Raw genomic sequence first — 57,671 nt, 5'->3', positions numbered from 1 at the left:
GTCTGCGTCCACGTTCTTCACGACGTACCCGCGGGCACCCGCCGACATCGCGTCAAATACGGTGATCTCATCACTGAACCCCGACAACATGACGACCGCCGAGCACGGTCGGCGCTTGGCTATCTGTCGGCACAACTCGACCCCGCTCATGTTGTGCAGGGCCTGGTCCAGCACGACAACGCGGGGGTGGATCACTTCGAGTTTCCCCAGAGCCTCCGAGGCGGATGTCCAGTCGATCACTCGAAGATCCGGCTCGCGTTCGAGGACGCGAACCAGCCGGGTCACGTCGTGGTGGCCTATGAGCAGGATCGTGATGACATCGCCGGGACCGGTCACTTCCGACACCCCGCTGTCAGCGGGACCGATGCTTCAATGATGAGGCCGCGGGGGGTCGCTTCCCGGGCGCGGAATCTGCCCCCGATTTCCTCGACGGTCCTGGCCATGGCCCGCATTCCGAAGTGGGTGGCGGACTGCCAGTGTGCACCCTGGCGCTGGTCGAGCCCGACGCCGTCGTCGCGAATCGAGAGCGATGCGTTTACGCCGGCTCGATCGAGTGCGACCGCGACTCCTGAGGCGCGCGCATGTCGATCGACGTTCACGAGTGCCTCGTGTGCGACGCGGTACAGCGCGCTCGCACCGTCAGTCGAAAGTGATCGAGTATCTCCGGAAAAGCGGAGGGAGACGGGAATCCCCGTGGAGATCTCGAACTGTCGGGCAAGGGTGCGCAATGATGGAATGAACCCGTGTTCTCGCACCTGCGAGAACGACAGGGTGTACACGGCGCTGCGCACGTCGGCGACACCCTGCGCGGCGAGTGCGCGGAGACCGCCCAACCGCTGTAGGAGTTCGCCGTCTCTCACATCAAGCAGCACATCCTGGAGTCCGAGCCCGATGCGGAACAGGGTCTGTCCAACCGTGTCGTGGAGGTCGCGCGCGATTCTCTCCCGCTCGGCCGATACGATCAGTTCCTGCTGGCGCCGTTCGGCCATCCGGCGCAGCTTCGCCTTGGCTGCGATCTCGCCGAGTCCGACGGCAGCGGCTCGCAGCAGGTCCAGACGACTCTGATCGAGTGGGAGGTCGGCGCGAACCCAGAGGATCCCCGCGGGGCGGCCGCCAAGCGGGATCGGGATTGCAGTTCGCTCCCCCCGTCTTTCGATGCCGGGGTTTGGCTCGCGGCGCCAGCGTGTGATGAGGTCGATCTCTCGAGCGCTCGCGAGCGGGACTCGAATCAGTGCCGCGGTCGCGGCGTCCGCGATGCACAGCCGGGTGCACCGGACCCCGATCTCGTCCCCGACCGCCTCGTTGAGGCGCGAGAGGAATGTTCTGGGTCCGGACGTTCGCGCCACGGCGTCGGACAGACGCAGAAGACCCTCGATCAGCCGGAGTTTGTTCTCCAAGGTCTCCACGAGACGGGCACCACGAAGGGCCGTGCCGGCGGCGCCGGCGATGGCCTCGAGGAGACGGACGTCGGTAGCCGAGAATTCGTGAGGTTCTCTGACCCAGTCGACGGCAAGGATGCCGTACATCTTGCCGCCGCACCGCAGGGGGGTAAACGCCAACGATCGTGACCCCCAACTCTTCCACTCGTCCGGCAGGAGGTTCGTCGAGGGAGCATCTTCAATCAGTGTCGTGCGTGGGCGTTCCCATAGCACCCCCAGACGTTCGAGGCTGGAAGTCGTATCGATGGGGTCCATACGAAGAAAGCGTTCGCGCATCGCTCGGAGGTCACCATTTCGGGAGGCGGCCGCCACCGGCAGGAGTCGCCGCACCCCCGACGGATCTCGCTCCAGGATCGCGGATCGGTCGGCTCCGGTCGCCTCGAGGGCGAGTGACGCGAGCCGGCGCGTGGCCTGTGCCACGCCGTCCGCCGAGGAGGCCAAGTCGGCTACATCCAGCAGGATCTCCAGGGCGCGATCACGCTGGGGTCCGATGGCGGCTTGGTCGCGTAGGTCTATCTCATCCGCAGGAACGAGCGTCTCAGATCACTCCCATCCGGATCCCAACCGCAACCGCGGCCGAACGCCCACTGACGCCCAGCTTGCGCGTGGCCGCGTGCAGGTATCGCTTCGCAGTGGGTTCGCTCACGCCCATGTGGCGCGCTATCGCGCGATTGGTCTTTCCTTGACCCGCGAGGGCGAGGGCGAGCATCTCTTTGGGCCCCAGGAGGGTCTCTCCTTCCCCGCAGACCGTTCGCGCCTCCCTTGCCCATCGAACTACCGTCTCGACGAATTCGGGGCCGAGGGTCGTCCGGCCGTTCGCGGCGACCCTGATTGCCCGGATGACCTCTGCGCCGTCGGCGCTCCTTAGCAGGAAGCCTCGGGCGCCGGCAGCAAGACAGGCGTGGAGGACGCCGTCGTCCGGGGCCGCAGTCAGGATGACGACGGCGCAGGACGGGCGTCGTCCGATGATCTCTGCGCACGTCGTCGCGCTATCGGTTCCACTGTATTGGTCGATAACCACGACGTCCGGCGCTTTGACGTCCAGAAGGGAGAGAGCGCCCTTCGCGGATCCGACGACGGCGATCACATCCATGTCGGCGGTGCGGTCGATGACGGAAATAGTGTCGTCGCGGACAGGACGGTCCTCGACGACCATCACCCGCACGGGACTCCCGGACCCAGGCATCGCACCGGATACGTCCGGCCGGCCGTTTGGTTGCACGAGAGGTTCGCGTCTTTCGCCGCATGTGATCCGATCGGGGGTCTTTACGAAGATCGTCATAGGGCATACAAACCCAGGCACGCGCGGCGCGGGAGCTAAAGAGGGGGTGAGCGTACAAGTGCGCCGCGGGGCAACAGGCAAGGTGTGTTGTCCCGGGCCGGGCATCCGGTGGCCGGGAAGACCGAAGGAGGAAGAATGAGGAAGTTCATCGCTGCAGCAATGTTGCTTGTGGCCGTGTTCGCCGTCTCGCCCCCGGCCCACGCGCAGCAGGCCATCGCCTTCACCGGCGTGGCAACGCTCGATCCGTTCCCATGTCCGGAGGGCAACTGCTCCGGCACGTTCTTGGGCTCGGCGACCGGGACCATCTCAGGGACGATGACGGCCGACTTCACCTACTGGGAGGCCGCGGATTGCTCCCTCGGCACGGCGGCTGGGACCCTGTCTATCGGAAGCCACGACGGCACGTTCTTCTGGTCCCGGGTCGGCACGACCGCCATCATCTCGGCAGAGATCGACGGGGACCACTACGACGCGGAGGCGGCATTCGTGCCCGACAACGTCGATGGCTGTGTGCCCGGCGGAACGGCCAAGAAGGTCGTGGCGCAGGTCGCCGGGACGGGCGCCGGCGCCTGATCCAAGAGGTTTCCAGCGCGCGGGCGCGCGCGGGGCGGGAAGTTGGATTTCCCGCCCCGGCGCGCTCGCCGCGTGTCTGCGGGCCGGCGGAAGGTGAAAGAAGCGGAAAAGTGTGCCCGAGTCGTGCAACCTTGCGGGGGGTGCGCGCGTATGTGGGGCCGAGAGCCGCCCTTGGGGCGCGGGAGCGAAGGAGAAGACGCATGAGACGTCACTTAATCAGCGCCGTGCTGGCCGCCGCGGCGCTTTTGGTCGCGCTGCCCCAGCCGGCGACGGCTACGGCCACCAAGGTCGCCGAGGGCAGCCTTCTTGTCGGTGGCTGGGCGAATTTTGCGCGAATGCCCGAGCACTTGGCGTTCACGGCCCAGGGCTGCGCGGCGAGCGCGAACCATACCGACGCCGTCGACGAGGCGTTGATCAGGATCAAGGAGTACTCCGGATCAAGGATGCGCTTGACGGTGACTTCATGGGACTCCGGGGGTGCCTCCGGGCACGTCAGTCTCGCGCAGGTTCAGTCCTGCGAGGCAACTTCCGTATCGTCACCTGATCGAAAAGGGGAGGCAACGACGGCAAGTCCATACAGGTTCATCGCTTCGGGGACCTACGTCGTGCTAAGGATCGGAGGCCCTGACCGGACGGATCGGGGGGCGCACTACCGTTTGGACAAGTGCACCCTAGCCCCGCCGGGGTGTTGATCATTATGCGCGCGGCGCCATCGGCTTGCTCGCGCATGGGGAGTGTGCGTCGGCGTGTGCGTCGGGGTGTCGTCGGGGTAGTGGCGCTTGCGATTGTGCTGGGGGGCTTGGTTCCGGCGCCCGCGCGCGCGGACTCGGGTTCCCTATCTATGCTGGGATGGCTTCCCGCCGACGAGAGTGTTGTCACCTCGCCCAAGGTCGTTATGACGGATTGGGTCAACCGCCGTCTGTATGTCCAGCACGCCGGGCGGCTAACGGAGTTTGACCTTAGCGGTAGTTTTCCCGAGCCCCTTCGCAGTGTCGCGTTTCACCTGGAATCCGGGCAGATCGGCCCGTACACGGCGGTCGTTGATTCGGATCTTCGCCTCGCCTGGATCCTGGACCATGATTTGAACGGGGAAGAGACCGGTTGCCACCAATGCGCCTTGATCCGTCTGTTCGACTTGGAGACGATGAAGTTTCGTCCCCAGGTGTGGAATCTCGGGCTTATGGTACCGAGCCTGTTTGCTCTGGGCATTGCCCGCGTGGCCAAGGACCACCGTCTCTACGTCGCCGGGAACCTCGGGAGCCCGTATATCAAGCCGGTTTCAACTAACTTAGTCACTCCGCCGGTAATGCCTTCGATCTTGCTCTCGCTCGACGACGCGAATCCCGGCGCCCAGCCGGTGTGGAAGCGACCCATGACGCGCGAGTGTCTTTTTCCCATGGCCTCTTCCGGCGTCGGTGTCGGCCTCTTCCCGGTCAAGAATGGCCGAGCCGTTTTCCTGGCGTGCATTCGTCCCGAGCTTCAGGGTGGCGCGGCCATTCGCTCTCCCGGGCAGTCGGCCCTGCTGCGGATCTGGGTAGATCCGGACGCCGATGACGTCGAGGCCTTGGGATTCCCGGTGGAGACGTATCCGGTTTCGGGTTCATACATGAGTGGGCAGGGCCTGAACGGCTTGGCGGTGTTCGACCCGGGAGCCGAGCGGATGTTCGTCCTGAGCCAGTCTGCGTCCACTCCCGGCGCGGCGGTGTTCGACGGCAGATTGTCGGCCTGGGTGGGATTCATTCCGGCCCAGAGCGAATACGCGTCTGCCCTGGGCGTCGACGCGGTATCCGGCCACGTCCTGATGCGGGCCGACTTCGAAAACGTGGTCTTGGCCGACGGCAGAACAACGCCTGTGTCGCAAGGCAAGCTGATTTCCTTGCGGACGCTGGGCGCCGGGCCGATTGCGTTTGATCCGGTGACGCACTTCGCGTATGTCGTGGCCAGGAACCCGGCGGGACGAATGCGGGTGGCCGTCTTTGCCGACCGATCTGCGGTCACGGTCCCGCCACCACCCCCTTGCTGGGACTGTCTGACCGTCGACGTCCCCGAGAGCGCCGCGACTACCTCCGGGTGGGCCGGTGCCGTCGGCGGGTTCGGCGCGCGCGCGAGCCTCGTTGGAGGCTGGGGTGGCGCCAGCGAGCCCGTGCGGCGCCCGATGGACAACAACTCGATCGTACGTCCAATAGTGGCCGGCGCGGGCGTATCTCCGGGGGACCGCAGTCTCACCGCGGCGAACGTGCCGAGGCTGGACGTGCGCAATGTCAGCGTCGGCGCCGCCGCACAAGCGGTGGCTCCGGACCCTTTGACGGAAAACGAGTGGCGCAGCCGCCGAAACACAATCGTGGATACGGCCGGAGCCGCGGGTGGTGCGGGGGGGCAGGCGGTGGCGGCGGCCGAGTGGCCGTGGCCGGCGAAGTCGTGTTTGGATGGAGGCGGGACGCCGACGGAACCCTCACCCGGGGGCGAGGAGCCCGGTGGTGCGGCCTCGTCGGTTCGCTGTGATTTGGAGAAGATGTACGGGTCGGCCTCGGCGAGCGTCGGTCGGTCGGCGATCGACGGGCTGTTGGTCGGGTCCTCGGAGTTCTCCTCCTCGGCGCGCCGGGACGCCGAGCGCGGGATGCTGGCCGAAGCATCGACGACCGCGCGGGGTATTCACATCACGGCACCCGGCGGCGCCGAGCTGTCCATCGGCCGCGTGACGGCCACGGCGACGGTGGCGGCGTACGGCCGACCGGGCACCGCACGCGCATCCTGGACGCGCGTCCTGGAGGACGTCGTCCTTCGGGACGGGGCCGGGGCAGAGAAGTTCCGCTGCCCGAAGGAGTGCTCGCTGGAGTCCCTTGCCAAGGCCGTAAACGACAATGCCAGCCTGAAGATGCGAATCATCCTTCCGACCGCCGATATCCAGGCTACCCGCGGGGGTGCGTTCGCGAGCGTGGCCAAGAGCGAAGCCGACTATGTGGACAGGTTGACCATGGAGAACGAAAGCTCCGAGGCCGTGCCGGGTCTCGAGGTGATGGTGTTCAACGATTACGCGGAGAAGTCGCGCCTCCATGTGCAGCTCGCCGCCGTTCACCTCTCCTCGATCTACTGGGTCCGTCCTCGCACCGCCGGGGGGATCCAGCCGTCACCTGCGCCCACGCCGTCGGGTCCGACCCCGATCCTCGGTCGGATTCCCTCGGTTTTGGGTGAGCATTTCGAGCGCACCGACGAGGTGTTCGACGGTCCTTTGCCTTACAGGGTGCTTCGCACGGCCCTGTTGCTTGTGCGCTCGCCCAAGCAGGCGTTCCTGGTGTCGCTGGTCTTTGCCCTCTTCGGTGCCGCCGGGGCTTCGGTTTGGCGGCGTCGCGAGCTTGTCCGTCTTTTGAGTGGAGGGTCTTGATGTCGCAGCCGTCATCGTCGGCTTTCAAGCTGACCGCGATCTTCGTCGTCGGCGTTCTGGTGGGAGCATTCTCGGCGGTTCAGGTGGCGCCGCGCACGGAGAGAGTTTCGGTAGCAGGCCCCGACGACCCGCTGTATGTTTCGCCCACTATTGAGCCCTCCTACGGCGGGCCTCTTCCATCGATGGGCCCAACGCCGACCAGTACATCCCCGACCGGCGAGAAACTGGAGTGCGAATCCGGGCGCAACGGTGGCGCGACTGCCCCGGGGGTCACCGGTGACTCGATCAAGATGGCTACAACGGTGGTTCACTCGGGCATCGGCGCCGCATTCCTCGGTGAGGTCGAGTACGGGATGGAGGCGGTGCGCAATGCCGTCAACCGTGAGGGGGGGATCTGCGGGCGTCAGCTCGAGATCAAGTATGTCGACGACGGGTGGGAACCGCAGCGCGGTGCCGGGTACATCCGGAACTTCATCAAGGAAGGGTACTTCGACCTGCCGGTGGTTCCGTCGTCCGAAGGCTTGCAGGTCGTCATCAAGAATGGTGACATCAACAAGGCGAGAATCCCTGTGGTCGGGACCGACGGAATGGTGATCGACCAATATCGTGAGCCGTGGGTGTGGCCGGTGGCGGCCGCCACGGTGTCTTCCGCGAGGATCATGGCTCGCGACGCGCACTCTCGCGGGGCGAAGGCCTTCGGCATCGTTTTCGACAAGAACTATAAGTTCGGCTCGGAGGCCGCCTTGGCCTACAACAACGAGGTCAAGCGGCTCACCGGTCGCGACGTTGATGGATACAACACCAACAACAACTGCCAGCGTCGCTACTGCGGGGTTGAGGCCGGTCAGCCCAGCTACGCGACGCAAGTGCAGGAGTTCTCCAAGGCCGGCGCCGACTTCATCGCGATGTTCCTCGAGCCGACGACGGCGCTGACCTGGATGGCGACAACAGGGGTGCCTACTCCCAAGGACGTCGCGAAGGGAATCGGTGCGGCGCAACCGTTGTTCACGTGGGCTTTCGGAAAGGGCTGCCAGGCTGCTTGCGACCAGATGATGGTGTGGACCTCCTTCAAGGGGCCGATTGAGGAGTACGCGAACGACCCCGCGGTCAAGAAGTACGTTTCGGACCTCAAGACGACTGCGCCGGGGGCAGACGAGTACAACGCGTTCACGCAGGGCGGCTACGTCGGGATGCTCTTGCTGGTCGACGCGCTGAAACGGGTGGGTCCGAAGCTGACGCGCGACGCGCTCCGAGCAGTCCTGGATTCCACCCGCCTCTCCACGGGGCTTACGATTCAACCGACCCTCAAATGGTCACCGAAGGACCATTTCGCGAACGCGACCATGCAGGCCTTCACGATGCAGTACAAGGGATCGTTTAGCGGCTGGCGCAGCGGGCAAATCGTCACCGATCCGACTCCCCAACGCGGAACGGATTAGGCGCGCGCATGCCCGAGATCTTTACCTATGTATTGCTGTCGATTCCGCTTATCGGCGCGTACGCGATTTTCGCCCTCGGAATCTCGGTGATCTACCGCTCATCCCGAGTGCTGAACCTCGCGCACGGGGCGATGGCGATGATCCCCGCGTACCTTGTGCACGCGATGACGAACGCCGGCCTACCGATCGGAGTTGCGCTTCCGATCGGGGTTGCCGCCGGCGCCGCCTTGGGCATCGCCGTCGAGCGAATCTTCGTGCGGCGGCTGCGCGCGCAAGGCCCGACCGCTCAGACGGTCGGCACCGTCGCAGTCACGGGTCTTCTTATCGCGCTCGCGGCGAAGATCTGGGGGACGACACCGCTGCTTGCTCCGCAGGTGTTCCCAGGAGGGACGATCCGAGTCGGGGCGAGCGGGATCCGGTCGGGCGAGATTGGGCTCTTTCTGACCGGTGTCGTGGTGTCGGCGACTCTGTTCACGTTCTTCAAGCGAACTCAGGTTGGACTTGCGATGCGGGGCGCCGCTCAGAACCGACGGGCTGCCTCACTCATGGGGATCGATCCGGATCTGGCGGCGGCCGGTGCGTGGGCGCTGGGCGGTGGTCTTGCCGGGCTCGCCGGAATCATGCTGGCGGCGGTCACGAACCTGGATCCGTACAACCTGTCGCTGCAGGTACTGCCGGCGTTCGTCGCCGCGCTCATTGGAGGGTTGGAGAGCCTGCCGGGGGCGCTCGCCGGGTCGGCGATCGCCGGCTTGAGCTTCGGGCTGGTGCCGTATTTCTCCAGGCTTCCGCTCGTCGGCTCGGTCCTGCGGTTCTCGGGGTCACCGCAGCTTGTGCTCACCATCCTCGCTCTCGTCGTCATGGCCACGCGCGGGCGCCGGCTTTCCGGGGCACAGGACTCCGATGCGGGGCTTGGGTCGACCGCGCGGCCCGTACGGGCCGGCGGGTCACACGCACTCACCCGCGCCCTCGTCGTCGCTGTGCCGGTTTTGGTCGTCTGGCCCTGGGTGGTTCCGTACTCGGTGCTCGGGTCCAGCCTGCTCGCGGTCGAGTTGGCGCTCGTCGCCGCCTCGCTGGTCGTGCTCACCGGATGGGTCGGGCAGATTTCGCTCGGCCAGGCGAGCTTCGTCGGGATCTCTGCGTTTACGACCGGGCTCGTCGCGCGGGGGTTCCACTTGGGTTTCCCCGCGAACATGATCGCCGCCGCTGCCGTTTCGGCCCTTGCCGCGTCGCTCTTGGGCGCGGTGGCGCTCCGCGTCCGCGGCTTGTATCTGGCGGTGGCGACGCTCATTTTTGCGTGGATGTGCGACTCTTTCCTGTTTCGGTCGCCTTGGCTTGGCGCGAGCGCCGGCAGTTCGACGATCCCCGAGCAGCGCCTGGGTGCTGAGGGGGGGTTCCCTTCGTTCGACTTCACGAGCCGCCGGACGCTGTTCTACATGATGGCGGGTGTCGCGGTGGTTGCGGTGTTCTCGTTGGCAAGTCTCCGCGACACCAAGACAGGGCGCGCGTTCTTTGCCGTTCGGGGGTCGGAGATGGCCGCGGCTTCGCTTGGGATCGACGTGGTGCGGACGAAGCTGATCGCCTTCGCCGTGTCCGGCGCCCTGGCGGGGCTGGCGGGGAACCTGCTCATGATCGACCAGCGAACGGTCGTGCCGTCGCAGTTCATGTTCACGATGTCGCTCCAGTTCCTTGCGATCGCGGTGGTGGGGGGACTCGGCAGCCTCGGCGGGGCGCTTGCGGCCGGTGGGCTGTTTGCCGCGCTCAACGAGGTCTTCTTCCGCGTGAGTGCTCTCTCGGGCTGGCTGGAGATGGTGTCGGCTGCGCTACTGGCTGTAGTGCTGCTGGCGTATCCGGGCGGACTCGCGGCGATTGGAACCGCGATTGGCACGGCGTCGCAGCGCGCCAAGGGACTCGGGCGCGCTTTCGGCGGCGGTTCCGTCGCCGCGCGTGGTTCGACTGGGGGCGCGGCGCAGGGCCGACGCACGGCGCCATTCGGTGCTGCCTTGCTTCGTGCTGTCTCGCTTCGTGCTGTCTTCGAGCGAGCGCGCGCGCTTGTCGCGCGATTGCCGGTGGGCGCGCGCGTGAACCGCGCGCTCGGCGCGGTCGGCGCGCGCCTGGCTGCGTCGCTCTCCGGACGCGCGCTCTCCCCCCACGGGAAGAACGGGCGTCACGACGATTGGTTCGCCAATGCTTTCGAAGAAGTTTCCCCGATCTCCGAGCCTTCCGGTGCGACCCCGCCGTCCGAGGGCGCTTTCGGAGCCGACGGTTCGACCAACGGCCGGGCGGATGGTGCCGTTCCCGTTCAGGGGGAGTTGCACCCGCCTGTGTCGTCTGCTCTCGACGTATCCGCCCCGCCCTCGCCCGGCCTCGTCCTGCGCGCGCGCGCCGCGCCGATGCTCGACTCCGACCGCTCGGCCCGCCGGATGATCCTGGAGGTCGACGGCGTCACCGTCCGGTTCGGTGGGCTGACGGCCGTGAGCGGAGCCTCTCTGTCGGTACGCGAAGGTGAGATCGTCGGCTTGATTGGTCCGAACGGCGCGGGGAAGACGACATTGTTCAATGCCATTCTTGGCCTCAATGATCCGTCTGCCGGCCGCGTGATGCTTTACGGGCGCGACGCAACGTCTCTTCCGCCGCACTTGCGCGCGCGCCTCGGGGTCGCGCGGACATTCCAGGTGCTGCAGCTCTTCTCCGAGTTGACGGTGTTCGACAACCTGCTTGTCGCAACGCACATGCACAACAACTCGGGTGTGTTCTCCAACCTTGCCGCGGGGCCGGCGACGCTGGCGGCGGAGCGCGCGGCGCGCGATCGTGTACGCAAGATCTTGAGCTTGTTGCAACTGGAGGAATACGCCGCGAGTGGTGTGCGCGGGCTGCCATTCGGCGTGCTGCGAATGGTCGAGTTGGGGCGCGCGCTCGTCACGGGCGCGCGCTTGGTCATGCTCGACGAACCCGCGTCGGGGTTGAACGAGGCCGAGACCGATCGCCTCGCCGAGGTCGTGTTCGGCGCGCGCGCGCTGGGGGTCTCCGTGCTGCTCATCGAGCATGACGTTCGTATGGTGACCGCGGTGTCGGACTACATGTACGTACTCACGCAAGGGAGGATGCTGACCGAGGGGCCACCGGCCGCCGTGCAGCGTCACCCGGAGGTGATCGCTGCGTATCTGGGCGAGCCCGTGGTGGAACCGGTGGGGGTCGCCTGATGCTGCACGTGGACAACATCGACGTCTTCTACGGACCGGTTCAGGCGCTTCGGGGGCTGACCCTGCGCGTCGAAGAAGGTGAGATGGTGGCGCTTCTCGGAGCGAACGGCGCCGGCAAGACGACCACCTTGCGCGCGATTTCGGGCCTGCTGACGCCCGCGCGCGGGACGATCACGTTGGACGACCATCTCATATCCAAATTTCCCGCGCACAAGGTGATCCATCTGGGCGTCGCTCATCTTCCCGAGGGACGAGAGCTGTTTCCCGAGATGACCGTCGTGGAGAACCTCCAGCTCGGACATTGGTCGCGGCGCAAGGATCGCGCCGAGGAGGCCGAGCAGATCGAGCGCATGATGGAGATCTTCCCGCGCCTGCGGGAACGCGCGAGTCAGGCGGCAGGGACGATGTCGGGTGGGGAGCAACAGATGTTGACGGTTGCGCGCGCGTTGATGAGCAAGCCGCGACTGCTGCTCGTGGACGAGTTGTCGCTCGGGCTTGCCCCGATTGTCGTGACGCAGTTGTTCGAAGCGCTCGACGCTGTGAATCGGTCCGGGACCGCTGTGTTGCTCGTCGAACAGTTCGTGCACCTCGCGCTCAAGCACACGTCGCGCGCGTACGTCCTGGCCAAGGGCGAGGTCGCGGTCGAGGGGCCGAGCGCCGAGTTGTTGGCCTCTCCGGATGTGATGGCTGCCTATCTGGGGGAGGCAGCTCCGTCCCCGGAGACACCCGGAGCCAAGCACGCCGTGAGCGTGGCGCCGGGGGGAACGACACGCGCAGAGAAGCCTCTACGCGCGTCGAAGCCGGCCGCGCGCGCACCGCGTCCGAAGCGCTGAGAGCCTGATCCCGTGGCCCAAGGGCGCAGATAGGCCTGCGCTCTCTCCGCGCACGAGCCGTCGCCGTGCGCGGGTCCGACGGTCAGGTCGAGGAGTGACTCAAAGTCGGCAACGAGTCCCCCGAGAAGGTCGAAGGGCACTTCCTCGGGCTCGGAAATCTCCAAGCGCGCCAGCTCCGCGGTGTCCAAGTAGTCGAGCACCAGGGTCAGCGCGAGGGGCACCGGTGCGTGGATGGCCCGGATGCGCGCCGCCACATGGGCGATCCGCCCGGCGAGGTCATGGTCGCCGGCGACGAGCGTCTCGGCGAACCACGAAGAGAATCGACCGGTCACGTTTGCCCATCGAACACCTGAATCCACGAACTCGTCCTTCCCGGGGCTGCGTGCTCGACCCTACACGCCGGCTGGGACACCCGATGTCGCGGCGGTCCGTTACTGTTTCTTGGCGGCGAGTCGCCCGTCGCGCTTTGCCGCCCGGCGCACTTTGGCTGGATGAGGGGGTCCGGCGTCTTCGTCCTGGGACGCCGTCGACAAGCGCTCCAGCGAGGTGAGCGCACGGACGTCCGACGTCCGTGATTTCGCTGCTTCTGGATCAGGCTGGTGAGGCGGCAGGGCAAGCGCGCGTTGCGCGCGGTGGAGGTTCGCGATCGCACGACGGAGATGTCGGTCGGCCGGGTGGGCGTGGTCGGCAAAGTCCCTGCGCAGGATGCCGACCTGCGCAATCAGAGCGCCGATCCTTGCCGGCCAGTCCATCGCCTCGCCTGATTGGTTCTTGTCGTCCGGAGTATCCCATCTTGGGATAACGCTGCATGTTCCCACACAGTAACCCTGGTGCGCAAGCAGGATCGAGGTACTCAACGCGAACATCTTCAAGCCGTGTTGCGAGAGGCACGGTTGCAGCCGGGCTTGACCCAGCCGGAACTTGCACGACGGATCGGCCGTCCACAGTCGTTCGTGAGCAAGTATGAGTCCGGCGAGCGCCGTCTCGACATCCTGGAGCTGCGCCAGATCTGTCAGGCCCTCGGGCTATCACTCACGACGCTGGTCCGCCGCCTCGAGAAGCTGCTTGCGTAGGAAGGCCTGGTGCGCGCTCAGCGTATCGAGCGTTGCCAGCACGGGCGGTGCCAGTGGCGGCGGTCGTCTTCTGATCCGTCCCGCCATGCAACGACGTGCGCGGTCCCGATGCGAACCTCGTGATCGCACCCCGGACAGCGGTATTCCTTCACTGCGCGCGCCGGTTGGATCGCGCGCACGTGCCACCCCGGTGGGGCGCCCATGACGATGTCGGGGGCGAGGATCCGCTCCTCGCCGGCCGGCTTGCGAGCCGACTTCGGACGGTTCCGCCTGGGACTCACCTCAGACCGTCTGCCCGCCGTCGATCATGATGGTGGCGCCGGTGACGTATGCCGCGGCGTCCGAAGCGAGCCATATCGCGGCGCCGGTGATGTCCTCGACCTCGCCCCAGCGCTGCATCGGCACGCCGGTAACGAAGGCGCGCGCGGACTCCTCGTTGGTCCAGTAGGTCTTGTTGAGGTCGGTCTTGATCCAGCCCGGGCAGATCGAGTTCGCGCGCACACCCGTGTGACCCCATTCGACGGCGAGCGTCTTGGTCAGCCCGATCACCCCGTGCTTGGCGGCTGCGTAATACGACAGCCCCGGCGCGGCCGAGACGCCGGCCACCGATGAGATGTTGATCACCGATCCCGAGCCGCGTTCGAGCATGTGGCGCCCCGCCTCCTGACAGAAGAAGAAGACCGAATCGAGGTTCAGCGAGATCGCCTTCTTCCAGCCTTCGATGCGAGTGTCGACGGCGGGCGACATGAACTTCGTGCCGCCGGCGTTGTTGACCAAGATGTCGACGGAGCCGAGCGATTCGACGGCGCGCGCCACGCACGCGCGCACCTGGTCGGGTTGAGTGACGTCGGTGGTGATGGCGATCGCTTTTCTCCCGGTGGATTCGATCTCGCCCGCGAGGAGGTCGATGTCGCCGGTCGAGCGCGCGGCAAGCGCCACGTCGGCGCCGGCCGCCGCGAACGCGCGCGCGATCGCGGCGCCGATGCCGCGCGAGGCACCGGTCACCAGCGCGGTCTTGCCCTCCAGCGAAAACATCTGCAGGCTCATCAAGGTCCTTTCGGCGGTCGGCGTCGCCGCAGTATCCCCGCGCCGGGCGCGCGCCCGCAAGGCGGACGGTCCATGCCTTCACCGAGGTGATGCGCGCCGATTCGGGCAGGTTGCGCGGGAATCCGGATCGATCATGGCGCGTTCGTTGGCAAAACGATCCACCCACCCGCCGGTTGGCGAAAGGACACGACGGTCTCGCTTGTGCGCGGAACCAGGAGGGGTGCCTCTCCCCAGAGGCGATCCAGCGTTCATGAGTTTGTTCATGCTAAAGTGCATTAGAACGTTCAGGATCTTGTATAGTCGCCCTTGAACGGAGGACATCACGATGTCGGCACTTGCGCAGCGAATCGACAAGATCACGGGAGTGATCAAGGCGCGCGATATCGCACAACTTCTCGACACAACTCCGCAGACTGTTTCTCGATGGCGAACGAGTAGGGCGGCACCGCAAAGAGCAAGCTTGGAGAGGCTTCTCAGCTTGGAGTGGCTCATCGACCAACTGCGGGAGTTCTACGAGCCCGACGCAGCGCGACTCTGGCTGTTTTCTCCCCATCCTCTGTTGCGCGGATTGCGACCGGTAGACAAGATTCGCGACGGAGCTATCGACGAGGTGCTGGCGCTGATTGCTCAACTTCAAGACGGCGCCTACGTCTAGGACATTCCAATCCCGTGATCTACGATCCGGCCCTTCTGGATGTCCTCGAGGAATGTCCGCGGGTTTCGTTCCGAGGCGAGGTTTGGCGACACATGCTCGGAGATGCGCCGCCCGTGAAACCGAACATGCGGGGCGCGCGATGGAACCCTCCCGACGTAGCCGCTCTTTATGCGAGCCTTGATCGCGAGACGGCGATTGCCGAGGGTGATCATCTCTTGAGCATGCAGCCGCTGAGGCCGACCGCCGCGAGGCGGCTCTACGCGATGCGGGCCGAGTTGGGAGATGTGCTTGATTTGAGGGACGAACAGCTCCTACTCCGACTCGGGGTAGACGCGGACGACCTGTCGGGCACGGATTTCTCGGCGTGTCAGATGGTTGGTGGCGCGGCGGCCTGGCTGGGCATTGAGGCAATCATCGTTCCTTCTGCGCGCGCTGATGGCGGCAACCTTGTCATATTCGTGCGTGCTCAAGACGCGGATTCGGCACTTGAGATTCGGATCGATGAAGCTCTGCCGTAATCGATGTCAACAATCAATCCCGTTGAGCGGATGTCTGGGTCGGGAATCTGTAATTCATGACGCGTACGTGTAGAAGCCGCGTCCGGTTTTTCGCCCGAGGTAGCCGGCGCGCACCAGATGCCCGAGCAGCGGCGCCGGAGCGTAGAAGGGCTCGCGGAATTCCGCGTACAGCGTCGAGATGATCTGCTCGGTGACATCCAGACCGATGACGTCGGCCAGAGCGAACGGTCCGAGCGGGTGCGCTGCTCCCAGCCGCATCGCGGTGTCGACGTCCTCGGCGCGCGCGTATCCGGACTCCACCAGTCGAACGGCTTCGTTGATGTAGGGGAACAGCAACGCGTTGACGATGAACCCAGCCCGGTCCGGGCATGTGACGGGATGCTTGCCCAAGCGCTTGGCGAGCGCGAAAGCCGTGTCGGCGGTGTCCTCGCTTGTGCGCACGGTCCTTACCACCTCGACCAGTTGCATCACGGGGGCGGGGTTGAAGAAGTGCATGCCGGCGACCTGCTCTGGGCGCTGTGTCGCGGCCGCCAGCGCGATGACCGGCAGAGAAGAGGTCGTGGTTGCCAGGATCGCGCGGGTCGGGACGATCGCGTCGAGCTGCCGGAAAAGCTCGGTCTTGACTTCGAGCACTTCCGCGACGGCCTCGATCACGATGTCGGCGCAGGACAGCGAGCCCAGGTCGGTGGTCGTGTTGATTCGGCCCAGGGACTCGCGTGCCTGTTCTTCGGTCATCTTGCCGCGGTGCACGGCCCGGCCCAGCGACGCTTCGACGGCCGCGCGCGCTTCCTCGGCTCGCTCCACGGAGCGGGCTCGCAATATGACTTCGAATCCCGCTTTCGCGGCAACTTCGGCGATGCCGGTGGCCATCGTTCCCGACCCGACGATACCGATCGTGCGGATGTCCGCGGCGGCCGTCTCGGGAACCTCGCGTTCGTGGCGACCGGTCTCTTTCACATGCGCGGACCCCGGCGCCTCGTATTCGTAAAAGCCCCGGCCGGTCTTGCGGCCCAGAAACCCCGCCGTGACAAACTGCTTGATCAGCGGCGCCGGGGTGTACTGAGTTTCGCCGAACCGTCGCGACATCGCATCGAGGACCTCGTAGGAGGAGTCCAAACCGATCAGGTCAAGCAGCGCGAGCGGCCCCATGGGATGAGCGCAGCCGAGCCGCATCGCGGCATCTATGTCCTCGCGCGAGGCGAAGCCGCTTTCGAGCATGCGTACCGCGTTGTTCAGGTACGGGAACAGCAGAAGGTTGGCCAGAAACCCGGCGCGATCCAGTGCGACGATCGGGGTTTTGCCGAGCGACTCCGCGAACGCGCGCGCCTCCGCGAGCGCGTCGTCGTCGGTCAGCACGGTCTTGACCAGTTCGACGAGCCCCATCACGGGTGCCGGGTTGAAGAAGCGCAGTCCCACCGTGCGCGCCGGCCGTCCCGATGAGACCGCCATCTCGATCACCGGAAGCGACGAGGTGCTCGTCGCCAGGATCGCTTCCGGAGCAAGGAGTTGGTCGAGCGCGCGAAATGCTTCTTGCTTTAGGTGCAGGTGCTCCGGAATGGCCTCGATCACGATGTCGCAACCCGAGAGGTCTTCGTATTGGGACGTTCCGTGCACGCGCGCGAGTGCGGCGTCGCGGTCTTCCGCGCTGATCCGGCCCCGCAGGGCTGCGCGGTCCAGCGACCGGCGGATACGTGCGAATCCCTCCGCTGCGCGTTCGTCGTCCACTTCGCGGAACACGACGGCGTAGCCGCCTCGCGCGCACACCTCGGCGATGCCCGAGCCCATCGTGCCGCAGCCCAGGATGCCAACCGTTGTGATCGTCATGGAGGTCTTCTCCCCGTTTCCGCGCGCGCCGGCCGGAGTATATCCATGCGTTTGGGGGATGGATCCCCTCCCGCGGCCACCCCGTTTCTGGAGTGAGGGATCGCGGGTACGATCAACCGGCATCGTTTTCGACCGCGAGGTGTCGAGCATGGGCGTGAACCACCCGAAGGACAAGCCGTGGGTGATCCGGACCTACGCCGGGCACACGTCGGCGCGCGCTTCGAACGAGTTGTTCAAGCGGAACCTCTCCAAGGGCCAGACCGGACTATCGGTGGCGTTCGACTTGCCGACGCAGTGCGGGTACGACTCCGACGCGCGCATGGCCAAAGGGGAGGTCGGGCGGGTCGGCGTGCCGGTGTCGTCGATTGCCGACATGCGCACGCTTTTCGACGGCATCGACCTCGGCCGGATGACGACTTCGATGACCATCAACGCGACGGCCATGTGGCTGCTGGCTCTTTACGCCGGCATCGCCGACGAGCAAAGCGTCCCGCGCGCTTCGTTGTCGGTCACGACTCAAAACGACATCCTCAAGGAGTATTTGTCGCGAGGGACGTACATCTTTCCGCCGCAGCCCTCTATGCGCCTCGTCACCGACATGGTCACGTTCTGCGCGCGGGAGATCCCCAAGGCCAATCCGATAAACGTGTGCTCGTATCACCTTCAGGAAGCCGGCGCCCAGCCGCACCAGGAGATCGCGTACACGTTGGCGAACGCGATCGCGGTGCTTGACGCAGTGCGGGAGACCGGAGCGATCGCCGAGAGCGACTTCGGGCGGGTCGTCGGCAGGATCTCGTTCTTCTGCAATGCCGGCATCCGATTCGTCGAAGAGATGTGCAAGATGCGCGCGTTCACGCGCATGTGGGACGAGATCGCGCGGACGCGCTACGGGGTCGAGGATCCGAAGTACCGGCGGTTCCGATACGCGGTGCAGGTCAACTCGCTTGGCCTGACGGCGCTGCAGCCCGAGAACAACGTCTATCGCATCGCCTTGGAGTCGCTCGCCGTCTCGTTGTCGAAGGATGCGCGCGCGCGCTCGTTGCAGCTGCCGGCGTGGAACGAGGCGCTTGGATTGCCTCGTCCGTGGGACCAGCAGTGGTCATTGCGACTGCAGCAGATTCTGGTGAACGAGACGGACTTGCTCGAGTACGAGGACATCTTCGCCGGCTCGCACGTGATCGAGGCTAAGACCGAGGAGCTGGAGAGCGCGGCGCGCGACGAGTTGTCTCGCGTGCTCGATGCCGGAGGATCGGTTGATGCGCTTGCCTACATGAAGCAGGAGTTGGTTGCGTCGCTCGCGCGGCGCCGGCGCTCGATCGAGGCGGGCGACGTGCCTGTCGTCGGGGTGAACGCCTTTGTCGAAAGTGAAGCGTCGCCGCTCGAAGTGGGTGCGCTGTTCGAGACGCCCGATGCGGAGGCGGCCGAGCAACATGTTCGCTCCCTGGAGGAGTCCCGCGCGCGCCGCGACGCGTCCGGCGCGCGCCGCGCCCTCGACGACCTGCGGCGCGCGGCGGGCACAGCGGAGAACCTAGTGCCGTATTCGATTCAGGCGGCGCGCGCCGGGGTGACTACCGGCGAGTGGGCCGACGCGCTGCGCGATGTGTTTGGGGAGTTCCGAGCGCCGACGGGGGTATCGGGAGCTGTTCCAGCGACCGGGGAGTTCGAGGAGCTTCGCCGGGTGCGCGCGCGCGTTGAGGAGGTCGCCGCCCTGATCGGGGTGCGGCGGCTGCGGATTCTGGTCGGCAAGCCGGGTCTGGACGGACACTCCAACGGCGCCGAGCAAGTGGCAGTGCGCGCGCGCGATGCCGGTTTCGAAGTCGTATATCAGGGGATCCGCCTTGCACCCGACGCGATTGCGCAGGCAGTGGTGGACGAGGATGTGCACCTGGTCGGGCTTTCAGTGCTCTCCGGCGGGCACACATTGCTGGTCCCGGAGGTTCTGCGCGCGATGCGCGCGCGAGGCGTCGATCCGACCCGGGTGCCGGTAGTGGTGGGCGGGATCATTCCCGAGCGCGACGCCGAGGTGCTGCGCGCGGCCGGTGTCGCTCGCGTCTACACTCCGAGAGACTTCGACTTAACCCGTATCGTGGGCGAACTTGCCGATCTCGTGTCGGCCGCGCACAGAGGAGGACGATGAACTCTCCGGCAAAGCCCGGGCGAACTCCCGCCCCCAATCTCGAACCTCGCACTCCCGGGCAGTCGCGCGCGGTGCTGTCGCAGGTGATGGAGATCGGGGACGCCAACCTCGAGAACAACGTGCACGGCGGCGTGATCATGAAGCTTGTGGACTCGGCGGCCGGCATCTCCGCGGTCAAGCACTGCGGAGGTCGCGTCGTGACCGCGTCTATGGACGAGATGAGCTTCATAGAGCCCGTCTTCCTGGGCGAGGTCGTGACGTTGTACGCGCAGGTCAATGATGTCGGTCGCACCTCGATGGAGGTCGGCGTTCGCGTGCACGCCGAGAACGCGCGCACCGGCGAGCATCGCCACGTGTCCAGCGCCTACCTTGTCTTCGTCGCGCTCAACGCCAAGGGCATGCCGCGACCCGTGCCGCCGCTTGCTCCGCAGACCGATGAAGAGAAGCGCCGCAGGGATGAAGCGAAGATTCGCCGCCAGCACCGGCTGGCGCGTAAAGAGGCGATCCTGGCGCGTCGCGAACGGGAATCCGACGGAGGCTCGGCCTAGCCGATACACTCCGGACACTCACATGTACGACGGCCTTAAGAACCTTGACGTTCCACGACGACGCCCGCGGGGCGCGAAGCGCGCGCTTAAAGCCGGGCTTGTCGTGTTCCTCGTGCTTAGCGTCGGATTCGTCGGCACGCAGGCCGTCACGTTCCTGAAGGTGCGCGAGAATATCAGGCGCGGACAGGACAAGGGCATCGACGTCGTTCCGCCGTTGCCCAAGGGCCCGATGAACATCCTGGTTCTGGGCAGCGACCGGCGCGACGTCGTGGACGACGGGGATCGCAATGCGCGGCAGTTCAAGGGCGGCAGCGGGCAGCGCGCCGACACGATCATGCTCATCCATATGGATGCCGACGGGAAGAAGGCCGTCGTCGTCAGCTTCCCCCGTGACCTTCGGGTCAAGATCCCCGGCCGGGGGACCGGCAAGATCAACAGCGCGTACACCTTCGGTGGCCCGAACCTGATGATCAAGACCGTGTCTCAGCTCACCGGTTCGAACATTCACCACTACGTCGAGGTGAACTTCGACAGTTTCCGCACGATCGTGAATGCCGTCGGAGGCGTGACCGTATATTTCGATGAACCGGTCAGCGATCGCCGCTCCGGCCTGGAGATCAATCAAAGCGGTTGCGTGAAGCTGGACGGCGATATGGCTTTGTCGTTTGTGCGTGCGCGCCATATCTACGCGAGCGCGGACCTGGGACGGATTCAGACGCAGCAGCGCTTTATCCGCGTACTTCTGGGCAAGGTGAAGGGCGTCAGCTTCCTGCTGAATCCGGGGAAGGTCACGTCGCTGTCCAGGGCCGTCGGCAATGGGCTTCGCTACGACACGGGTGTGGACCTGGGGCTGGCGCGCGCCATCGCGAACAAACTCGCCGGATTCGACCAGAAGCGCATCGACTTCCGCATGTATCCGGGTACGCCGCAGTATGTCGGCGGCGTCTCTTACGTCGTGGCAAACGAACGGCAGGCATCGGCGCTGTTCGAGGCGATCGAGGCCGATGCGGATCTGCCTCCGTACGGTAAGACCAGCCAGTCGGTTCCTGAGCCGGCGGATGTCAGCCTCAAGATCATGAACGGCACGGGCGAGAACGGCCTGGCGGGCAGGCAAGCGGTTGTCTTGCGCAAGCTCGGATATCGGATTCGCTCGACGGGCACGGCAGATGTGCAGCCGCGCACCGTGATCACTTACGTCGTCGGCGACGAACTCAAAGCCGAGTTGGTGCGCAAGCAGTATCCAGGTTCCCAAGTGAAGATCGCGACATCGTCGCAATCGGTCGATGTCGTGGTGACGATCGGAACCAACTTCCTGAAGCCGCCGCCGTCGCCGGGCGCGAAGCCTCCGCCGTCGAAACGCCCGACCCCGGAGAAGTCGGTTATCGACACAACTTGCCGGCAGTAACTCGGATGGGCTTCAGTATCGGGCATACCCGCGGGTGCGGTTTCGTTTCGCTCAAGAGGTGATGTCGTGACCGAGAAGCCGGATCTCGAAAGGTATCGGGACAACTACCACGAGGAGATCGACAGCGCGTTCATTTATCGCGCCGTCGCCGACTCCGAGCAGAATGCCGAGTTGGCGGAGTTGTTCGGGCGCCTCGCCGAGACCGAGGAGGCCCATGCGCGCGTGTGGGTCGACCGGCTTGAGGCTGCTGGGGCGAGGGTTCCCGCCCCGCGCCCGCGCCGGCGCGCGCGCATTCTGGCCTGGCTCGCGCGCCGGTACGGCCCGAAACTCGTGATCCCCTCGCTTGCGGCGCAAGAGACTGCGGCGCAAAGGGTGTACGACGACCAGCCGGAGGCGTCGGCGACGATGTCCCAGCAGGAGCGTTCCCACGCACGTCTGCTCGGGACACTTGCGAACGGAGGCGTGCAGGGCAGTGCGATTGCCCGCATGGAGGGGCGCCATCGCTCGGGAGGAGGCAACGCGCTGCGCGCGGCGGTGCTGGGCGCCAACGACGGCCTGGTATCCAATCTGAGCCTCGTGATGGGCGTGGCCGGCGCCAATCTCGCAAACAAGACGGTGCTCGTGGCAGGCATCGCCGGGCTTCTGGCGGGGGCCGGATCGATGGCGCTCGGGGAGTGGCTTTCGGTGCAGAGTTCTCGCGAGTTGTACGAGCGCGAGATTCAGATCGAAGCAGAGGAACTGGAGGCGGCGCCGGAGGAGGAGGAGCACGAACTGGCTTTGATTTACCAGGCGAAGGGACTCCCCGAGGCACAGGCGCGAGAGCTGGCGGCGCGCATAATTGCCGATCCCGCAACGGCGCTGGACACTCTGGCACGCGAGGAGCTGGGGATCGATCCCGACGAGTTGGGCGGTTCACCGTGGACGGCCGCGGGGACCTCGTTTGTGCTTTTCTCGGCGGGAGCGGTGATCCCGGTGATCCCGTTTGTATTCCTGTCGGGCACGTCCGCGATCGCGATCGCCCTCGCCGGCGGTGCCGCCGGGCTCTTCGGCATCGGTGCGGCCATCACGTTGTTCACCGGCCGAAGCGTGTTGCGCTCGGGACTGCGCTCTCTCGCCTTCGGACTCGCTGCGGCGGGACTCACCTACGGCATTGGTCGACTGATTGGCATGACGATCAACGCCTGAGTGATCGGGCGCGCGCCCGAAGGTCACGTCCAGCCCTGGATTCTCAGTACGATTGCGCCGCGTGCCGTCGGCGGAGGGAGAGGATCGGACGTGCGAATCCTGGTGACGGGCGCCGGAGGTCAGCTGGGGCATGATCTGGCGCTGGCGTTCGGCGGCCACGAGACCTTGCTTGCCGATCGGGCGATTCTGGACGTTACCGACGCCGCCGCCGCGCGCGCGCTGGTCGATTCGTTCCGGCCGGACGCGGTAATCCACGGTGCGGCCTGGACGGACGTGGACGGATGCGAGCGTGATCCCGAGCGCGCGCGCCTGGTCAACGTCGAGGGCACCCGCAATGTCGCGGCGGCCGCGCGCGATGCGTTTGTCGTCGTAGTGAGCACCGACTACGTTTTCGATGGGATGCTCGGCCGCGCGTACGTCGAGGACGACGTTCCCAACCCGCTGCAGGTGTACGGGCAAACCAAACTCGACGCTGAACGCGCGGCTCTGGATGTCGGCGCGCGCGTGGCGATCGCGCGGACGGCGTGGCTGTACGGCGCGCGCGTGGCCAACGGGGAGCCTGCGGGGAACTTCGTGACGGCAATCCTTCGGGCAGCGTCACGCGGCACTTTGGATGTTGTGGATGACCAGATCGGGTCGCCGACGTGGACGGGCGACCTTGCGCGCGCGCTGGTGTCCCTCGTCGAGCGCGCAACGCCGGGCATCTTCCACGTCGCGAGTCGCGGCGCGGTGTCTCGCGCCGATTTCGCGCGGGCGGTTCTGCGGGGCGCCGGAAAAGACCCGGCGCTCGTGAGGGCATGTTCGACGGCCGAGGCCTCGCCGCGTCCGGCCGCGCGCCCGAAGAACGCGCCCCTGGAAGGGCGCGCGTGGGCTGCGGCCGGATTCGAACCGCTTCCCGTCTGGATGCGCGCCCTTTCGGTCGCATTGCCGGATATCCTTGCGACTCGATGAAAGCGCTCATTATTGCGGGGGGTTTCGGCACGCGGCTGCGTCCGCTCACCGATCACGTTCCGAAGTCGCTGATGCCGATCGCGAATCGTCCGTTTCTTGAGCACCAGGTGCGACTTCTCGCACGCCATGGTGTCTCCGAGGCGGTCTTGTTGACCGGGTACCTTGCCGCCGAGTTCGAGACGTTCATCCCGCGCGCGGCCGAGATCGGGGTCAAGGTGGAGATCTCGACTGAGGATCATCCGCTGGGAACGGCGGGGGCGGTGCGCAGCCGCCTGGAGGATCTCGACGACACTGCGATCGTCTTCAACGGCGACGTGCTGACCGACCTCGACGTTTCGGCGATGGTCGAGTTCCATCGCGCGCGCGGTTCGGCGCTGTCGATCGCGCTGACACATGTTGCCGACGCCGGCGCCTACGGACTGGTTCCACTGGACGCCCAGGGGCGGATCGAGCGCTTCGTTGAGAAGCCGCCGCCGGAGATCGCTGCGCTCGGCGGATGGATCAACGCCGGGACCTATGTTCTTGAGCCTCGCGTGCTGGCGGACATCCCGCCCGACACCGAGTGGTCCTTTGAGTATCAGGTGTTCCCATCGCTACTGGAGCGCGGAGAGCCGATGTATGGGTTCCAGTCGGATTCGTACTGGATCGATATCGGGACGCCGCAGCGGTACTTGCAGGCGCACTTCGACATCCTTTCAGGCCGGTCCAATGTGGAGGTCGGCGGCAGGATCATTGCGGAGTCGCAGTCCTTTGCGGACGGCACAACAATCGAGGCTCCCTGTTTGCTGGACCACGCGCCGGTGCGGCCGGGGGCCGTTATCGGACCGATGGTGTGCCTTGGGGCGGGAGCGCTGGTCGGAGCCGGCGCGCGCATCGAGCGCTCGGTGATCCACGAAGAAGCGGAAATCGGCGAGCGTGCGGTCGTGCGCGACAGCATTGTCGGCCGCGGAGTTCGGGTCGAGGACGACCGTGAAGTTGTGGGCGTCACGCTTGCGTGAGGCGTGGCGGGCAATTGATCCTGGTTGACCCTGATTGAGACCGTTGCCGCCGGTTTGGCACGGCGTCTACGCTCGGGGGGCATTCGTGCCGAAAGGAATGACATGCGGGTTCTGATCACCGGAGTGACCGGTTTTGCCGGCAGTCACCTTGCCGAGTATTGCTTGGGCCTCGGACACGAGGTGGCCGGCACGATGCGCTGGCGCAGCCAGACCGACAACATCGCCGGGGTGCGTGATCGGATCGCGCTGTTCGAGTGCGACATGCGCGACGGCACTGCGGTGCGCCAGGTGATTGGGGAGTTCCGTCCCGAGCGGGTTTTCCATCTGGCAGCCCAGAGCTACGTGCATGCGTCGTGGTCCGCCCCGGCCGAAACGTTGACGACGAACGTGCAGTCTCAGGTGCACCTGCTGGAGGCGATCCGCGAGTCCAAGCTTCCGGCGCGCGTGCAGCTTGCGGGATCGTCCGAGGAGTATGGACTCGTCTACCCCCATGAGTTACCGATCACCGAGGACAACCCCTTGCGTCCGATGAGTCCGTACGCGGTAAGCAAGGTCGCGCAAGACCTGATGGGATTCCAGTACTTTCGTTCGTACGGGCTGTGGATCGTGCGCACGCGCGCGTTCAACCACGAAGGGCCGCGGCGCGGCGAGGTCTTCGTGACGTCGAACTTCGCGAAGCAGATCGCCGAGGCCGAGGCGGGTTTGCGTCCGGCGATCGTTGAGGTGGGAAATCTGGACGCCCGGCGCGACTACACCGATGTGCGCGATGTCATCGAGGCTTACGTGTTGTCGCTTGAGATGTGCCGGCCCGGCGAGGTGTACAACATCGGAACCGGCATCGCCTGGTCGATCCGCGAGGTTCTCGACACGCTGTTGTCTTTTAGCGACCTGAACTTCGAGATCCGTGTGGACCCGAGCCGCTTGCGCCCCTCCGACGTGGATGTGCTGCAGTCGGACTCAACAAAGTTTCGCACCGAGACAGGCTGGGAGCCGAAGATTCCCTTCGAAACGACGCTGAAGGACACACTGGACTACTGGCGCGCGCGGGTACGGAGGCAGTGATGCGTATCGCGATCGTGGGAACCGGCTACGTCGGACTGGTCACCGGCGCGAGCTTCGCTGATCTCGGACACGAAGTCGCGTGCGTGGACATCGATGTCGAGAAGGTCGCGAAGCTGCGGGGCGGAGAGGTTCCGTTCTACGAGCCGGGATTGGAAGAAGTTGTGGCGCGCGGGCTGGAATCGGGGCGACTGAGCTTTACGACCGACCTTGGTGAAGCGATGGCCGGTGCGCAGTTCGTCTTTATCTGCGTGCAGACTCCGCCCGCCGAGGACGGCAGCGCCGACCTCAGCCGAGTCGAGGCGGTCGCGGCGGGAGTGGCGCGCCACATCCGCTCGTACGTCGTGGTCGTCAACAAGAGCACGGTGCCTATTGGATCGTCGCGGATCGTGGAGCGCATCATCGCGCAACAACTACCCGAGAGCGTGGAGTTCGACATTGCGTCGAACCCCGAGTTCTTGCGGGAGGGCAGCGCGGTGTTCGATTTTCTGCATCCCGACCGTGTCGTAATCGGAACGGCAAGCGAGCGAGCGGCTGGAGCGTTGACCGAGTTGTATCGCCCGCTCGGCGCGCCGCTGATCGTCACCGACTCGGCGACGGCCGAAATGATCAAGTACGCCTCGAACACCTTCCTCGCGACCAAGATCAGCTTCATCAATGCGATCGCCAATATTTGCGACGTCGTCGGCGCCGACGTCAAGGACGTCGCGCTCGGCATGGGCTACGACGCGCGCATCGGCTTCGAGTTCCTCAAGCCGGGGCCCGGGTTTGGAGGGTCGTGTCTGCCGAAGGACTCGCGCGCGCTCATCAAGCTGGCAGAGGGGGGCGGTTACGACTTCCACTTGCTGCGCGGAGTCCTAGAGGTGAACGAGGCGCAGCACCGCGTGATCGCCGCAAAGGTGGAGCGGCTGGCCGGGGGCATCCACGGTAAGACCGTGGCGGTGTGGGGGCTGTCCTTCAAGCCGAACACCGACGACGTGCGCGACTCGCCGGCAATCGAGGTGGTTCGACTGCTGGTCGAGCGTGGTGCGCACGTGCGGGCCTACGATCCGGTCGTGGGCGACGCGGCTTACGAATCGCTCGGCATCGAACGGGCTCCCGGACCGATCGAGGCGGCAGAACACGCGCACGTTGTGCTGGTTCTTACCGAGTGGAATGAGTTTCGGTGGCTGGACTTCCCACGGCTGCGCGACGTGATGGAGCGGCCGGCGGTCGTAGACGCGCGCAATCTGCTTGATCCGCACCTTCTGCGCCAGATGGGCTTCACGTACGAAGGCGTCGGACGGTAGCGACATGACCTCCGTCCGACCGTAGATCTGCGGGACGCGCACAATTCGCCGCAATCCTTTCGCGTCGCGGTCCGGAATGCGTCGCGAGTCCCTGTGCGCACCGGGAGCAGTCCGGCGTTGCGGACATTCCACGCGGAAAACGCGGTGAAACCCCACAAGTCTGCGCTCGTTGTCATTGAGCAAGGACACCGATCGTGGGGTGAAGTGTCGTGAACTCGATTCTCCGAATGATTGCGTTCCGCCGGCTGCCGACAGTTCGTGGCCGGATGATGAGGATGCTCGCGCTGGCGGCGGCGCTGGCGGCCGCCAGTACGTTGTCGATGACGGCGGGCCGGGCGGCGCCCAATACGCTGGTGAAGATCTTGAGCGCCCGCACGGCCGACAACGGCGATGGATACATTGACCATATCTCGGTGACCTTCAGCGCCACTATGGACACCGCAGCGACTCCGCGGGAGTCCGGTGGTCCGGGCGAGCCGGGATTCCGCGTCGTCGGGTATCGGATCTCATCGTTCGTATGGACGAACTCCACGACTCTGTCGATCGGCCTGGCATTCGGCGCCGTGCCCGACACCGCAGCGATGCCGGCCGTCTCGTACGTCTCGGGCGGTGGCGGGGCACAGAAGGTCGCTACGATTCCCGGTGAGACCAACCTGGAGCTAAGCGACTACTCCTCGACACCTGCGACCGACGGCGCCGGACCGGTTCTGCTGTCGGCGACGGCGTTCGATCGTGGTACCGCCGGAATCTTCGCGACGGTGGGGGAGCGACTGGTGCTCAACTTCTCCGAGCCCGCGACGTTGACCGGTGTTGGGGCACTTGGGCGTTGGACGAATCTGGAGCGCGCGCTGCAGTTCAACAACCTCGGCAGCGGCTGCGCAGACGGAGACGGGACGCCCGGCAAGTTCAACTTCCCTCAACCAACAAGTGGTAATGATCCCGTTTCTCCCGTCGGATCCTCCTACCTCGCCGAATGGACGGTGACTGCCAATACCGGCAACGCCATGCCTCCGACGGCGTATCGATTCCCTGCTGTTCCGCTCGGGTGCACGCTTGGTATTGCAGGCACCGGCACGTCGCTGATCACCGATGCCGCGAGCAACGGAGCTGCAGGCCAAGACCTCCCTGCCGCGAGGGCGCAGGCTCGTTACGTTCATCCCGGCGACGCACAGCTGCTTTCGGCGCGCACCGTGGACGGCTCGGGAGGTTCGGCCAACGGCATCGCGGACGCGATCGAATTGACGTTTGATGGGAAGATCGACGACGGGACGATCGCCGGCCAACTCGCGCGCATCGGAGTCACGGTCGGCGGTCAGGACGTGATCGTGGACACCGAGACGGTCGACACCGGTGCTGCCGCCAACGACGCCGCTTTCCTCGTGCGTATCGCGCCGGCTGCCGAGACCGCGTGGGATGGCGCCGTCACGCCTCAGGTTTCCTACGCCCGTCCTTCTTCGTGCGCGAATGAAGGAACCGGCACTGTGGGCTCCGGGCTGAAGGCCCTCGTCCCCACGGGTGGTGCCTACCGCGCCTGCATTGCTTCCTTCCAGGCGACGGTGACCGATGGAGTCGCTCCACGCTACGTCGGAGCTACGACCGTCGACAGCGACGGCAATGGGCTGATCAATCGCCTTCGGGTCAGATTCACCGAACCGATCGCAGTCGCGTCGATCGCAGGCTGGACGCTCGACGGGCGCGCGGCAAACGGCTTCTCGATCGAAGCTCCGGCCGATGTGTTGGCCATCGACTTTCTCGAAGGCGAAACCGCGGATACCGGCACATTGCCGTACCTTCGTTACGCGACGCAGGGTTCGGGAGCCACGACCGACGCCGCAGGCAATCAGGTGCCGGTGACGGCCGCTTTCGCGACCGACGACGGAGCGGCGCCCCGGATTTCTTCCGCAATTGCGGATGATTCCGACGGCGACGCCAGGATCGACACGGTTGTTCTGCACTACAGCGAAGACATCGGCGCAGTGCCCGACGGGATCGCAGCGTCTTTCGCCGTAGCCGGGGAGACGGCGTCGAGCGCGGCGGCCACCGCCGCCGACACGCTTACCCTGGCAGTGGGTCCGATCGAGGGGACCGACGCGAAGGCGATTGAGTACACGGCGGCCAAGAGCATCGCGGACGCCGCGGGGAACGCTACCACCGCACAGTCTTTGCCTGCCGGCTTGGTGACCGACGCCGCGAGCCCCGTTGCAGTCATTGAGGTTTCTCCGACGGCGCCTCTCGGCGCTCGCACGTCCACCGTGACTGCGACGTTCTCCGAGGACATGGACTCGGCGACGGAGCCGGTTGCCGCGCTCGGGATCGCAGCGGTGACCTCGGTTGCGGACGCGAATCACACGAATGGCTGGCGAAACGACAACCCGAGGGTCTGGGACGGCTCGGTCACGGTCTCCGAATCCGACTGCACGCAGTCGCGTGGATGCGCGGTAGAGGTTCACGCCTCTGCGGCGCGCGATCTTCGCGGTAACTCGATGACGACGGCATCTTTGCCGACCGAAATCGACACGATCGCACCGGTTGCTCCGGTATTGAACTCCTTCCTGGCGAGCGTGCCTGCCGGCGAGTCGGTTCCGGCGCTGACGCTGAACATGTTCACGCGAGCCTTCTCGCTCACCGCGGCCGTCGACGCCGGCGACGCTGAGTTCGGTCGGGCTGAAGTCCTTCTGGATGGAGCGCCGATGTCTCCGGTCGCCCTGAGCGAGGTGGTCGTTCCTTCGGCGACGTCGGTGACTGCCACCGCTGCATTCGCGGACGCCGATGCTCTCGCCGCCGCGATACCCGAGGGGGCTCACGAGCTGACGATGCGGCTGTGCGACGACGCCGGCAACTGTTCGGTCTCGGCGTCCGGGACGACCGTCGCCGCCGATTACACGCCCGTCGCGGTGGATCTCGTCGCCCCGGGCGGCGGGGACGTCGTGGGTGGCGGGGACACCCTCGCCGTCGAGTGGAGCGCCCCCAGCGACGCCGACTTCGACCATGTTGACCTGCAGTACTCGACAGACGATGGAGCGACCTACGCTGGGTCGGTTCTGTCGGGGATTCCCGACGCTGCCGGCGCGCGCCAATGGACGGTGCCGGAGATCGACGCAAACCGGGCTCGGGTGCGTGCCGTGGCAGTCGATGCGGCCGGCAACAAGGCATACGACGCCTCGGCGACGGCTTTCACGATCGACTCGTCGCCTCCGGTCGTAACGATCACCGCTCCGGCTGCCGATCCGTTCGTGCCGGCAGGCGGCGTTTACGCGATCACGTGGAACGTCTCGGATGCTTCCGTCGATCGCGTCGCCGAGCCGATGACCATCGAATACTCGCCGGACGGCAAGTCGTGGAGCGCGATCAACGCAGGGGACTACTCACGTGCCGATGACGGGCAGGAACAGTGGAGTGTTCCCAGCGGGACGAGTCTGCGCTCCTACGTGCGGGTGACCGCCGCGGACGCCGTCGGCCGGAGTGCCCGGACGGTGTCATCGCGTCTGATTCGCGGGGTTTCGGGGTACGTCGCCGACGCCGGTGGTCGTCTGGTTCCATTTGGTTCGGCGAACGACAACGTCGGCACCCCTGCGATCGGCAAGGACTCCGTTCGCGGAATCGCTCTTCGCAAGGACGGCAGGGCGGGATATGTGCTGGTTTCCAAGGGCGGCGTCTATCCGTTTGCCGTCGGAGACGAGCCTGTGCCCACCAAACCGCAGGCGACCGGACTCGGCGCCGACCGCGCGCGTGGGATTGCTCTTCGGACCACCACGACCGGCTACGTCGTCGACATGTATGGACGAGTGTTCCCCTTCGGGGGCGCACCGAGCGTCCGGACGTCGAAGACCTGGGCCGGAAAGGACTACGCCCGCGACATCGTGATGCTCCCCAATTTGCGCGGCGGCTACGTCTTGGACGCCTACGGTCGGCTCCATCCCTTCGCGGTGGGCAACTACGCGATGCCCAAGGCGATCAGCGCGCCCAAGATGTCATCGCGCGTGCGGGCTGTTGCGGTCGTGCTGCGCTCCAACGGGCAGTCCGGTTGGGTGCTCAGCAACTACGGGTCGATGTACCCGTTCGGTGGCGCTGCGACGCGCTCGAACAGCTGGAGCAGCTCTACGGCCGACGCTAAGGCATTGCTGATGGTCGAAGACGGCAGCGGATACTGGGTTGACGGCCGCGGCCGGCTGCATTCATGGGGATACGCCTTCGGCGACCCGACGCGCGTCGTGCTGTCGGCCGGCCGCGCGCGCGACGCCGCAGGCTAATCCTGAAAGACCCCACGACGGGCGAGCGGAATCCGGTATTCGGGCTCCGCTCGCTCTGTGTTTGGTCCGCGTCTCTGTCCGCGTGCGCCGGATACCGGGGCACCCGGTATGCTCGCCCGATATGCGAATTGTCGTGACGGGCGGAGCCGGGTTTGTCGGCTCCCATTTGTGCGAACGTCTGTTGGGGGACGGCCATCAGGTCGTCTGCGTCGACAACCTGATCACCGGTCGCCGAGAGCACGTTGAGATGCTCTCGGCCCTCGGCGAGTTCACGTTCATCGAACACAACATCTCGGAGCCGCTGTATCTGGACGGCGAGGTCGATGGGGTCATGCACTTCGCGTCGCCGGCATCTCCGGTGGACTTTGCGCGATACCCGATCCAGATCCTGAAGGTCGGAGCCCTGGGGTCGTGGCATACCCTCGGACTCGCGAAGGCGAAAGGCGCGCGCTTCATGATCGCGTCCACGTCGGAGGTTTACGGCGATCCTGAGGTCAACCCGCAGCCGGAAACCTACTGGGGGCACGTGAACCCCGTCGGTCCGCGCGGCGTGTACGACGAAGCCAAGCGGTACGCCGAGGCGATGACGATGGCGTATCACCGTATCCACGGACTCGACACGCGTATCGTGCGGATCTTCAACACCTACGGCCCGAGGATGCGCCCCAACGATGGGCGCGCGATCCCGCAGTTCGTGTCCCAGGCGCTGCGCGGAGAACCGTTGACCGTTCACGGAGACGGTTCTCAGACGCGGTCGTTCACTTACGTCGATGATCTGGTCGAGGGAATCCTGCGGCTGTTCTTTGCTTCAGGGGTTCACGAGCCGGTCAACATTGGGAACCCCAGTGAGATGACCGTGCTGGAGATGGCTCGTCTCATCGTCCGGCTCGCCGGATCGACGAGTGAGGTCGTATTCACGGAGCGCCCGGTCGACGATCCGACGGTGCGACGTCCCAACATTGCGCGCGCGCGCGCATTGCTCGGCTGGGAGCCGAAGATTGAAGTGAGCGAAGGTTTGCCGCGAACCATCCGGTGGTTCCGCGAGCGCCTCGGCGGCTGAGGCGGCTGATTCCGCAAGAAACAGGCCCTCCGCGTCCGGAAGGCCTGTTTCTGTTGGGGGGTTAGCTATGCGGCGTCATACACATGTTGTGCCCGGGCGGCCGTTGCGGTCGCCGTGACCGGAATCGAGGGGCGTGGAACCGAAGTGCGAACCGAGTACGCCGGTCGCGGGATTCCGCAGTGACGTCCGCGCATCATCCAGTAGATCCCCGCGGCGAGGAGCCCTGCGCCGAGTGCGATTCCGCCACCGCCGGCCGGAAGGCCGAGTTGGAGTGCCAGCGCCGTGTTTGCTACGACCGCGCCACCTGCCGCCAGCGCGGCGTCCGCTACCCGGTCCAGCACCGCCGCGGCGACGCGGCGCCTTTGGCGTTCCCTCCACGCCTGGGCGGCGAACTGCGCGCTGTGTGTCATCTCCCTCACTCCCTCGAGTGTCTGCACGTTCAGCTACAGAAACGACATCCCGTGCGAATGCTGCATGGCCCGAACGGGTGATTCACCCTGGGAAGCGAAGCGGTGGTGTGTGGCAAACAATGACTAGTCACTTGTCAAGGACCTGCGGGTTCGTAGATGCCGACAGGTTCGAATCTTCTAGTCATGCGGCTTCCGGAATGCCCGCTTTTGCTTGGAAAAGTGAAGAAAAAAGTACGCGCCGGACCCTTGACGTGGGACGATCGAAGCGGTGAACTAGTACAAGGCAACTAGTGTGAGAAAACGGTAACGCAGACGCCCGGGAATCCCCCGGGCGTTTTTGGTTCCAAGAGCTGCCGGGGGACGCGAAAGCGTCCCCTGCGTTTTCCCCCCGGAAGGGCCGGGGGGCTGCGGGTGACCATCCGGCGCCCGCTCACCACCGCTCGCCGTTCGCGACGGTGAATGCCCGCACAGGGCAGGAAGGAAGTTCAGTCATGGGAAAGACCCCGTACACCAGCGGAACGCGCGAGCGGCTCATAGAGAGGCTCCGTCGTCAGGCCGTCGCAATGCAGAACGGGTACCGGCGCGAGGACGCGTTGCTTACGACCGGTGAAGTCGCAATGCTGTTCCGCGTTTCGCATCGAGCCGTTCGCTGCTGGGCCGACGCCGGCAAGCTCCCGTACATCCGCACACTCGGCGGGCACCGTCGGTTCATGGCGAGTGCGGTGTGGGAAGCGTTGCGCGAAGTCGTTCCCGACGTGGAGCAGGCGCAGCGCCCGGGCATCGCGCACGTCGTCTAGATCGGTTCGGTTTCCTTCGTCCGGTACGCCGGACTTTTTTTGTGCCCGTTTCGCTCACTCGTCTGATGAATCGGCCTGATTCGACCGCATAAAAAGAACCGCGTGACCTGCAACATCGCACGCGAGGCGGTCGTTTTCTCGGGCAGGTTCGAAACGAGAAAGCGAGCGGACGATGTTCGAGACAGTGGGTCAGGTCGTAAAGGCTCTCAAGGCCTATCGGGACTACTACCACCCGAGGTCGTGTTCGGTAATGCTTGCCTCGCGCAAGACGACCGACATCGACGCCGACCCGTTCCGCCGGGGATTCCTCGACAGTGTGGATCTTCGTTCGGAACTGCTGAGCCGCCTTTCCTCGCTCGACGAGCGGGAGCGCGCGGTGGTGACCCTCTGGTACGTGATGGATCTGCCGGTGAGTGAGATCTGCGAGGAACTCTCGTTGTCTCGCTCGAACTGCTACCGGATTCGCGATCGGGCGCTCGACTCTATGCTCGACGAGATTTCGGTTCCGGCAGAGTTGCAGCCAGCTTTCGCCTAGGAACTTGAGAAAACGGCCGGCGCCGCGTGCCTCCCTCCCTCCCTCCCTCTAGGTCTGCACGCCGGCTTGCTGCCCCCGAGTAATCCTCGGGGGCAGCGCGTTTCTCAAGACACCATGACGAAGGCATTCCGGAAGCACTCCCATCCTCGTTGGAGTAGACGGTGGAACCCAAGGATTTCGCACGCGTCGTCCTGAGGCGCAAGAAGACTGTGATCACGGCGATCGTTATCGTCATGGTCACGGCGTTCTTCGGGTCGATGCGTTCCACACCTCAATACGTGGCTGCATGCGAGGTGTTGTTCCAAGCCGTCAACTCCGACCCCACCAATCCGAACTCCAAGCCTGTGGAGACGGTCGGTGACTTGAACTCCAACGTTCACTTCCTCGCCGGTCCGGAAATCGCCGCGGCCGCCGCGAAGAAGCTTGGAATTCCGGCGCAAGCCGTGCAGGGGAAGATCAACGCCACGATCCAGCCGAACACTCAGTTCTTCAGCATCAAGGTGGCTACGACGCCGCCCGCGCCGGGCGAGAAGTCCTACGATCCGGCCGTGCGCGCGGGGGCGATCTGCAACGCCGTCGGCGAGGCGTACATCGACTTCAAGAAGGAAGCCGCCAGGCACTTCTATGCTCAACTTCTCGAGCAAAACAATGCCGCTCAGGTTGATACGCGCAAGGAGTACATCTCCGTGCAGGCGCGGCTCGACGCCGCTCGTGAGGGAACCGACCAGGGCCGCATCATCGAGATGCAGATTCGTCGTGACCAGCTCGCTTCAACGATCGGGGATCTGCAGCGCACGGCGACCGGCTTGCAGAACGCGCTGGTCTCCGGAATCGAAGACGGCGGCAAGCTGACGAGCCCCTCTGCCGGAGGGGTGCGCGTCGGATCCGACCAGCGGCGCACGCTGCTGCTCGGACTTATTGTCGGTCTGATGTTCGGGATCGGAATCGCGCTCGTGCGCGAGTACCTTGACGACACGATGCGGGACAAGGAGTCCACTCAGCGCGAGCTGGGGTTGCCGGTTCTTGCCGCACTGCCGGCCCAACAGGACTACGACGGGTTCGGTGAGTCCAGTGGCGCCACGGTTGAAGCGGCGCGCACGCTTCGCGCAACGCTTGCGTCGATGGGCGTCCCGCAAGACAAGAGCGTGCTCCTTATCACCTCTACGATGGCCAAGCGTCGGTCGTCCACGCTGGTGTCGCTCGCGGGCGCATTCGCCGAGTCCGGCCGGTCGGTTCTGGTCATCGGCAGCGACCTTCGCGGCGCGCGCACTCACGAGGCCTTCGGTATCGCCAACTCCGTCGGTCTCGCAAACGTTGTTCGCGGCCAGGTTCCGCTTGAGCGAGCCGTGCGCCCCGCGCCTGGGATGGACGGGGTTTTCGTGCTGCCCTGTGGCCCGATGATCGGAAACCCCGGTGAGTTGCTGTCCAGCGAGGAGATGGCGTTCACGCTGCGGCGCGCGCGCCGCTGGGCCGATGTCGTTCTGCTTGACTCCCCGCCGGTGCTCGCCGCTGCGGATGCATCGATCCTTGGTGCCTACGCCGACGGCGTGCTGCTGGTCGTCTCGGCCGGTCAGACCAATCGGGCGCACGCCAACGAAGCCAAAGAGCAGTTGGCCGCAGCCGGCGCGCGCGTGTTGGGTGCCGTGCTGGTGGGGTCCGAGGACATGATCGGGCGCGCGCCCGGCGACGGCTACGGCGAGGATCTCCCTTCGATGATGCCGTACGGGACCTGGGGCGGCGCCTACGATGCCGGAGCCCATGAGAACTGGTACACCGAGGAGGTTCTGACGGCCACCGCGTACACCTCGCCCCGCACGCGCTCCGCTTCGAGCCGACCGGCGAAGAAGGTTTCAGCCGCGCGCCCGGGGACGGCTCCCGCTCGACCGCGCGCTCAGGCGGCGACGAAGCGTGCGCCCAAGCCCACCAGCCGCGTTGGTGCGGGGTCGAAGGCCAAGCCGGCTGCACGAGTTGCGGGTACGAAGGCCAAGGCATCGACGTCGACTCGGTCTACACGTTCCGGAACGGCGACAAACGGATCCGGCAGTGCTCGCGCGCGCGCCGGGGGGTCGCGCGCGCGCGCCGCCGGACCGGCAGGCTCGAAGGCGGGGACCCGCAGGTCTCGCTGATGCGAATCACGGTTCTGACCGAGGAGTTCCCGCCCGACGTCGGGGGCATCGGCGACCATGCCGATTGCATGGCCGCCGAACTCGCTTCTCGCGGCGCCGAGATCAGCATCGTGTGCCCCAAGGGATCCGATGCCCGGCCCACGTTCTCGGTTCACGGGGTCGTGGAGCGCTGGGATTCCAAGGGGTTTCCCGCGATCGCCGCAGCCGTCGGCGCGACGAATCCCGACGTCATCGTCTGGGAGTACAACCCGTTCTCTATCGGCAGCCACGGCCTCGCGCCGCGCGCCGGACGTCTGGCGCGCGCCCTTGCCTCCCACGCCCCCCTGGTTCTAATCCTTCACGAGTTGTGGTTTCCGTGGGGACGCGACGGCGCGCGTGGATTTGCGTGGGCGCTAGGGCAGCGGCTTCAAGCCATCGGCGTGCTTCGCGCCGCCTCCCGCTGGATCGTGACCACCGAGAAGCGCGAGGCTGAACTTGCGCGCTTTGGACACGTGAAGCTACGTCGGGTTTCGGCCGGGCCCACGATCGAGCCTGACGACGCATCCGGCGATCCCCGCCGACGCTGGGGAATTCCCCGCGACGCCTTCGTCATCGCACACCTTGGCAGCGCCGGTCCCGGCCGCGATCTGGCTCCTGTGTACGACGCGATCGCGCGTCTGGGGGTGCGCGGCATCGACGCGCGGCTGCTGCTCGCCGGCAACGCCGGCCCCCTCGACATTCCCTCTGAAGTGGCGGCGCGCGTTGTGGTGACCGGCACGGTCGCGCGCGCGGACCTGTCCGCGGCGCTGCGGGCCGCCGACGTCTATTTCCATGCCGACCCCGCGGGTCCCGCAGCCGGCAGGCATTCGTCACTGCTTTCCGCGCTGGCCCACGGCATCCCGGTCGTGGCCTACCGCGGTCCCGACGCGGCGCCGCAACTTGCCGACGGCGTCAGCGTCCGGCTGATCGAGCGTGGCGGTGAGCGGCTTACCGGCACGCTGATGGAATTGGCGGCCGGTCCGGCCGCGCGCCGCCGAATCGGTGAGGCCGGTCGTGAGGTCGGCGACCGGTTCTTCTCGTGGAGGCGTATCGGAGACGACCTCCTGAGCGTTTTCCAAGAGAGACTGTGATGATCGGCACCGAAACGCTTTCGACGCGCCGGAATGCGGCGTTGGTCTGGAGTGCCCTGCTTGCGGTAGGGGCGGTGTTCCTCGGGCGCCAGATTGTCGTCGGTGGACCGATGCTTCGCGTCACCGTGGCTATCGTCGTGATGGTCGTTTTGGCGATCCCCGCCCTGGAGCGCCCGCGCTCGGCCGTGCTCGGCCTTTTCATCTTGCTCCCGCTGATGGGCACGTTGCGTCACATGTTCGTCTCGGCGACCGGCGCTGCCGCGTTGGACCCGCTGCTGCTGGTGACTTCGTCGGTGGCGGTTACCGTCTTTGTGTCGCTGATGCTCAAGCGCGAGATGGACTTCACCGGTACGACGCTCGCTAAGATCGTCTTCCTGCTGCTCGTGGTCGGATTGATTCAGGTCTTCAATCCCGGGCAGGGCAACCTGCTGGTCGGGTTGACCGGGGTCATGATCAACCTGATTCCAATCAGTTTCTTCTTCGTCGCACGGTCGATCGCGGACCTCGAGTTCACGCACAAGGTCGTGCGCATCGTGCTGGTGATGGGCACCTTGGCGGCGGCCTACGGTCTCGTCCAGGTGTTCGTCGGATTCCGCGGATTCGAGAAGACTTGGCTCGGCTCCCAAGGCTATACGGCCGCAACCGTTGGTTCTACGACGCGCCCCTTCTCCTTCTTCAACAACTCGGCCGAGTACGCCGCTTACGCGCACTACGCTTTCGTGGTTGCGTTGGCGATGTTGATGTTTGCTCCCAAGGCCCGGCGGCTGTTGTTGGCGGCCGTCGTCGGTGTTATTGCCTACGCCGGGTTCCTGACCGGATCCCGCGGGTTCACCGTGAAGATTGCCCTGGCAGTCGTGGTCCTGATCGCGGCGCGCGTTCGCAACCGGGTGTTGGCTACCGGCGTCGCCATGATCCTGGTCACGCTCGCCGTCGGGTGGTCGGCGACGACCTCGAGTGATTCCACTATTCAGGAGAAAGAGTCGGGTGCCGCCCAGCTGATCGAGCAGCAGTTGCGGGCGCTGCGTGATCCCTTCGACCGCTCGAAGTCCACGCTGCCGATCCACTTCGAGTCCGGGACGGCGGGGATCTCCTACGCGATCTCGCACCAGCCGATCGGCCTTGGGACCGGCTCGGCCACGCGAGGCGCCGCGAAGTTCGGAGGCCGGTCCGCCGGGACCGAGCTGGACATCGGCGACGCGTTCCTTTCCCTTGGGATTCCCGGCGGGATCTTGTACGTCCTGGCCATCGTGGTCGCGGTTGTGCAGGCGTCGCGCGTTCGACGTGCGTTGCCCGGTCCGGTGTGGATTGCCATCTGGGCGATGGCGGTGACGTCGATCGGGGCATGGCTGATCGGGGGTCAGTACGCCATCACCCCGCTCATCTGGTTTCTTATCGGTGCATCCGACGGCGCATACAAACGTTTGCGCGATCGCGGCTTGATGGACGGTACGCTGCCGGCGTGACCCGTGACGGCACCGACCAGATCCGAGCCCTGCTGCTGACGATGGACTTCCCGCCCACCCGCGGCGGGATCCAAACGATGGCCCGAGAGATCCTGGCGCGCGCGCGCCGGACCGAGTTCCGCGTCGTAGCGCCGGCCGATCCCGGATTTGCCGCCGTCGATGCCGGGTTGGGCACTGCGGTGCGCCGCGTGCACGCGGTTATGCCGGGGCGGCGCGGATTCGTTCCGACCATTGCCTTGACCGCGCGCCGCGAGATTCGCGAATGGAAGCCCGACGTCGTCCTGGCTCTGCACACCATGGCGGCGCCCGGAGCAATGCTGGGCCGGCGCGCGCCGGTCGTCGTCGCTTGCCACGGAGGCGAACTGCGCGCGCCCCGCATCCGCCGCGTCGCCCGAGTCGTGCTGCCGCGCGCGGATCGCGTCGTGGCCAATTCCCGTTTCACGCGCTCAGAAGCCGTCGCGCTCGGGGCCGACCCATTGCGCGTCGTCGTGTTGCCGGTTGGAGCGCCCGAGGCGGTGTCGGTCGATCCTCGGACGGTCGAGGAGTTCCGCGCGCGCCTGGGGGGCAGACGCATCATCCTGTCGGTGGCTCGCCTTGCCGAGCACAAGGGCCACGACAGGCTCATCCGTGCGGTCGGGGAGTTGCCCGACGACGTTCGGCTTGTCATCGTCGGCGAGGGTCCGGCGCGCGCGGGACTCGAGTCGGTTGCGGCGGCCGCCGGCGTCGCGTCGCGCGTGGTTTTCGCCGGTGAAGTCTCCGACGACGATCTGGCTGTGCACTTCGCGTCGGCCGATGCGTTCGCGCTGCTTTCGCGGTCGGTGCGCGGGCGCGCGGCCGGAGTCGAAGGCGGCGGGATCGCTCTGCTGGAAGCGTGCGCTTACGGACTGCCGGTCGTCGCCGGAGCGACCGGGGGAGTCCCCGAGACCATTCGCGACGGCGAGACGGGACTGCTGGTCGATCCCGACGACAACGCGGCGGTCGTGCGAGTCCTTCGTCGCGTCCTGGAGGACGGCGCGCTGTCTTCTCGATTGGGCTCCCAAGCGCGCGCCATGGCCGCCGGCGAGCGGTCGTGGGCCGCGTTCGTCGATCGGATGGAGGACATCCTGGAAACGACGGCACGCCGCGCAGAGGCGCCGCGGTGAAGGTCGCGATCGTGCACGACTACCTCGTCAACCGCGGCGGGGCCGAGAAGGTCACGCTCGCGATGCACCGGATGTGGCCCGATGCACCGGTCTTCACGTCGCTGTACTACCCCGAGGCCACTTTCCCTGAGTTTGCCGACATCGACGTACGCACGTCGCGCCTGCAGCGGCTCAGGGGGGATCCGGCCGAGTTCCGCCGCCTGCTGCCGCTGTTCGGCCGCGCGATGCGGAGTCTGCGCATCGAGGGGTTCGACGTCGTCGTGTGCTCGAGCGCCGGGTTCGCTCATCACGTTCGGCCGCGCGCGGGATGCCGCATCGTCTACTGCCACACGCCACCACGCTTCTTGTGGGACGAGCGATACGACCACCGCGCTGTGGCTCCCGGGTGGAGCCGCCCCGCCTTGCCGCTCGCTCTTGCCGCGCTGCGTCGTTCCGATCGCGCCGCCGCGGCGCGCGCGCACGTGTACGTTGCCAACTCGCGGGCAACGGCCGGCCGGATCCAAGCGATTTACGGTCGCCGTTCGGTCCTGGTGCATCCGCCGGTTGAAGTGAACCGCTTTGCGATCGCACCGCGTACCGGCGACTACTACTTGATGGTCGGCAGGCTGATGCCGCACCGCAACATGCATCTGGCCGTCGAGGCGTTCACGACGATGGGACGATCCCTGGTTGTCGTCGGAGATGGACCTGCGCGGGTTTCGCTCGAGTCGATTGCGGGTCCGACGGTACGGTTCATGGGTGCCCTGGACGATGCTGCCCTGGTTCGGCTGTACGCGGAGTGTCGGGGGGTTGTTGTTCCGGGCGAGGAGGACTTCGGGATCGTGCCCCTTGAAGCCAACGCCGCCGGACGGCCGGTCGTCGCGTTTTCCAAGGGCGGTGCGCTCGAGACGGTGACCGACGGCGTGAACGGCGTTTTGTTTGCCGAGGAGTCGGCCGGAGCGATTACGCGCGCCGTTGCGCGCGCGGACGCCCGGCGGTTCGACCCCGTAGCGTTGCGTTCGCACGCCGAGCAGTTCTCCGAGGATGTGTTCGCCCACAACTTGCGCGGGATTGTGGAAGGTGCCGGGACTTGCCTTCGGTGCGCGCGCCGTCGCCGTCACCGCGCCACTGCGGCGACGGACGGGAATCATTGATGCGCATCGCGTTCGTGGTTCCGAGCCTGGGAATGCAGGAAGGTCAAGGGCGCGCAAACGCCGAGTTGCTGCGTCGCGTCGCCGCTGCCGGCCATCGGGTCGATGTATTTGCCGGAAACGCTCCTGCGGGGCTCGGGATGCTCGACGGCGTGCGAGTGCACCGCATTCCGCGCTTGCCGGCGTGGCAGTTCGCCAACCAACTTGTGAGCCTGGGGGCAAGCGGCGCGATGCTCGGGCGCGCGCGCTACGACGTCGTCCACGCCGACGCCGGCACCACGCTGCGCCGTGCCGACGTGATCATGTGCCACACGATCAGCGCTCGCTGGCTCGATCTTCCGCCGCAAGCTTGGCGCGAGCCGGGCGCGCGCGGGCGTAACGAAGAGATTGCGACGCGGTTCAAGGCCCGCCTCGAGATCCGTCAGGCGCGCGCGGCGCGCGCCGTGATCGCGAACTCTGAGGCAACGGCGCGCGACCTGGCCGCGCGCGGAGTCGACGCCGCGCGCATCACCGTCGTGCGTTTCGGAGTGGATTCCGAGCGGTTTCGACCGCCGTCCCAGGCTGAGCGCACCGCCGCGCGAGCGGCGCTTGCTTTGTCGCAGCAGGAATTCGTTGTGGCGCTCGTAGGCCCGCACGGCCCGCGCAAGGGCTTGCCGCTGGCGCTTGAGGCGCTTGCCGCGGCGCCGCCGGGGGAGCGCTTGGTCGTTGCCGGCGATTTGCGCGGCGGGCGATGGACTGCGCTCGCGCGAGAGCGCCGGCTCCCGGTGGTGATGCCCGGCAAGATCGAGGACGTTCGTGCGGCGTACTGGGCGGCGGATCTGTTGATCGCCCCGAGCCGTTACGACGCCTTTGGCATGGCGGTACTGGAGGCGATGGCGTGTGGCCTTCCGGTGGTCGTTGCGGCAGCGGCCGGTGCGTCGGAGATTGTCGGGAATGCCGGGGTTGTTCTTGGCGAGCACTCGGTCGACGCGCTGCGCCGCGCGATCGATGAGATTCGCCTCGATCCTGCCGCCGCGTATGCGATGGGCCGGCGCGCGCGAGAGATCGCTATCGGGATGAACTGGGACACAGCGGGAGCAACCCTCCTCGACGTATACGCGCTTCTCGGTTCGCGCCCCTGAAGTGGCGCAACTTCCCAGCCGAGACTCGTTTAACAATGCAGATGAAACAGCAGCACGTTCAACCCGTTCGGGTCCTGTTCCTGGATCACGTCCCCCGCATGTCGGGGGCCGAGCAGTCGTTGGCCGACCTCGTCGCCGGTCTCAGCGAGGGTCCGGTGGAACCCGTCGTCGTGCTGCCGTCCGATGGACCGCTGGCCGCGGCGCTGCGCGCGCGCGGCGTGCTGGTGCGCATGGTCCCGATGTCGCAACGATTGCTCGAGACCTCACGTGCCACCCTCACGCGCCATCCACTCGTCGCGGTGGCTCGACTGTTCGCTTTTGTGACCGCGGCGTTTCGGGTCTGGCGGATCATCCGCGAGGTTCGCCCGCGGATCGTTCACACCAACACGCTGAAGTCCCACCTCATCGCCCTGCTTCCGGCCAAGGCGGCTCGCGTGCCGATCGTTTGGCACCTGCGAGACATCCTGCCTAAGGGCTGGCTGCAGTACGCCTTCCTCGCGTGCGCGAACCTGGCCGACGCGATCATCGTGCCGTCGCGCGCCGTTGCCGAGCCGTTCCGCGGTCGACGTCGGTTGCTGCGCCGCGTGCGATTGATCCCAAACGGGATTCGAGTTCGCGACTTCCAGGATGCCGCCGCCGACCGTTCGCTGCGGGAGATGATGGGAGTGGCGGCATCGGATCCGGTCGTCGGCATCGTCGGGCGCATTGCTCCGTGGAAGGGCCAAGACGTCTTCTTGCGCGCCGCGGCGATGGTCGCCCAGCGGCACCCGCGTGCCCACTTCGCAATCGCGGGGGCGGCTTTGTTCCCCGAGAAGGACGAGCCCTTCGAGCAGCATCTGTTCCGGCTCGCGGCCGAGCTTGGGATCGAGGACCGTGTGACGTTCCTCGGTTGGCAGCCCGCACCGGAGGCGATGTCGGCCATTGACGTGTTCGTCCACGCTTCAGCGGAACCCGAACCGTTCGGACGCGCGATTGTCGAGGCCATGGCCGCCGGCAAGCCTGTGATCGCCGCGGCCGGCGGGGCGGTCCAGGAGATTGTTCCGCCTGCCGCAGGCTTCATCGTGACGCCGTCGCGTCCCGACTTGCTTGCTGATGCGATGGACCGGTTGCTCTCGGACCGAAAGCTCCGCCGCAGGATGGGCGAAGCCGGCGCCGCGGTGGCCGAGAACTTCTTCCCCGTCGAGCGCACCGTGCAGTCCGTCGCGCAGGTCTACCGCGCGCTCGTCCAGCGCACGGCGCGGCGCGCCATGCGCCGTCGCGCTCCGGCCGCGCCGCGTCCCCAGAAACATCACGCGCAGCCTCGGCCGTCGGTTGCCGCGCGCGCGGCCGTGCGGCTCGATGGACCTCCGCGTTCTTACGTGCCGGAGCGGTATCCCGACGGGCACGAGCCGGGTCGTGGTTCGCAGCCTCGCGCGCCGCAGTATCCACCGGCGCCCCCGGTGCCGTCGTACGACCCTGCGCGCCGTTCTTTGGCCGCGGATCGCGCGCGCCCGGCTGCTCGCGCGACGCTGCTGGATTCTCCCGCGCCTTCCTCGCGCGCCGTAGCAGTCGCGCGCGGTGCGACCGCCACCTTGTCGCTGCCCGCGCTCGACGAGTTCGTCCCGGCACCGGCTCCGACCCCGAGGCCGCGCGTCGTCCCCGCGGACGTCTCGCGTCGGCACCCGATGTACGATGCCGTCAAGCGGGCGATCGACCTGACGCTCGCGCTCGCGATCGCAGTTGTGGGGTCCCCACTGTGGGCTTTTGCTGCCGTCATGATCAAGCTGGAATCGCGCGGTCCTGTGCTGTTTCGCGGGACGGTGTACGGTCGGAACTGCCGTCCGTTCACGTACTACAAGTTCCGCTCGATGCGCATCGACAGCGACGATCGCGCGCACCGCAAGTTCATCGAGCGCTATGTGCGCGAGAACGGCGGGCACGAAGTGGACGGCGAAGTTGTCTACAAGCTGCTGGGCGACGACCGCGTGACCGGAGTGGGGGCATGGCTGCGGAAGTTCTCCATCGACGAGATCCCGCAAATCATCAACGTGATTCGCGGCGAAATGAGTTTCGTCGGACCGCGGCCTCCGCTGGACTACGAGTTCGACTTGTACGACAACTATGCCAAGTCGCGCATGGCGGTCTTGCCCGGGATCACCGGGCTGCAGCAGGTTTGGTCGCGCGACATGTGCTCGTTCGAGAAGAAGCTCGACATGGACATGGCCTACATCGAGCGGCGCTCGATCTGGGTAGACGTCAAACTAATCGCGCACACGATCCTTGCGATCCCGCGGGGGCACTGAGCCGATGAACGTGCTCGTGACCGGCGGAGCCGGCTTTATCGGATCGCACGTCGTCCGGAGTTTGCTCGCGCGCGGGGACCGGGTGCGCGTTCTGGACGCGCTGACGGCACCGGTGCATGTGCCCGGCGTCATTCCGGACCTGGGCGCTGCGGAGTTCCTGCACGGGGACGTGCGCACGAAGCCCGATTGGGCGCGCGCCCTCGACGGGATCGACGCGGTCGTACACATGGCTGCGTATCAGGACTACATGCCGGACTTCTCGCGCTTCTTCACGGTGAACGCGGCCGGAACCGCGCTTTGCTACGAGGTGATCGTGGAGCGGGGCTTGCCGGTTCGCCGGGTCGTAGTTGCCTCGAGCCAGTCTGTATACGGCGAAGGCGCGGCGCGTTGCGCGGAGCACGGCGTCGTCGTCCCCGAGCAGCGCGCGCCCGAAGACCTCGTGCGCGGCGACTGGGACGTCCACTGTCCGCGCTGCGGCGGTCGCGTCGAGCCGGCGCCGACGAGCGAGGACATGGTCGCTCCTCGTAACTCCTATGGGATCAGCAAGCTCGCCGCCGAGACGGCCGCGCTCGCGCTCGGAGCGCAGCACGGGATCCCGACGGCCGCCCTGAGATATGCCATCGTGCACGGTCCCGGACAGTCGCCTCACAACGCCTACTCGGGGCTGCTTCGCTCGGCATGCTTGCAGTTGCTCGCCGGGCGCGCGCCCGTGGTGTTCGAAGACGGCAGACAGCTTCGCGACTACGTTGCGATCGACGATGCGGTGTCCGCGACGCTCGTCGCGCTCGACCATGCGCAGGCTCCCGGTCGCGCGTACAACGTCGGCGGCCCGCGCAGCTTGACGGTGCTGGAGGTGCTCGAGACGTTGAACGAGATCGTCGACGTCCCGCGCGCGCCCGAGATCGCCGGCCGCTACCGTGTCGGCGACGTGCGTCATACGATCGGAGATCTCTCTCGTTTGCGTGGGCTCGGATGGGAACCGCGAACCGATTTGCGCCGGACGTGGACGAACTACGTGAAGTGGCTCGAATCCACCAAAGAGAGCGGCGAGACGGTCGCCGCCGCACACGCCGACATGCGAGCGCGCGGCGTTCTGCGCGACGCTGGGGAATTGTGAGCCCTTCGGCTCGTCCTGATCGTTACCGATAGTGAAGATGTTCGCCGGACGCGCTCCGGCTCGTCCGATGGAGGAGGAGCAGCATGTCGATCGTCGTCGGGCGCGCGCCGGGCCGGGTGTCGCTGGCTGGGGGCGGAACGGACTTGCCCGCGTACTACGAGCGCCACGGCGGTGCAGTGGTGTCATTCGCGATCGACTCGTATGCCTACGGACACGCATCTCCCCGCGCCGCCGACCTAGAGCTTGTGAGCCTGGACAACGGGAGCCGTGAACTCGTGTCGGCCGCATCGTTCGCCCGGCGGATGCGCCCTCCGATTCTGGCCGAGGATTTCTTGCTGTACCAAAAGGCGGTCGCGTGGCACTTCGGTATCGAGCGCGGACGGCTTGCCGCATCCAGCGAGGTACCGGCCGGAGCGGGCCTGGCGTCATCCGGTGCCGTCTGCGTGGCGTTGGTATACGCGGCGGCACAATTCGTCGGCGATGAGTTGGAGCGCGCGGAGATCGCCGATACGGCTGCGCGTATCGAGATGGATGTGCTGCGCCGTTCGTGCGGCAAGCAGGACCAGTACGCGTCGGCATTCGGCGGTCTCAACCTGATCGAGTTCTTCCGCGACGGTTCGGTGGATGTGACTCCCCTGAAGATCCGCCCCGAGGTCGTCGCGGCGCTGGAGTCCGGCATCATGCTGTTCCACAACGGCGCGCGCCGCTCCAGCGTGTCTCCGCTGCAGGAGCAGGCCCGGCGCTCGGCGTCGGACCCCGACACCGTCGATGCGCTGCATCGCTTGAAGGACATGGCCTACGAGATGTGTGAAGTGCTCGAGCGGGGCGACGTCGATGATGTGGGAGCGATGTTGCACCGGGCCTGGGAGGCAAAGCAGCACCTCAATTCGCAGGTGAGTACACCCGAGATTGCTCGCGTGTACGGCCTGGCGCGCTCGGCGGGTGCGACCGGCGGCAAGCTTGCCGGGGCCGGCCTCACCGGGACGCTCGTGCTGTATTGTCCGGAGGGGCAGCAGCAAGACGTTCGCCGGATGCTCGCCACGCAAGGATGGCGGGAGCGGCGGATGCGGATCGATTGGGAGGGAGCCGCGCTCGCCGCGACGGTTGGAGCCGAACATGACCGCGCAGGACCGTAAAGAGCCCGCGATCTTCCTCGATCGTGACGGTGTCATCTGCGAGAACCGGCCCGACCACGTCAAGTCGTGGTCGGAGTTTGTTTTCATTCCCGGTTCCGTCGAGGCTCTCGCGTCGCTGACGCGCGCCAAGCGCCGCGTGTTCGTTGTAACCAACCAGTCCGCGATCGGGCGGGCGATGATGACGCGCCGGACGCTGGACGACATCCATGAGCGGATGCTGGATGTCGTCGAAGGGTCGGGTGCTCGCATCGAGGCGATCCTGGTGTGTCCTCATCACCCCGACGACAAATGCGAGTGCCGCAAGCCCAAGCCCGGACTCCTTCGCGCGGCGGCTGCGGAGCGCGGAGTGGACCTGGAAGCTTCGTTCTTGGTCGGCGACACCGGCACGGATCTTCGCGCGGGCGCGGCGGCCGGATGCCGGACCATCTTGGTGCGCACAGGACGGGGAGCCGAAACGATTCGTGATCGTTCCTGGGGCCGGCGCGCGCCGGACTTCGTGGCCGATGATCTGGTCGACGCGGCGATCTGGATACTTGCGCAGGAAGCAATTGGACGGCGCGCGCGGGGCCGCGCGGAGGTGACCCGGAAATGACGACGCGCAACTTCATCATGGCCTATTTGTCTAGCGTCGAAGCGATCCTTCGCAACATCGATCCGCCGAAGCTCGAGCAGATCATCGACGTGATCTACACCGCGTACAAACACGACCGACAGATCTTCCTGATGGGCAACGGCGGTGGAGCGGCGACTTCGATGCACTTCACCTGCGACCTGAACAAGACCGCGATCGTTCCGGGGCGTCGCCGGATGCGAGCGCTCAACTTGTGCGACAACATGTCGCTCGTGACCGCGTGGGCGAACGACACGCACTACACGAACATCTTCGGTGAACAACTCGTGAACTTCGCTCGTCCCGGCGACATCGTTATCGGCTTCACCGCATCGGGCATGAGCGAGAACATCGTGAACGCCATTGCGACCGCTCACGAGCGCGGCTGCGAGACGATCGCGTTCGTCGGATTCGACGGGGGTACGGCCGGAGCGATCGCCCGGCACGTGCTGCACATCCAGTCGACCTCTTACCAGCACATCGAAGACGTGCACTTGCTGCTTGCCCACGTGATCACCAACGCGCTCGCCGAGCGCGCGCGCGCCGACGAGGACCTCGCCACCTCCGGGATCGGCGACGAAGTGCAAGAGCGGGTCCGGCGCATCTACTACGTCCGCCAGCAGCTCGCCGCGCAGCCGTCGGTCGAGCGTCGCATCCGCATGATTCCCGATCAGGTGCGCCGCACGATCGGATTCGATCGCGCCATGTTGTTCATGGCCGAGGGCGGGAAGCTGCGGTTGCGCGCGCCGTTCGCAGCGGCCTCGGAGGACGCCGAACTGGACATCGAAGCCGACCTGTTCGAGTGTGAGGCGTTTCGCACTCGTCACGCGGTGGCGGTTCCCCTGGCGAACGGGCGCTCGCCGCAGTGGCTGGCGATCTACAAGGGAATCACGAGCTACGCGGTTGCTCCGATCGTTCGCGACGATCAAAGCGTCGGAGTGATCGTCGGCGCGTACACCGAGGGCCGCCGCGAGGTGGACTCCGGGGACGTGCAGCTCCTGCAGATCTTCGCGTTCAACGTGCGCAGTGCGCTGGACGAGATGCCCATCGACCCGCCGGCCGGCGGCCTCCTACATCCGGAACCCTGAACGGCCGCCGCCCCGTCCGGCTGCTCCTCGTCAACCCGTCGCCGGTTCGCGGAGGGGCCGAGGAGTTGTTGCTCGAGTTCTTGGGGCGCTCGGACGAGTCTCGCGTCGTCACGACCGTGGCATGTCTTGCCGACGGCGAGTTCACCGACGATCTCGTTGCTGCGCGCGCGCGCGTGGTTCGTCTGCGCGCGCAGCGTCTTCGCTATTTCTGGATGTGGGCGCTCACGGTGTGGCGCCTTGCGCGCCTGGCGCGCGCCCACGACGTTGTGCTGTCCTGGCAAGTCAAGGGCCATTACTACGGAACGCCGGCCGCGCGCCTCGCGCGAAAGCCCGCGGTGTGGTGGGACCACGGGATTCGTCCGGCGCGCGGTGAGAAACGCTGGTGGATCGACAACCGCTTGCCCGCATCGCTGCGCGCCGATCTGGTCGTGTGTTCTTCGGCCGCTTCGGCAAAGCGCCACGCGCGGTCGAAGGTGATCCTTCCCGGGATTCCGTTGGAGCCGTACCGCGCGGCGTCGCGCGAGAAGGCGCGCGCCGCTCTCGGACTTGATCCCGGCGAACAAGCGATCGGAATCGTCGGCCGCCTGCAGCCCTGGAAAGGCCAGCACGTCTTCCTCGAAGCCGCGCCGCGCGTTCTGGAGCAGCATCCGCGCGCGCGCTTCTTCGTGATCGGCGGCGCCATCGGAGGCTTCAGCGCCGACTACCCCGCGCGCCTGGAGTTGCTCGTGCGCAACCTCGGAATCGCCGAGCGCGTCCGGTTCCTGGGCCATCGTGCCGACGTGTCCGAGTTGCTGGCGGGCCTGGATGTCTTCGTGCTCGCGTCCTTTGGGGAGCCGTTTGGGCTTACCAACGTCGAGGCGATGGCCGCCGGAGTCCCGGTGGTGGCGACCGACGCCGGTGGAGTGCCCGAGATCATCGACGACGGTGTCCACGGTCTGCTGGTCCCGGTGGGGGATTCCGCCGCGATCGCGGATGCCGTGATTCGGTATCTAGACGCGCCGGAGTTCGCGGCTACGATGGTGGCGGCGGCGCGCGCGCGCGCCGCCGAGCGGTTCGACATCTCGCGCTACGTGCGCGAGGTCGAAGATCTCGTTGTCGCGCTGGCCGAGGGGGAGCGTTGAGACTCGGAATCGTGATCTCCGCATACAACCGCCGGGGAGGGCTTGAGCGCGTCGCCGTCGAGTACGCCCGCGGGCTGGTCGCGCGCGGCCACGAGGTCGTTGTTTTCGCTCAGACCTGGGAAGTCCAGGACGAGGACCGCGCCGTTCGTTTCGTGCGCGTCGGCGGATTGCGCTCGCAGATTGCTCTGCGCGCGGCCACCTTTCCTTTTGCTGCCGCGCGCGCGGTGGCTCGCGTAGACCTGGACAACATCGTCTCGTTCGGTTCGGTTCTGTCGCGTCCGTGTGTCGTGCGTCTGCCCGGCGCGCACCGTTCCTGGTGGGAGGTGGCCAATCGTGAGTGGCCGGTGACCACCTTCGACGGATTGCGCCGCCGGCTGAACCCACACCACCACATCATCCTGGCCTCGGATCGCCATGTGCTCGGGCGCGGCATCCCCAGCGCCGTGCTTGCCGCCGGCGATTGGGCGGCCGACGAGATCCGCTTTTACTATCCCGCGGTCGTCGACAAGGTGCGCGTGCTTCCCGACGGCGTGAATCTGGAGGAGTTTTCGTTCGATCCCAAGGGGCGCGAGACGATGCGCGCCGCGTGGGAGGTCGGTGACTCTCCGCTGCTTTTCACCGTCGCTACCGAGATGCGCCGCAAGGGGCTGGGAACGCTGTTCGAGTCCTTCCGTGTCATCCGTGAGCGCGTTCCCGACGCTCGGCTTGTAGTCGCCGGGCGCGCGCCGGCCGGTGACGTGCGTGCGCTCGCCGTCGCCCATCGATTGGGTCGCGAGGTGCGCGCGGTCGGTTTCGTTCCGGATCTGCGCGCGGCTTACTCCGCTGCCGACGCGCTCATCTTCCCGACACGCTTCGACCCCTGGGGGCTGCCCATCGCCGAGTCGCTCGCGTGCGGGACCCCGGTTGCCGTCAGCGCGCGCGCCGGAGCGGCCGCAGCCGTGACTGATGGCGTCAACGGCGCGCTCATCCCCGATCCCACCGATCCCGTCGGGGTAGCCCACGCCGCGGTGCGCGCGCTTTCGTTGCCGTCCGACCGTGCAGGCGCGCGCGCGTCGGTAGAGCACTTGCGCTGGGAGAACGTCGTCGCCCAACTCGAGCAAGTCCTGGAGCAGACCGCGCTCTGAGAACAAACTCCACCCGACTCTGCGGCGTGGTTGGTGCGGGAAAGAAGGTCGTTGGCAGTTCCTCCGGGCCGATCACCGATCGCGTCTGTAGCGACTGGCTCTGTACTCGCTTACCCAGTTGCGTGTGCTTCTCCACTGGCCTTTGTCATCCCGCTGCGCGCGCAGGCGCCCGCGCTCGGCCGCCGCCCGAAGCGCGCGGACGGTGGTTTCGCGATCGGCGAGCGCGGCAAGGGGCACGAGCCTCGCCGGTCCCGCTACCGCGGGCACTATGAAGCGCATCAGCGTGTCGAGAACTGCACGAGCCATGAACTCGCCGAGCGGACCAGGGTCGCCGCCGTCGGCGGCGCGCAGGGCCCGGAGATACCGAGCCCGCTCTGACTTTCGGATGATCGCGGGGGGGTATCCCATCCGGATGAGGATGAGGTTCAACAGGAGCCGGCCCGTACGGCCGTTGCCGTCCAGGAACGGATGGATCTGTTCGAACTCCGCGTGCGTCGCGGCGAGCGCCTCGAGGTGCGGCCCCTGGAAGTCTCGCAGGTTGCATGCGCGGGCAACCCAGTCGGTCATGAGCGCCTGCACTTCCGGCCAGTCGGGTGGCTGCATGCCCCCAGGAAATGGGCGGATGTTGTGCCGGCGGAAGGAACCCGGACCTTCGTTGGGATCGGCGTCGGGGTGGGGAGCGACACCCCAGACCTTCGTCATCGCCAACTCGTGCACATAGCGAACCTCGGTAAGGGTGATTAGTTCGCCGGAGGTCCATCCGCCTGACGAAAGGCCCTGTCCGTATACCCACTTCGCTGCGTCCGCGTATCCGTGGACTTCCATGTACTCGGCGAGCTGCTTGCTGCCGACGGTCTTGCCCTCCCGTAGCAAGATCTCGACCTCTCGGAGAACGAGTGTGTTCCCCTCGATCGCCGTGGAGTTGTGAGCCTCCTGGAACCAGATGTCGCCCCAGATGTCCTCGGCTTCAATCGGGGATGGCAGTCCACCGAGGCGGTGTCGGAGTTCCTCGACGCCGGTGGTGAGCTGGGCGTGGATGTCTTCCCGGCTCCTTCGTCCCCTTCGCCCATCGGCGGCCATGGGCTGATGTTACTGCAAGTTGTGTCGCTAGTGGCAAGAAAATAGACACGACACAAATAGGCGTCGGTCCTCGAAGGTGTACGACTGCCTTCACCGCACCTTCGCTTCGCCGGTCGGGGCGCGCGGGAGGCCTTTCCATGCAAGGCCTTTCGGCCCATGACGGTAGGAATTACCTGCTGTCACGGTGGTATCGCACACCTGGGCCGAAAAGCGCGCGGGAGGGCCGGACGATACCATCGAGGGACCCATAAACACCGCGAAGGCGGTGCAGGAGCCTAGTCAACCATGCAGATCTTTAAGGATGCCCATCGGATTCTCGAACGGCGCGACCTCGCGCCGAAGGTCACGCTGTACCGCGTGCATGCTCCCAACGTGGCGGCGTCGCGCAAGGCGGGCCAGTTTGTGATCATCCGCGTCGCCGAAGGCGGGGAGCGGATCCCGCTCACGATCGCCGACGCCGATCCCGCCCAAGGCAGCATCACCCTGGTCGTGCAGGAGGTCGGCACCAGCACCGCGCGCCTCGCGGCGCTGAAAGAGGGCGACGTGATCGCCGACGTGGCCGGGCCGCTCGGATCTCCGACCCACATCGAGAACCTCACCACGGTCGTGTGCGTCGGCGGCGGTATCGGGATCGCTCCGGTGCACCCCATCGCGCAGGCCTACAAGGCGGCCGGCGCGCGCGTGATCTCGGTGCTGTGCGCGCGCACATCGGACTTGCTGTTCTTCCGCGACGAGATGGCCGCGGCATCCGACGAGGTGCGCGTCTACACCGACGACGGCTCGGAAGGAAAGAAGGGCCTCGCGACCGACGCGATCCGCGACCTGGTCGCTGAGTACGGCACGATCGATCAGGTGGTCGCGATCGGACCGGTCCCGATGATGAAGTTCGTGTCGCTCACCACCAAGGAACTGAACATCCCGACCGCGGTCAGCCTGAACCCCGTGATGGTGGACGGCACCGGGATGTGCGGCGGGTGCCGAGTTACAGTCGGCGGCCATGCGCGCTTCGTGTGTGTGGACGGTCCCGAGTTCGACGGCCACGAGGTGGACTTCGACGAGATGACAAGACGCCAGGCTCTCTACAAGGAAGAAGAAGCCGAGTCGTTGCAGCACTTCCACGCGTGTGCGTCCGAGGGGGTGCGCGCGTGATGAGCGAGAAGACCGAAAAGGAGCGCGCGCCGAAGGACCTCAAGCAGCGCTACGCGACCGTGCGTCAAGAGATGCCGTGCCAGGATCCGTCCGCGCGCGCGCGCAACTTCCAGGAAGTCGCGCTCGGACTCGAGATCGAGCAGGCTCTCGCCGAGGCTTACCGCTGCATCTATTGCACCAAGCCCGACTGCATCAGCGGCTGCCCGGTTGGGATCGACATCCCCGGCTTCGTACACAAGGTCGAGGCCGGCGACCTCGCCGGTGCTGCGGCGATCCTTCGTGAGTCCACGCTGTTGCCCGCCGTGTGCGGTCGCGTGTGTCCGCAGGAAGAGCAGTGCGAGGCTGTGTGCAAGGTTGGACGCGGCAAGGCCACCAAGGGCCCGGTCGCGATCGGGCGCCTGGAGCGCTACGTCGCCGACTGGGAACGCGCGCAAGGCAACGCTCCCGCGCCGGTCATCGCCGACCCGACAGGCAAGAGCGTCGCGATCGTCGGCAGCGGTCCCGCGGGCCTCGCGTGTGCCGCCGACCTGGCGCGCGCCGGCCACAAAGTCGTCATCTTTGAAGCCCTCCACAAGCCCGGCGGCGTGCTCGTGTACGGCATCCCCGAGTTCCGTCTGCCCAAGGCAATCGTTGCCGCCGAGATCGAGGGCCTGCAGCGCATGGGCGTCGAGATCATCTGCAACTTCGTCGTCGGCCTCACGCGCACGGTGGACGAGCTGCTGGAGGAGTTCGACTCGATCTTCGTCGGCGCCGGCGCAGGACTGCCCTACTTCATGGACATCCCCGGCGAGAACCTCGGCGGCGTGTACTCGGCCAACGAGTACCTCACGCGCGTGAACCTGATGGGCGCCTACGACTTCCCGAACAACGACACGCCGGTCGTGCGCGGCAAGCGTGTCGCGGTGGTCGGCGGCGGCAACGTCGCCATGGACGCCGCACGCTGCGCGCTGCGTTTGGGCGCCGACGAAGTGCGGTTGATCTACCGCCGTTCGGCCGACGAGATGCCGGCGCGCGCCGAGGAGATCCACCACGCGGAGGAAGAGGGCGTGGTCTTCACCATGCTCACCAACCCACTGCGCTACCTCGGCGACGAGCGCGGGCGAGTCACCGGCGTCGAGTGCTTGAAGATGGAACTTGGCGAACCCGGCCCCGACGGCCGACGCAAGCCCGTCGAGGTTCCCGGAAGCGAGCACCTGTACGCCGCCGACACCGTCGTGGTCGCCATCGGCAACGGCCCCAACCCCTTGGTGCCGCGCACCACGCCGGGCCTGGAGACCAACCGCGGCAAGATCGTCGCGCAAGGCGAAACCGGCAAGACCTCCGTCAAAGGCGTCTTCGCCGGCGGCGACATTGTGCTGGGTGCCGCCACGGTGATCCTGGCCATGGGCGCCGGCCGCGACGCCGCGCGCGCGATCAACGAATACCTAGAAACCGGCAACTGGTAGCAGTTCCGTTCCGCAAGTTGCCATAACTGTCATGTGTGGCGGGCCGAGCCCGTCGACACGCTGGCGCGCGCCTGAAATGTCGGTGGCGCGCGCTATCCTGCCTTGAATGGGCCTCATTGCGCTCCGCATGTGCGCTGGATGACGGGGCGCCGTGCAGAAAGCAGCGAGGCCGCGCCATAGGGGCGACGGTTGTCCCGGCAGGAGGGGATGAAGATGGCACGCCCGGTCGCTACGTCGGCGCCGAGGCTGCCGAGGACGACGACGAGCCGTTCGACGAGAAGATGAAGCGGCTCACGGCGACGCTGCGCGAGCAGCAGGCCGAGGCCGCGAAGCTCGGTTCCGCCATCGCCGCCAGCCTGAAGGAGCTTGGGTATGGCTCATAGCAAGAAGCCAGCGAAGCCGCTTGCAGTCGGGGCGGCTGGGCGTGTCTCGCGCGGACGCACTCACCCGGGTGGGGCCTCGTTTCCCGCGGCGCCGCCGCGCGCCGGGCTGCCGCGCGGGTACGCGAAGACGCTCGGGGAGATCAAGCGGCGCATACGGGAAGAACGGCTGCGCGTCGTCTTGGCCGCCAACGCGGCGATGGTTCTCCTGTATTGGGACATCGGCCGCGTGATCCTCGACCGACAGGAAAGCGAAGGCTGGGGCGCGAAGGTCATCGACCGACTGGCGGCGGACTTGCGCGGGGCGTTCCCGGACATGAGGGGATTCTCACCGCGCAACCTCAAGTACATGCGGGCGTTCGCAGCGGCGTGGCCCGACCGGGAAATTGTGCAAGAGGCTCTTGCACAAGTCCCTTGGTATCACCACATCGCTCTGATGGAGAAGTGCCGGACACCGGAGGAACGTCTCTGGTACGCCCGCCAGAGCGCGGAGCAGGGCTGGTCCCACAACATTCTCTCGCTCCAGATCGACGGCCGTGCCCATGCGCGAGCCGGCAAGGCCCTCACCAACTTCAAGGCCACGCTGCCGCCCGTCGATTCCGACCTGGCAGCGCAGGCCTTCAAGGACCCGTATCTCTTCGACTTTCTCGGCACTGCCGACCCTCGCCGCGAGCGTGAGGTCGAACAGTCGCTGGTCGATCACATCCAGCGATTTCTGCTGGAGCTCGGCAGCGGTTTCGCCTTCGTCGGCCGCCAGGTCCACCTCGAGTTCGCGAGCCGTGACTACTACCTCGATCTGCTCTTCTATCACCTGAAGCTTCGCTGCTACGTCGTCATCGAGTTGAAGGCGGTGCCCTTCGACCCGGGCTTTACGGGACAGTTGAACATGTACCTGTCGGCGGTGGACGACCTGCTGCGCCACCAGGACGACAAGCCGACGATCGGGCTGCTGCTGTGCCGCGCGAAGGACCGGTTCATCGTCGAGTACGCCTTGCGCGATCTGCGCAAGCCCATCGGCGTTGCCGGTTGGGAGACCACCCTGGTCGAGAAACTGCCGAAAGAGCTGAAGGGCAGCCTGCCGTCGGTGGAAGAGATCGAGGCGGAACTGGCGCCGAAGCGGAGGAAGCGATGAAGCGGCTCACCGCGACGCTGCGCGAGCAGCAGGCCGAGGCCGCGAAGCTCGACGCCCCCATCGCTGCCAACCTGAAGGAGCTTGGGCGTGGCGGCTAATGCCCCCATCGAGCACGACCTCGATTGGCCGGTGCTTTCAGCGGTTGCGTTCAACGAGGCGAGGGGGAAAGATAGATCCATGAACGCGATTCCGGTCGACGAGATCATGAGGCTGCCCGTCGATGAGCGCCTACGGCTTGCTGAAGACATCTGGGATAGTTTGCGCGCCGCCCCGGATCTGCTTCCGCTGACGGACGCGCAGCGGGTCGAGCTTGATCGCCGTCTCGAGTTGTACCGCTCGGATCTGGATCAGGGCGACGACATCGATGACGTGATCGGCCGTATCCGACGTCAGAAGTGACCTCCCGCGTCCGTATTCTTCCTGAAGCAGAGCTGCGCCAGGAGGCAACTCTTAGAAGAATTCGAGGAGTTCAGACAGAGGCGGATCCAGTCTGGCCGGACGCCGAAGCCCGAGCGCGGTGGCCGCTCATGAAGATCCAGTTCGACCCCAACCGCTGTGATGCGCCGTGAAGACAAGCGTTCGCTCAGCGGAGGTTTCAGACTCCGATGAGATCCGATCCGTCTACATTGAGTCGTGGCGTGCCGGTTACCAGGGACTCCTTCCCCCCGAGGAACTGGAGATCCAAGCGGCTCAACGTTTTGAATTCGACTGGCGCCGGGCAATCCACTCGGCGGATGAGGGTGTCGTATTGGTCGCCGAGCAAGAAGATCGCATCGTCGGAGTTATGCAGGTCGAGGCCGATCCGAAGACGGCCGGCCGACTTCCCTGGATCCACATGTTGTACGTGGTTCCAGCCGCGTGGGGTTCAGGTGCTGCCCAAGCTCTGGTGGAAAGAGCGGCGGATCTGGCGCGCATCGCGGGTCACGATTCCATCTGGCTGCGCATGCTGGAGCCACAAGCACGCGCGCGCCGTTTCTACGAGCGCGAAGGGTGGCGGCTCGACCAACCGAAGGGGCCCGCGTCCAACGGGCTGTTTCCGCTCCTTTACTTTCGCCGGGGATTGGCACAATGATTGAATGCGAATGATGGCGCCATCCACGGAGGAACCTCTCGCGGTTGTCTTCGATCTCTGGTTCACGCTTATCAGTCCATTGGATCATGCGGAGCCCGGCTTTCACTCCGTTCGCGCGATTCCCAGCGCGCTTGGTCTTGATCCCGTCCTCTTCCGCGAGTACTGGGAGACAAGTGCTCCAGTTCGGATCCGGCAGCCGCGATTGTTGTCGGATTGCCTCGCCGAGTTCTTCGCGCATGTAGGTCGAGATGTGACGGACGATGATCTTGCGCGCTTCGACGCGGTTTGGCATCCATTCGATCGCGCCCTTTCATCTCCGCGGGTTGAGGTGACTGAGACACTTAGTGCGCTTGCGGCCGGTGGACTTCGGCTGGGGCTTCTTTCGAACGCACACGAGCGCGAAATCCGGATGTGGCCAGGCTCGCCGTTGGCCCGGCACTTCACTGCCACCAGCTTTTCATGTCACAGCGGTCACGCGAAGCCCGAAGCCGAAGCCTACCGGCACGTCCTCGATCAACTGGGCGTACCAGCCAACGCGGCGGTCTTCGTTGGTGACGGCGACTCCGGCGAACTTGTCGCCGCCCGCGCAGCGGGTTTCGGTCTGACGATCTTCATGCGCGGCTTCCGCGCCGAGCAGGGCGTGGACAAAGAAGAAGTGGAAGCACGGGCGCGACAAGCGGACGCAATCATTGATCGCATCGAGGATCTGTTTCCGCTTCTACGAGACCGGGGTGGGTCGTGAAGGTGCGTGGGCCGCTCAACCCGCGCGTGCAACGGACGGGACTGCCGCTCGTCGAGGTTGGAGTGCCCGGTACAGTGTGAATCTTGAACTACCACGATCGGATCACGATCCAGCCCGGGAAGCGCGGGGGAAAGCCCTGCGTTCGCGGGCTGCGGATCACGGTGTCCGACGTGTTGGGCTATCTCGCCTCGGGGATGAGTGAATCAGCGATCT

The 57,671-nt window shown here is 66.2% G+C and carries 50 protein-coding genes and 1 pseudogene (1 of these 51 running past the window's edge); 42 read left to right on the top strand and 9 right to left on the bottom strand.

Features of this window, described 5'->3' with window-relative positions:
• From WDA27_08840 to WDA27_08830, 3 genes are all read right to left on the bottom strand, one after another.
• On the bottom strand, positions 1-336 hold the beginning of the coding sequence (locus WDA27_08840; GenBank protein MFA5891040.1) for a response regulator transcription factor. It extends 354 nt beyond the left edge of the window; 336 of the gene's 690 nt are visible here — the first part of the coding sequence; its start codon is at positions 334-336; the stop codon falls past the left edge of the window.
• Positions 333-1,859 carry a GAF domain-containing sensor histidine kinase gene (locus tag WDA27_08835; GenBank protein MFA5891039.1) on the bottom strand — a complete coding sequence of 509 codons (1,527 nt, stop codon included), beginning with the start codon at positions 1,857-1,859 and terminating at the stop codon, positions 333-335. Before WDA27_08835 ends, WDA27_08840 begins: the two co-directional genes overlap by 4 nt.
• A gap of 118 nt (positions 1,860-1,977) precedes the next feature.
• Positions 1,978-2,721: a response regulator transcription factor gene (locus tag WDA27_08830; protein ID MFA5891038.1), complete on the bottom strand. Its 744-nt coding sequence runs from the start codon at positions 2,719-2,721 to the stop codon at positions 1,978-1,980.
• A gap of 135 nt (positions 2,722-2,856) precedes the next feature.
• Here WDA27_08830 and WDA27_08825 point away from each other — a divergent pair, with 135 nt between their 5' ends.
• The 6 genes from WDA27_08825 (at position 2,857) to WDA27_08800 (ending at position 12,148) form a co-directional block, all read left to right on the top strand.
• A complete protein-coding gene (locus WDA27_08825) occupies positions 2,857-3,294 on the top strand; it encodes a hypothetical protein (GenBank protein ID MFA5891037.1) in 438 nt (145 codons plus the stop codon).
• A 200-nt stretch (positions 3,295-3,494) separates the two neighbouring features.
• The gene (locus WDA27_08820; GenBank protein MFA5891036.1) at positions 3,495-3,986 is read left to right on the top strand and encodes a hypothetical protein; all 492 of its coding nucleotides are present in this window, start codon (positions 3,495-3,497) and stop codon (positions 3,984-3,986) included.
• Between the two features lie 35 nt (positions 3,987-4,021).
• On the top strand, positions 4,022-6,676 hold the full coding sequence (locus WDA27_08815; protein MFA5891035.1) for a hypothetical protein: 2,655 nt from the start codon (positions 4,022-4,024) through the stop codon (positions 6,674-6,676).
• A complete protein-coding gene (locus WDA27_08810; protein MFA5891034.1) occupies positions 6,676-8,115 on the top strand; it encodes an ABC transporter substrate-binding protein in 1,440 nt (479 codons plus the stop codon). The genes WDA27_08815 and WDA27_08810 overlap by 1 nt, the downstream gene beginning before the upstream one ends.
• Positions 8,116-8,123: 8 nt before the next feature.
• On the top strand, positions 8,124-11,315 hold the full coding sequence (locus WDA27_08805; GenBank protein MFA5891033.1) for a branched-chain amino acid ABC transporter permease/ATP-binding protein: 3,192 nt from the start codon (positions 8,124-8,126) through the stop codon (positions 11,313-11,315).
• Positions 11,315-12,148 (top strand): ABC transporter ATP-binding protein, encoded by an 834-nt coding sequence (locus tag WDA27_08800; GenBank protein ID MFA5891032.1) that lies wholly within the window; start codon positions 11,315-11,317, stop codon positions 12,146-12,148. Before WDA27_08805 ends, WDA27_08800 begins: the two co-directional genes overlap by 1 nt.
• A 431-nt stretch (positions 12,149-12,579) precedes the next feature.
• On the opposite strand, the gene WDA27_08795 is transcribed toward WDA27_08800, so the two are convergent.
• The gene (locus WDA27_08795; GenBank protein MFA5891031.1) at positions 12,580-13,005 is read right to left on the bottom strand and encodes a hypothetical protein; all 426 of its coding nucleotides are present in this window, start codon (positions 13,003-13,005) and stop codon (positions 12,580-12,582) included.
• Between WDA27_08795 and WDA27_08790 the strand changes: the two genes are divergently transcribed.
• A complete protein-coding gene (locus WDA27_08790; GenBank protein ID MFA5891030.1) occupies positions 12,979-13,221 on the top strand; it encodes a helix-turn-helix transcriptional regulator in 243 nt (80 codons plus the stop codon). The two genes, WDA27_08795 and WDA27_08790, sit on opposite strands and share 27 nt — an antisense overlap.
• A 17-nt stretch (positions 13,222-13,238) precedes the next feature.
• On the opposite strand, the gene WDA27_08785 is transcribed toward WDA27_08790, so the two are convergent.
• On the bottom strand, positions 13,239-13,445 hold the full coding sequence (locus WDA27_08785) for a hypothetical protein (protein MFA5891029.1): 207 nt from the start codon (positions 13,443-13,445) through the stop codon (positions 13,239-13,241).
• Between the two features lie 58 nt (positions 13,446-13,503).
• Positions 13,504-14,268, bottom strand: a complete 765-nt coding sequence (locus tag WDA27_08780; GenBank protein MFA5891028.1) for an SDR family NAD(P)-dependent oxidoreductase — start codon at positions 14,266-14,268, stop codon at positions 13,504-13,506.
• Between the two features lie 325 nt (positions 14,269-14,593).
• Here WDA27_08780 and WDA27_08775 point away from each other — a divergent pair, with 325 nt between their 5' ends.
• Positions 14,594-14,923: an antitoxin Xre/MbcA/ParS toxin-binding domain-containing protein gene (locus WDA27_08775; GenBank protein ID MFA5891027.1), complete on the top strand. Its 330-nt coding sequence runs from the start codon at positions 14,594-14,596 to the stop codon at positions 14,921-14,923.
• A 14-nt stretch (positions 14,924-14,937) separates the two neighbouring features.
• On the top strand, positions 14,938-15,441 hold the full coding sequence (locus tag WDA27_08770; protein MFA5891026.1) for an RES family NAD+ phosphorylase: 504 nt from the start codon (positions 14,938-14,940) through the stop codon (positions 15,439-15,441).
• Between the two features lie 54 nt (positions 15,442-15,495).
• Here the strand turns inward: WDA27_08770 and WDA27_08765 are convergent, their stop codons facing one another.
• A complete protein-coding gene (locus WDA27_08765) occupies positions 15,496-17,265 on the bottom strand; it encodes a 3-hydroxybutyryl-CoA dehydrogenase (GenBank protein MFA5891025.1) in 1,770 nt (589 codons plus the stop codon).
• A gap of 148 nt (positions 17,266-17,413) precedes the next feature.
• Between WDA27_08765 and WDA27_08760 the strand changes: the two genes are divergently transcribed.
• The 10 genes from WDA27_08760 (at position 17,414) to WDA27_08715 (ending at position 32,147) form a co-directional block, all read left to right on the top strand.
• Complete coding sequence (locus tag WDA27_08760; protein ID MFA5891024.1) at positions 17,414-19,402, top strand: protein meaA; 1,989 nt, start codon at positions 17,414-17,416, stop codon at positions 19,400-19,402.
• A complete protein-coding gene (locus WDA27_08755) occupies positions 19,399-19,950 on the top strand; it encodes an acyl-CoA thioesterase (protein MFA5891023.1) in 552 nt (183 codons plus the stop codon). Before WDA27_08760 ends, WDA27_08755 begins: the two co-directional genes overlap by 4 nt.
• A 22-nt stretch (positions 19,951-19,972) precedes the next feature.
• Positions 19,973-21,355, top strand: coding sequence for an LCP family protein (locus WDA27_08750; GenBank protein MFA5891022.1), 1,383 nt, complete (start codon positions 19,973-19,975; stop codon positions 21,353-21,355).
• 66 nt (positions 21,356-21,421) lie between these two features.
• Positions 21,422-22,540, top strand: a complete 1,119-nt coding sequence (locus WDA27_08745; GenBank protein ID MFA5891021.1) for a VIT1/CCC1 transporter family protein — start codon at positions 21,422-21,424, stop codon at positions 22,538-22,540.
• Between the two features lie 90 nt (positions 22,541-22,630).
• Positions 22,631-23,491, top strand: coding sequence for a dTDP-4-dehydrorhamnose reductase (rfbD, locus tag WDA27_08740; GenBank protein MFA5891020.1), 861 nt, complete (start codon positions 22,631-22,633; stop codon positions 23,489-23,491).
• Entirely contained in the window at positions 23,488-24,489 is a 1,002-nt protein-coding gene (locus WDA27_08735; GenBank protein ID MFA5891019.1) for an NDP-sugar synthase, read from the top strand. Before rfbD ends, WDA27_08735 begins: the two co-directional genes overlap by 4 nt.
• Before the next feature lie 102 nt (positions 24,490-24,591).
• Entirely contained in the window at positions 24,592-25,551 is a 960-nt protein-coding gene (locus tag WDA27_08730; protein ID MFA5891018.1) for a GDP-mannose 4,6-dehydratase, read from the top strand.
• Entirely contained in the window at positions 25,551-26,837 is a 1,287-nt protein-coding gene (locus WDA27_08725) for a UDP-glucose/GDP-mannose dehydrogenase family protein (protein MFA5891017.1), read from the top strand. Before WDA27_08730 ends, WDA27_08725 begins: the two co-directional genes overlap by 1 nt.
• Positions 26,838-27,046: 209 nt before the next feature.
• Positions 27,047-31,087, top strand: coding sequence for a hypothetical protein (locus WDA27_08720; GenBank protein MFA5891016.1), 4,041 nt, complete (start codon positions 27,047-27,049; stop codon positions 31,085-31,087).
• A gap of 121 nt (positions 31,088-31,208) precedes the next feature.
• Positions 31,209-32,147 (top strand): UDP-glucuronic acid decarboxylase family protein, encoded by a 939-nt coding sequence (locus WDA27_08715; protein ID MFA5891015.1) that lies wholly within the window; start codon positions 31,209-31,211, stop codon positions 32,145-32,147.
• 65 nt (positions 32,148-32,212) lie between these two features.
• Here the strand turns inward: WDA27_08715 and WDA27_08710 are convergent, their stop codons facing one another.
• Positions 32,213-32,566: a hypothetical protein gene (locus WDA27_08710; GenBank protein ID MFA5891014.1), complete on the bottom strand. Its 354-nt coding sequence runs from the start codon at positions 32,564-32,566 to the stop codon at positions 32,213-32,215.
• Positions 32,567-33,048: 482 nt separating this feature from the next.
• Here WDA27_08710 and WDA27_08705 point away from each other — a divergent pair, with 482 nt between their 5' ends.
• From WDA27_08705 to WDA27_08635, 15 genes are all read left to right on the top strand, one after another.
• On the top strand, positions 33,049-33,354 hold the full coding sequence (locus WDA27_08705) for a MerR family DNA-binding transcriptional regulator (protein MFA5891013.1): 306 nt from the start codon (positions 33,049-33,051) through the stop codon (positions 33,352-33,354).
• 172 nt (positions 33,355-33,526) lie between these two features.
• Positions 33,527-33,889 (top strand): sigma factor-like helix-turn-helix DNA-binding protein, encoded by a 363-nt coding sequence (locus tag WDA27_08700; GenBank protein MFA5891012.1) that lies wholly within the window; start codon positions 33,527-33,529, stop codon positions 33,887-33,889.
• Between the two features lie 161 nt (positions 33,890-34,050).
• Positions 34,051-36,015, top strand: coding sequence for a hypothetical protein (locus WDA27_08695; GenBank protein ID MFA5891011.1), 1,965 nt, complete (start codon positions 34,051-34,053; stop codon positions 36,013-36,015).
• Positions 36,015-37,124: a glycosyltransferase family 4 protein gene (locus WDA27_08690; GenBank protein ID MFA5891010.1), complete on the top strand. Its 1,110-nt coding sequence runs from the start codon at positions 36,015-36,017 to the stop codon at positions 37,122-37,124. Before WDA27_08695 ends, WDA27_08690 begins: the two co-directional genes overlap by 1 nt.
• A complete protein-coding gene (locus WDA27_08685; protein MFA5891009.1) occupies positions 37,124-38,587 on the top strand; it encodes a hypothetical protein in 1,464 nt (487 codons plus the stop codon). Before WDA27_08690 ends, WDA27_08685 begins: the two co-directional genes overlap by 1 nt.
• Positions 38,584-39,729, top strand: coding sequence for a glycosyltransferase family 4 protein (locus tag WDA27_08680; protein ID MFA5891008.1), 1,146 nt, complete (start codon positions 38,584-38,586; stop codon positions 39,727-39,729). The genes WDA27_08685 and WDA27_08680 overlap by 4 nt, the downstream gene beginning before the upstream one ends.
• Positions 39,726-40,862, top strand: a complete 1,137-nt coding sequence (locus WDA27_08675; GenBank protein ID MFA5891007.1) for a glycosyltransferase — start codon at positions 39,726-39,728, stop codon at positions 40,860-40,862. Before WDA27_08680 ends, WDA27_08675 begins: the two co-directional genes overlap by 4 nt.
• Complete coding sequence (locus WDA27_08670; GenBank protein ID MFA5891006.1) at positions 40,862-41,980, top strand: glycosyltransferase family 4 protein; 1,119 nt, start codon at positions 40,862-40,864, stop codon at positions 41,978-41,980. Before WDA27_08675 ends, WDA27_08670 begins: the two co-directional genes overlap by 1 nt.
• Before the next feature lie 41 nt (positions 41,981-42,021).
• On the top strand, positions 42,022-44,262 hold the full coding sequence (locus WDA27_08665; GenBank protein MFA5891005.1) for a sugar transferase: 2,241 nt from the start codon (positions 42,022-42,024) through the stop codon (positions 44,260-44,262).
• Between the two features lie 4 nt (positions 44,263-44,266).
• Entirely contained in the window at positions 44,267-45,379 is a 1,113-nt protein-coding gene (locus WDA27_08660) for an NAD-dependent epimerase/dehydratase family protein (GenBank protein ID MFA5891004.1), read from the top strand.
• An 83-nt stretch (positions 45,380-45,462) separates the two neighbouring features.
• A complete protein-coding gene (locus WDA27_08655; protein ID MFA5891003.1) occupies positions 45,463-46,515 on the top strand; it encodes a hypothetical protein in 1,053 nt (350 codons plus the stop codon).
• A complete protein-coding gene (gene gmhB / locus WDA27_08650; GenBank protein ID MFA5891002.1) occupies positions 46,496-47,107 on the top strand; it encodes a D-glycero-beta-D-manno-heptose 1,7-bisphosphate 7-phosphatase in 612 nt (203 codons plus the stop codon). Before WDA27_08655 ends, gmhB begins: the two co-directional genes overlap by 20 nt.
• A complete protein-coding gene (locus WDA27_08645) occupies positions 47,104-48,213 on the top strand; it encodes an SIS domain-containing protein (GenBank protein MFA5891001.1) in 1,110 nt (369 codons plus the stop codon). The genes gmhB and WDA27_08645 overlap by 4 nt, the downstream gene beginning before the upstream one ends.
• Positions 48,210-49,334, top strand: a complete 1,125-nt coding sequence (locus WDA27_08640) for a glycosyltransferase (protein ID MFA5891000.1) — start codon at positions 48,210-48,212, stop codon at positions 49,332-49,334. The genes WDA27_08645 and WDA27_08640 overlap by 4 nt, the downstream gene beginning before the upstream one ends.
• Positions 49,331-50,458, top strand: a complete 1,128-nt coding sequence (locus WDA27_08635) for a glycosyltransferase family 4 protein (GenBank protein ID MFA5890999.1) — start codon at positions 49,331-49,333, stop codon at positions 50,456-50,458. The genes WDA27_08640 and WDA27_08635 overlap by 4 nt, the downstream gene beginning before the upstream one ends.
• Positions 50,459-50,530: 72 nt before the next feature.
• On the opposite strand, the gene WDA27_08630 is transcribed toward WDA27_08635, so the two are convergent.
• Positions 50,531-51,538, bottom strand: a complete 1,008-nt coding sequence (locus WDA27_08630; GenBank protein MFA5890998.1) for a Fic family protein — start codon at positions 51,536-51,538, stop codon at positions 50,531-50,533.
• 285 nt (positions 51,539-51,823) lie between these two features.
• Between WDA27_08630 and WDA27_08625 the strand changes: the two genes are divergently transcribed.
• The 8 genes and pseudogenes from WDA27_08625 to WDA27_08590 all read left to right on the top strand — a co-directional run.
• Complete coding sequence (locus WDA27_08625; protein ID MFA5890997.1) at positions 51,824-52,687, top strand: sulfide/dihydroorotate dehydrogenase-like FAD/NAD-binding protein; 864 nt, start codon at positions 51,824-51,826, stop codon at positions 52,685-52,687.
• 71 nt (positions 52,688-52,758) lie between these two features.
• The gene (gltA, locus tag WDA27_08620; protein MFA5890996.1) at positions 52,759-54,132 is read left to right on the top strand and encodes an NADPH-dependent glutamate synthase; all 1,374 of its coding nucleotides are present in this window, start codon (positions 52,759-52,761) and stop codon (positions 54,130-54,132) included.
• Positions 54,133-54,350: 218 nt separating this feature from the next.
• Positions 54,351-54,515 (top strand): annotated as a pseudogene (locus WDA27_08615) (SAM-dependent DNA methyltransferase).
• Complete coding sequence (locus WDA27_08610) at positions 54,505-55,644, top strand: PDDEXK nuclease domain-containing protein (GenBank protein ID MFA5890995.1); 1,140 nt, start codon at positions 54,505-54,507, stop codon at positions 55,642-55,644. The pseudogene WDA27_08615 and the gene WDA27_08610 overlap by 11 nt, the downstream one beginning before the upstream one ends.
• A gap of 177 nt (positions 55,645-55,821) precedes the next feature.
• Positions 55,822-56,043 (top strand): addiction module protein, encoded by a 222-nt coding sequence (locus tag WDA27_08605; GenBank protein ID MFA5890994.1) that lies wholly within the window; start codon positions 55,822-55,824, stop codon positions 56,041-56,043.
• Between the two features lie 166 nt (positions 56,044-56,209).
• The gene (locus WDA27_08600) at positions 56,210-56,716 is read left to right on the top strand and encodes a GNAT family N-acetyltransferase (GenBank protein ID MFA5890993.1); all 507 of its coding nucleotides are present in this window, start codon (positions 56,210-56,212) and stop codon (positions 56,714-56,716) included.
• Between the two features lie 10 nt (positions 56,717-56,726).
• Positions 56,727-57,458, top strand: a complete 732-nt coding sequence (locus tag WDA27_08595; GenBank protein ID MFA5890992.1) for an HAD-IA family hydrolase — start codon at positions 56,727-56,729, stop codon at positions 57,456-57,458.
• An 83-nt stretch (positions 57,459-57,541) separates the two neighbouring features.
• Positions 57,542-57,671 (top strand): DUF433 domain-containing protein (locus tag WDA27_08590; GenBank protein ID MFA5890991.1); only part of this gene is annotated, 130 nt, incomplete at its 3' end.

This window comes from Actinomycetota bacterium, assembly GCA_041658565.1.
In the GTDB taxonomy this organism is placed as follows: domain Bacteria; phylum Actinomycetota; class AC-67; order AC-67; family AC-67; genus JBAZZY01.
The sequence above is the reverse complement of the archived record's forward strand: the minus strand, read 5'-3'. Positions and strand labels throughout refer to the sequence as shown.

Excerpts from the sequence above, each read along its gene's own strand:
- WDA27_08630 (MFA5890998.1), bottom strand. The coding sequence starts at position 51,538 with ATGGCCGCCGATGGGCGAAGGGGACGAAGGAGCCGGGAAGACATCCAC.
- WDA27_08665 (MFA5891005.1), top strand. The coding sequence starts at position 42,022 with ATGAAACAGCAGCACGTTCAACCCGTTCGGGTCCTGTTCCTGGATCAC.
- WDA27_08760 (MFA5891024.1), top strand. The coding sequence starts at position 17,414 with ATGGGCGTGAACCACCCGAAGGACAAGCCGTGGGTGATCCGGACCTAC.
- WDA27_08715 (MFA5891015.1), top strand. The coding sequence starts at position 31,209 with ATGCGAATTGTCGTGACGGGCGGAGCCGGGTTTGTCGGCTCCCATTTG.
- WDA27_08735 (MFA5891019.1), top strand. The coding sequence starts at position 23,488 with ATGAAAGCGCTCATTATTGCGGGGGGTTTCGGCACGCGGCTGCGTCCG.
- WDA27_08645 (MFA5891001.1), top strand. The coding sequence starts at position 47,104 with ATGACGACGCGCAACTTCATCATGGCCTATTTGTCTAGCGTCGAAGCG.
- WDA27_08725 (MFA5891017.1), top strand. The coding sequence starts at position 25,551 with ATGCGTATCGCGATCGTGGGAACCGGCTACGTCGGACTGGTCACCGGC.
- WDA27_08830 (MFA5891038.1), bottom strand. The coding sequence starts at position 2,721 with ATGACGATCTTCGTAAAGACCCCCGATCGGATCACATGCGGCGAAAGA.
- WDA27_08815 (MFA5891035.1), top strand. The coding sequence starts at position 4,022 with ATGGGGAGTGTGCGTCGGCGTGTGCGTCGGGGTGTCGTCGGGGTAGTG.
- WDA27_08780 (MFA5891028.1), bottom strand. The coding sequence starts at position 14,268 with ATGAGCCTGCAGATGTTTTCGCTGGAGGGCAAGACCGCGCTGGTGACC.
- WDA27_08625 (MFA5890997.1), top strand. The coding sequence starts at position 51,824 with ATGCAGATCTTTAAGGATGCCCATCGGATTCTCGAACGGCGCGACCTC.
- WDA27_08775 (MFA5891027.1), top strand. The coding sequence starts at position 14,594 with ATGTCGGCACTTGCGCAGCGAATCGACAAGATCACGGGAGTGATCAAG.
- WDA27_08750 (MFA5891022.1), top strand. The coding sequence starts at position 19,973 with ATGTACGACGGCCTTAAGAACCTTGACGTTCCACGACGACGCCCGCGG.
- WDA27_08800 (MFA5891032.1), top strand. The coding sequence starts at position 11,315 with ATGCTGCACGTGGACAACATCGACGTCTTCTACGGACCGGTTCAGGCG.
- WDA27_08685 (MFA5891009.1), top strand. The coding sequence starts at position 37,124 with ATGATCGGCACCGAAACGCTTTCGACGCGCCGGAATGCGGCGTTGGTC.
- WDA27_08810 (MFA5891034.1), top strand. The coding sequence starts at position 6,676 with ATGTCGCAGCCGTCATCGTCGGCTTTCAAGCTGACCGCGATCTTCGTC.
- WDA27_08690 (MFA5891010.1), top strand. The coding sequence starts at position 36,015 with ATGCGAATCACGGTTCTGACCGAGGAGTTCCCGCCCGACGTCGGGGGC.
- WDA27_08660 (MFA5891004.1), top strand. The coding sequence starts at position 44,267 with ATGAACGTGCTCGTGACCGGCGGAGCCGGCTTTATCGGATCGCACGTC.
- WDA27_08605 (MFA5890994.1), top strand. The coding sequence starts at position 55,822 with ATGAACGCGATTCCGGTCGACGAGATCATGAGGCTGCCCGTCGATGAG.
- WDA27_08825 (MFA5891037.1), top strand. The coding sequence starts at position 2,857 with ATGAGGAAGTTCATCGCTGCAGCAATGTTGCTTGTGGCCGTGTTCGCC.
- gmhB (MFA5891002.1), top strand. The coding sequence starts at position 46,496 with ATGACCGCGCAGGACCGTAAAGAGCCCGCGATCTTCCTCGATCGTGAC.
- WDA27_08805 (MFA5891033.1), top strand. The coding sequence starts at position 8,124 with ATGCCCGAGATCTTTACCTATGTATTGCTGTCGATTCCGCTTATCGGC.
- WDA27_08755 (MFA5891023.1), top strand. The coding sequence starts at position 19,399 with ATGAACTCTCCGGCAAAGCCCGGGCGAACTCCCGCCCCCAATCTCGAA.
- gltA (MFA5890996.1), top strand. The coding sequence starts at position 52,759 with ATGCCGTGCCAGGATCCGTCCGCGCGCGCGCGCAACTTCCAGGAAGTC.
- WDA27_08655 (MFA5891003.1), top strand. The coding sequence starts at position 45,463 with ATGTCGATCGTCGTCGGGCGCGCGCCGGGCCGGGTGTCGCTGGCTGGG.
- WDA27_08705 (MFA5891013.1), top strand. The coding sequence starts at position 33,049 with ATGGGAAAGACCCCGTACACCAGCGGAACGCGCGAGCGGCTCATAGAG.
- WDA27_08765 (MFA5891025.1), bottom strand. The coding sequence starts at position 17,265 with ATGACGATCACAACGGTTGGCATCCTGGGCTGCGGCACGATGGGCTCG.
- WDA27_08670 (MFA5891006.1), top strand. The coding sequence starts at position 40,862 with ATGCGCATCGCGTTCGTGGTTCCGAGCCTGGGAATGCAGGAAGGTCAA.
- WDA27_08595 (MFA5890992.1), top strand. The coding sequence starts at position 56,727 with ATGATGGCGCCATCCACGGAGGAACCTCTCGCGGTTGTCTTCGATCTC.
- WDA27_08820 (MFA5891036.1), top strand. The coding sequence starts at position 3,495 with ATGAGACGTCACTTAATCAGCGCCGTGCTGGCCGCCGCGGCGCTTTTG.
- WDA27_08700 (MFA5891012.1), top strand. The coding sequence starts at position 33,527 with ATGTTCGAGACAGTGGGTCAGGTCGTAAAGGCTCTCAAGGCCTATCGG.
- WDA27_08730 (MFA5891018.1), top strand. The coding sequence starts at position 24,592 with ATGCGGGTTCTGATCACCGGAGTGACCGGTTTTGCCGGCAGTCACCTT.
- WDA27_08610 (MFA5890995.1), top strand. The coding sequence starts at position 54,505 with ATGGCTCATAGCAAGAAGCCAGCGAAGCCGCTTGCAGTCGGGGCGGCT.